This window comes from Colwellia sp. MB3u-8 (assembly GCF_014076985.1).
Classification (GTDB): Bacteria; Pseudomonadota; Gammaproteobacteria; order Enterobacterales; family Alteromonadaceae; genus Cognaticolwellia.
Window position 1 is genome coordinate 57,672 of the sequence record NZ_JACGVA010000065.1, and the last position, 57,671, is coordinate 115,342.

At 38.9% G+C, this 57,671-nt stretch carries 43 protein-coding genes (2 of these 43 cut by a window edge); 33 read left to right on the forward strand and 10 right to left on the reverse strand.

Going from position 1 to position 57,671, the window contains the following annotated elements:
- Positions 1 to 1,778, forward strand: partial view of a S8 family serine peptidase gene (locus H4J54_RS11020; protein ID WP_182190923.1) — the 3' portion only. Its footprint begins 1,648 nt before the window's first position; only the last 1,778 of its 3,426 coding nucleotides appear in the window; the start codon falls outside the window, past its left edge; its stop codon occupies positions 1,776 to 1,778.
- A gap of 400 nt (positions 1,779 to 2,178) precedes the next feature.
- Here the strand turns inward: H4J54_RS11020 and H4J54_RS11025 are convergent, their stop codons facing one another.
- The 3 genes from H4J54_RS11025 to H4J54_RS11035 are packed head-to-tail and all read right to left on the reverse strand — an operon-like array spanning position 2,179 to position 4,710.
- A complete protein-coding gene (locus tag H4J54_RS11025; RefSeq protein WP_182190924.1) occupies positions 2,179 to 2,286 on the reverse strand; it encodes a DUF2474 family protein in 108 nt (35 codons plus the stop codon).
- On the reverse strand, positions 2,286 to 3,290 hold the full coding sequence (gene cydB, locus H4J54_RS11030; RefSeq protein WP_182190925.1) for a cytochrome d ubiquinol oxidase subunit II: 1,005 nt from the start codon (positions 3,288 to 3,290) through the stop codon (positions 2,286 to 2,288). The genes H4J54_RS11025 and cydB overlap by 1 nt, the downstream gene beginning before the upstream one ends.
- Positions 3,280 to 4,710, reverse strand: a complete 1,431-nt coding sequence (locus H4J54_RS11035) for a cytochrome ubiquinol oxidase subunit I (RefSeq protein WP_404851899.1) — start codon at positions 4,708 to 4,710, stop codon at positions 3,280 to 3,282. Before H4J54_RS11035 ends, cydB begins: the two co-directional genes overlap by 11 nt.
- A gap of 130 nt (positions 4,711 to 4,840) precedes the next feature.
- Here H4J54_RS11035 and H4J54_RS11040 point away from each other — a divergent pair, with 130 nt between their 5' ends.
- Positions 4,841 to 5,323 (forward strand): Rrf2 family transcriptional regulator, encoded by a 483-nt coding sequence (locus tag H4J54_RS11040; protein ID WP_182190927.1) that lies wholly within the window; start codon positions 4,841 to 4,843, stop codon positions 5,321 to 5,323.
- Between the two features lie 278 nt (positions 5,324 to 5,601).
- On the opposite strand, the gene H4J54_RS11045 is transcribed toward H4J54_RS11040, so the two are convergent.
- Both H4J54_RS11045 and H4J54_RS11050 read right to left on the reverse strand, forming a co-directional pair.
- On the reverse strand, positions 5,602 to 7,860 hold the full coding sequence (locus tag H4J54_RS11045; protein ID WP_259367094.1) for an EAL domain-containing protein: 2,259 nt from the start codon (positions 7,858 to 7,860) through the stop codon (positions 5,602 to 5,604).
- Entirely contained in the window at positions 7,857 to 10,442 is a 2,586-nt protein-coding gene (locus tag H4J54_RS11050) for a chemotaxis protein CheB (protein WP_182190928.1), read from the reverse strand. Before H4J54_RS11050 ends, H4J54_RS11045 begins: the two co-directional genes overlap by 4 nt.
- A 430-nt stretch (positions 10,443 to 10,872) precedes the next feature.
- Between H4J54_RS11050 and H4J54_RS19450 the strand changes: the two genes are divergently transcribed.
- The 15 genes from H4J54_RS19450 to H4J54_RS11115 all read left to right on the forward strand — a co-directional run bounded on the left by H4J54_RS19450 (position 10,873) and on the right by H4J54_RS11115 (position 28,876).
- Positions 10,873 to 11,004: a hypothetical protein gene (locus H4J54_RS19450; RefSeq protein ID WP_259367093.1), complete on the forward strand. Its 132-nt coding sequence runs from the start codon at positions 10,873 to 10,875 to the stop codon at positions 11,002 to 11,004.
- A 678-nt stretch (positions 11,005 to 11,682) separates the two neighbouring features.
- Complete coding sequence (locus H4J54_RS11055) at positions 11,683 to 12,177, forward strand: DUF4231 domain-containing protein (RefSeq protein WP_182190929.1); 495 nt, start codon at positions 11,683 to 11,685, stop codon at positions 12,175 to 12,177.
- 649 nt (positions 12,178 to 12,826) lie between these two features.
- Positions 12,827 to 13,573, forward strand: a complete 747-nt coding sequence (locus H4J54_RS11060; protein ID WP_182190930.1) for a glycosyl hydrolase 108 family protein — start codon at positions 12,827 to 12,829, stop codon at positions 13,571 to 13,573.
- Between the two features lie 221 nt (positions 13,574 to 13,794).
- Entirely contained in the window at positions 13,795 to 15,177 is a 1,383-nt protein-coding gene (locus H4J54_RS11065) for a toll/interleukin-1 receptor domain-containing protein (RefSeq protein ID WP_182190931.1), read from the forward strand.
- Complete coding sequence (locus H4J54_RS11070) at positions 15,170 to 17,479, forward strand: SUMF1/EgtB/PvdO family nonheme iron enzyme (RefSeq protein ID WP_182190932.1); 2,310 nt, start codon at positions 15,170 to 15,172, stop codon at positions 17,477 to 17,479. The genes H4J54_RS11065 and H4J54_RS11070 overlap by 8 nt, the downstream gene beginning before the upstream one ends.
- 116 nt (positions 17,480 to 17,595) lie before the next feature.
- Entirely contained in the window at positions 17,596 to 18,561 is a 966-nt protein-coding gene (locus H4J54_RS11075; RefSeq protein WP_182190933.1) for a hypothetical protein, read from the forward strand.
- 385 nt (positions 18,562 to 18,946) lie between these two features.
- Entirely contained in the window at positions 18,947 to 19,078 is a 132-nt protein-coding gene (locus tag H4J54_RS19460) for a hypothetical protein (RefSeq protein ID WP_259367092.1), read from the forward strand.
- 586 nt (positions 19,079 to 19,664) lie between these two features.
- Positions 19,665 to 19,832 carry a hypothetical protein gene (locus H4J54_RS11080; RefSeq protein WP_182190934.1) on the forward strand — a complete coding sequence of 56 codons (168 nt, stop codon included), beginning with the start codon at positions 19,665 to 19,667 and terminating at the stop codon, positions 19,830 to 19,832.
- A 223-nt stretch (positions 19,833 to 20,055) separates the two neighbouring features.
- Positions 20,056 to 20,469: a LexA family transcriptional regulator gene (locus H4J54_RS11085; RefSeq protein ID WP_182190935.1), complete on the forward strand. Its 414-nt coding sequence runs from the start codon at positions 20,056 to 20,058 to the stop codon at positions 20,467 to 20,469.
- A complete protein-coding gene (locus H4J54_RS11090) occupies positions 20,457 to 21,713 on the forward strand; it encodes a Y-family DNA polymerase (RefSeq protein ID WP_182190936.1) in 1,257 nt (418 codons plus the stop codon). The genes H4J54_RS11085 and H4J54_RS11090 overlap by 13 nt, the downstream gene beginning before the upstream one ends.
- 338 nt (positions 21,714 to 22,051) lie before the next feature.
- On the forward strand, positions 22,052 to 23,638 hold the full coding sequence (locus H4J54_RS11095) for a site-specific integrase (protein ID WP_182190937.1): 1,587 nt from the start codon (positions 22,052 to 22,054) through the stop codon (positions 23,636 to 23,638).
- A 61-nt stretch (positions 23,639 to 23,699) separates the two neighbouring features.
- Positions 23,700 to 24,098 carry a hypothetical protein gene (locus H4J54_RS11100; RefSeq protein WP_182190938.1) on the forward strand — a complete coding sequence of 133 codons (399 nt, stop codon included), beginning with the start codon at positions 23,700 to 23,702 and terminating at the stop codon, positions 24,096 to 24,098.
- A 385-nt stretch (positions 24,099 to 24,483) separates the two neighbouring features.
- A complete protein-coding gene (locus tag H4J54_RS11105; RefSeq protein WP_182190939.1) occupies positions 24,484 to 24,705 on the forward strand; it encodes a hypothetical protein in 222 nt (73 codons plus the stop codon).
- 706 nt (positions 24,706 to 25,411) lie between these two features.
- Positions 25,412 to 25,744 (forward strand): hypothetical protein, encoded by a 333-nt coding sequence (locus tag H4J54_RS19220; protein ID WP_220464271.1) that lies wholly within the window; start codon positions 25,412 to 25,414, stop codon positions 25,742 to 25,744.
- A 1,599-nt stretch (positions 25,745 to 27,343) separates the two neighbouring features.
- A complete protein-coding gene (locus H4J54_RS11115) occupies positions 27,344 to 28,876 on the forward strand; it encodes a reverse transcriptase domain-containing protein (RefSeq protein ID WP_182190940.1) in 1,533 nt (510 codons plus the stop codon).
- 56 nt (positions 28,877 to 28,932) lie between these two features.
- Here H4J54_RS11115 and H4J54_RS19465 read toward each other — a convergent pair whose 3' ends face one another.
- Positions 28,933 to 30,357, reverse strand: coding sequence for a hypothetical protein (locus H4J54_RS19465; protein WP_259367091.1), 1,425 nt, complete (start codon positions 30,355 to 30,357; stop codon positions 28,933 to 28,935).
- 162 nt (positions 30,358 to 30,519) lie between these two features.
- On the opposite strand from H4J54_RS19465, the gene H4J54_RS11125 reads away from it, so the two are divergent.
- The 9 genes from H4J54_RS11125 (at position 30,520) to H4J54_RS11165 (ending at position 44,747) form a co-directional block, all read left to right on the forward strand.
- A complete protein-coding gene (locus H4J54_RS11125) occupies positions 30,520 to 31,257 on the forward strand; it encodes a leucine-rich repeat domain-containing protein (protein WP_182190941.1) in 738 nt (245 codons plus the stop codon).
- 73 nt (positions 31,258 to 31,330) lie between these two features.
- Positions 31,331 to 32,983 carry a hypothetical protein gene (locus H4J54_RS11130; protein ID WP_182190942.1) on the forward strand — a complete coding sequence of 551 codons (1,653 nt, stop codon included), beginning with the start codon at positions 31,331 to 31,333 and terminating at the stop codon, positions 32,981 to 32,983.
- 177 nt (positions 32,984 to 33,160) lie between these two features.
- The gene (locus H4J54_RS11135; protein WP_182190943.1) at positions 33,161 to 36,064 is read left to right on the forward strand and encodes an ATP-dependent RecD-like DNA helicase; all 2,904 of its coding nucleotides are present in this window, start codon (positions 33,161 to 33,163) and stop codon (positions 36,062 to 36,064) included.
- Positions 36,064 to 37,977, forward strand: coding sequence for a DUF7017 domain-containing protein (locus H4J54_RS11140; RefSeq protein WP_182190944.1), 1,914 nt, complete (start codon positions 36,064 to 36,066; stop codon positions 37,975 to 37,977). Before H4J54_RS11135 ends, H4J54_RS11140 begins: the two co-directional genes overlap by 1 nt.
- A 4-nt stretch (positions 37,978 to 37,981) precedes the next feature.
- The gene (locus tag H4J54_RS11145) at positions 37,982 to 38,716 is read left to right on the forward strand and encodes a hypothetical protein (RefSeq protein ID WP_182190945.1); all 735 of its coding nucleotides are present in this window, start codon (positions 37,982 to 37,984) and stop codon (positions 38,714 to 38,716) included.
- Positions 38,717 to 39,226: 510 nt separating this feature from the next.
- On the forward strand, positions 39,227 to 41,437 hold the full coding sequence (locus H4J54_RS11150) for a reverse transcriptase family protein (protein ID WP_310650767.1): 2,211 nt from the start codon (positions 39,227 to 39,229) through the stop codon (positions 41,435 to 41,437).
- Positions 41,434 to 41,811, forward strand: a complete 378-nt coding sequence (locus H4J54_RS11155) for a hypothetical protein (RefSeq protein ID WP_182190947.1) — start codon at positions 41,434 to 41,436, stop codon at positions 41,809 to 41,811. The genes H4J54_RS11150 and H4J54_RS11155 overlap by 4 nt, the downstream gene beginning before the upstream one ends.
- The gene (locus H4J54_RS11160) at positions 41,804 to 43,534 is read left to right on the forward strand and encodes a hypothetical protein (RefSeq protein ID WP_182190948.1); all 1,731 of its coding nucleotides are present in this window, start codon (positions 41,804 to 41,806) and stop codon (positions 43,532 to 43,534) included. The genes H4J54_RS11155 and H4J54_RS11160 overlap by 8 nt, the downstream gene beginning before the upstream one ends.
- Positions 43,535 to 43,814: 280 nt before the next feature.
- Positions 43,815 to 44,747: a leucine-rich repeat domain-containing protein gene (locus H4J54_RS11165; RefSeq protein WP_182190949.1), complete on the forward strand. Its 933-nt coding sequence runs from the start codon at positions 43,815 to 43,817 to the stop codon at positions 44,745 to 44,747.
- A gap of 716 nt (positions 44,748 to 45,463) precedes the next feature.
- Here the strand turns inward: H4J54_RS11165 and H4J54_RS11170 are convergent.
- The gene (locus tag H4J54_RS11170) at positions 45,464 to 46,441 is read right to left on the reverse strand and encodes a hypothetical protein (protein ID WP_182190950.1); all 978 of its coding nucleotides are present in this window, start codon (positions 46,439 to 46,441) and stop codon (positions 45,464 to 45,466) included.
- Between the two features lie 110 nt (positions 46,442 to 46,551).
- Between H4J54_RS11170 and H4J54_RS11175 the strand changes: the two genes are divergently transcribed.
- Together H4J54_RS11175 and H4J54_RS11180 are read left to right on the forward strand one after the other, a co-directional pair.
- Complete coding sequence (locus tag H4J54_RS11175; protein ID WP_182190951.1) at positions 46,552 to 46,737, forward strand: hypothetical protein; 186 nt, start codon at positions 46,552 to 46,554, stop codon at positions 46,735 to 46,737.
- A gap of 463 nt (positions 46,738 to 47,200) precedes the next feature.
- Complete coding sequence (locus H4J54_RS11180) at positions 47,201 to 47,455, forward strand: hypothetical protein (RefSeq protein ID WP_182190952.1); 255 nt, start codon at positions 47,201 to 47,203, stop codon at positions 47,453 to 47,455.
- A gap of 420 nt (positions 47,456 to 47,875) precedes the next feature.
- Here H4J54_RS11180 and H4J54_RS11185 read toward each other — a convergent pair whose 3' ends face one another.
- From H4J54_RS11185 to H4J54_RS11195, 3 genes are all read right to left on the reverse strand, one after another.
- Positions 47,876 to 48,631, reverse strand: a complete 756-nt coding sequence (locus H4J54_RS11185; RefSeq protein WP_182190953.1) for a hypothetical protein — start codon at positions 48,629 to 48,631, stop codon at positions 47,876 to 47,878.
- Between the two features lie 215 nt (positions 48,632 to 48,846).
- Complete coding sequence (locus H4J54_RS11190; RefSeq protein ID WP_182190954.1) at positions 48,847 to 49,734, reverse strand: hypothetical protein; 888 nt, start codon at positions 49,732 to 49,734, stop codon at positions 48,847 to 48,849.
- A 518-nt stretch (positions 49,735 to 50,252) separates the two neighbouring features.
- Positions 50,253 to 50,603, reverse strand: a complete 351-nt coding sequence (locus H4J54_RS11195; protein WP_182190955.1) for a hypothetical protein — start codon at positions 50,601 to 50,603, stop codon at positions 50,253 to 50,255.
- 272 nt (positions 50,604 to 50,875) lie between these two features.
- Between H4J54_RS11195 and H4J54_RS11200 the strand changes: the two genes are divergently transcribed.
- The 5 genes from H4J54_RS11200 to H4J54_RS11220 form a co-directional block, all read left to right on the forward strand.
- On the forward strand, positions 50,876 to 52,375 hold the full coding sequence (locus H4J54_RS11200; protein WP_182190956.1) for a sigma-54-dependent Fis family transcriptional regulator: 1,500 nt from the start codon (positions 50,876 to 50,878) through the stop codon (positions 52,373 to 52,375).
- 60 nt (positions 52,376 to 52,435) lie between these two features.
- Positions 52,436 to 55,882, forward strand: coding sequence for a DEAD/DEAH box helicase family protein (locus H4J54_RS11205; RefSeq protein ID WP_182190957.1), 3,447 nt, complete (start codon positions 52,436 to 52,438; stop codon positions 55,880 to 55,882).
- A gap of 215 nt (positions 55,883 to 56,097) precedes the next feature.
- Positions 56,098 to 56,301, forward strand: coding sequence for a hypothetical protein (locus tag H4J54_RS11210; protein ID WP_182190958.1), 204 nt, complete (start codon positions 56,098 to 56,100; stop codon positions 56,299 to 56,301).
- Between the two features lie 16 nt (positions 56,302 to 56,317).
- Complete coding sequence (locus tag H4J54_RS11215) at positions 56,318 to 56,695, forward strand: hypothetical protein (protein ID WP_182190959.1); 378 nt, start codon at positions 56,318 to 56,320, stop codon at positions 56,693 to 56,695.
- Positions 56,695 to 57,671: the 5' portion of a hypothetical protein gene (locus H4J54_RS11220; RefSeq protein ID WP_182190960.1), read on the forward strand. Its footprint extends 175 nt past the window's final position; only the first 977 of its 1,152 coding nucleotides appear in the window; it begins with the start codon at positions 56,695 to 56,697; its stop codon lies beyond the right edge, outside the window. Before H4J54_RS11215 ends, H4J54_RS11220 begins: the two co-directional genes overlap by 1 nt.

The following is a 57,671-nucleotide window of genomic DNA, read 5'->3' on the forward strand; positions in this document are numbered from 1 at the left end:
CATCAAATGTCAACACTATGGGCTCTATCCAAGGTTATGCACTTAATCTTGATAAAGCTAATGGTGATGTTACTGCGGGTTTCAGTTCACGTGGTCCAAATACTAGCCTTGATATATTAAAGCCTGATATTGGTGCACCTGGTGTTGACATTATGGCAGCAGTTAATACTGACGGCGTAACACCTTCGCCTGAATTTGCCTTTTTATCGGGCACGTCTATGTCAAGTCCGCATAATGCCGGTAGTGGTGCCTTAGTAGGAATGCTGACTGACTGGACCCCTTATGAAATAAAATCTGCCTTAATGATGACCTCTAAAACTAAGCATCTTCTAAAAGATGATGGCATAACTTCAGCAGACCCCTTTGATGTTGGTGCAGGTAGAGTACAACTCAATAAAGTATTACGCTCAGGCTTAGTGTTAAGTGAGACGCCGGCAAATTTTCTTGCCGCTAACCCAGATACCGGCGGAGATCCTCGTACCTTAAACATTGCCAGTATGCAAGAAAGCAACTGTGTAAGAACCTGTAGTTGGACCCGTGTGGTTACGCATACAGGTGACAAACACGGACATTGGAAGCTAAGTGGTAAAAGTGACACTATGGAGGTAAGCGTTTCACCTAAAAATATTTCACTACATCAAGGTGAAAGCGCCACTATAACTATCACGGTTGACACCACATTAGCGCCAGCAGGCTGGAATTTTGGTGAGTTAAAGCTAAAATCGTCGGGCCATCATTATGTTGACTTACATATGCCTATTGCCGCTAACGCCAATCGAAGCTCAACGCCTAACTTGTCAAAAACTGTCGATATGGCATCGGCGAAAGAAGGTGATGTGATTAACTATGAAATCAAGGTAACTAACGGTCAAGTACTTGATGTTATTGACATTACTGACATCTTGCCTGCAGGCATGAGTTTAGTAGATGGCTCAGTGAGTAGTGCTATCACTAATGGCTCAGAAGCATCTCCTGTTAACGTAAATGATAATCAAATTGACTGGAGCGTTTTCCTTGACGTGGGTGGCCTTAATTTACAAAGCTCACCAGCACCCTTTGGCTACTTCTCATTATCATCTATCGGAGTAGCACCCTTTGGTTGTCCGGCAAACTGTGATGATGGTTCATTCTCCCTGAACGTACCCTCGTTTGATTACAATGGACAAACCTACTCTAGTGTTATTTGGTCGGTTAATGGCACCATTGAAGTAGGCACCACCAGTGGCTCTGCTGCTGGAGCATCTAACCAAAATTTACCCAACGTTTCACTGCCTAATAATATTTTAGCGCCATTTTGGTCAGACTTAAATCTTGCTGCAGGTGGTAATTGGTACGTAGCTGTACTGAATGCAGGACCACAACAGTTTACTGTTTATGAATGGGAAAACGTGCCATTTTTTGGTGACCCTACCACTTCTACTTTCCAAGTTTGGGTAGAAACGAGTACCTCAAACATTTGGTTTGTTTATGCTGACTTGCCACTTATTCCTGCAAACTTAACCGTTGGCATAGAAAATGACGATGGTAGTGTTGGCTCATCATATTTCAATGACGGCAATGGCATAGCACCATTACCTGGCGTAGACCTGCAAGTGGTGAGTTCAGAAGGTGGCATGGCAACCTTGAATTTCCAAGGCGAAATAGAAGGTTGTCATAAAAAACATGACAGTGTCAAAGTCAATGAAGTTTACATGAGCACTAATGGCGCTAATGAAATGGCTTATGCCGCAACAAGCTGTGAACCAAAGAAAGGTAAAAAAGGAAAAAAAGGAAAATAACATCAGCAAATTAAAGCTTATCATCTCGATAAAAAGCGAGCTTAATATTAATATGATCAGTTAATAAAAATTTTTATGCTCCATTGACCGATTGTTTTGATACATAAAGGCAGCTGAATTTATTCAGCTGCCTTTTATTTTTTGCCTCACTAGCGCACTTTTACTCCAAGGCTGCTATGAACACTCATCGCAAATTGATTAATTATTTGCTTATGCCTAATGGTTAAAATGTAGTGATGTGATGGACGGCTCAGCAAGCAAAATCTGGCGTTGGTATGCCAAACTTAATATCTATTACGCACCGATAATTATTATCGTATCAACAAAATGGATGACAAAATCTGCTCGGTTTAATTTAATAAACCAAGACATTTTTAGTTAGACCCGATACACCAAACCGTTAAAGAATTACTGACTTTATCAGCATAGCCACAATGCCTAGTGTTAACACCCCAGCAAGCCAAATGCCAACAAACCAAGCTAGTTTTTTCCATTTTTGCCAAGCCATTAGTGATAGCCATCTTCAGGTTTTACTTTGCCCCGGAACACCCAATATGCATAAGCGGTATAGATCAAAATAAGTGGCACTAAAACCATAGTCCCTACTAGCGTGAACCTTAAACTTGAATCAGGCGCTGCTGCTTCAGCAATTGTTAGACTTGGCGGTACAATATTAGGGTAAAAACTAACAAGAATACCGATGAAACTGAGGACAAATAAGCCCAGTGAGGCGAGAAATGGTTGCGCTTCTTTGTCTTGTTTTAACCCCATAAATAGCAACCAAGTACACAGCCCGACTAAAGCTGGAACCAACACACTAAAAATGCTACCTGGCAGTGTAAACCAACGTTGAAAATAAGCGGGGTCTTTGAACGGGGTGAGGATACTGACAACACCAATAAAACCTAGGGTAGCAATGCCTAACCATTTTGCATAACCCCGCATTCTAGCTTGTAGTTCACCCTCTGTTTTCATAATTAACCAAGTGGAGCCCAGCAAGCCGTAGCCAATGACAACGGCACAGCCGGTTAATAGTGAGAACGGGGTTAGCCAATCCCACCAGCCTCCAGCATAGGCGCGGTTGGCCACTTCAATACCTTGCACCAAGGCTCCGAGCGAAATACCTTGAGTAAAGGCTGCTATAACCGAGCCTGCGAAGAAGGCAAAGTCCCAAACAGGCTTCCAACGAACGGTTCGCCAGCGATATTCGAAGGCAACGCCTCTGAATATCAGAGCTAACAGCATCAATATAATTGGCATGTACAAGGCTGGCATAATAACGGCATAGGCTAGAGGGAAAACGGCAAATAAACCACCGCCTCCCATGACTAGCCAAGTTTCATTACCGTCCCAAACCGGGGCAATGGTATTCATCATAACGGACTTGTCTTGCTCTGATTTAGCCGACGGAAACAAAATACCTATGCCCAGATCAAAGCCATCTAAAATGACATAAGTAAGTACAGCGAAGGCGATAATCATAGCCCAGATAAAGGATAATTCAAATTCCACGATTGTCTCCTTGCGCACCTGACTTAAGGTCTGCGTCAGTTGTTGCAATAAATTGGTTTTGTGCGGTCCGGATAGGGCCGTCATTTATCTCAAGGCCTGACGTCGCTGTCGGTTTATTCATCAGTCTTAATATATAAAAAGTACCTGCACCAAAGACAAAGAAATAAACGATGATAAATGCGATTAGCGATACCGCAACTGCTGGCGCATCAATCGGTGCAAGACTGTCTGTTGTACGTAATAGTCCGTAAACGGTGAAAGGTTGACGGCCGACTTCAGTAGTAACCCAACCGGCCAGTACGGCAACAAATCCCATGGGTCCCATAACAATTGCTGCCCGCTTTAACAAATCGTCATCATAAAGCTTGCCGCAAATGCGTCGCCATAAACTCCATACGCCCAGTCCTAACATGGCAAAGCCTAGCAAAATCATAATACGGAAGCTCCAGAATATCACTGCAACAGGGGGTTCGTCTTCATCAGGAATAGTATCTAAACCTGCAAGCGGGGCGTTTAAGTCATGCTTTAAGATCAAGCTAGAGAGTTTGGGTATCTGAATAGCGTACTCAATCCTTTTTTCTTCAGGGTTAGGGATGCCAAATAAGATGAGCGGTCCACCCTCTGGGTGGCTGTCATAGTGTCCTTCCATCGCCATAACTTTGACGGGTTGATACTCTAAAGTGTTTAAACCGTGAAAGTCTCCGACAACAACTTGTAAGGGGGCGGCAACAATTAACATCCACATGGCCATTGAAAACATACGCCGTGCAGCAGCATCCGCCTTGTTTCTTAGTAGGTGTAATGCACCAACAGCACCAACCACCAGCGCGGTTGTCAGAAAGGCAGCCATGACCATGTGTACTAAACGATACGGAAACGAAGGGTTGAAGACAATCTGCCACCAGTCTTTTGGAATAAATTGCCCTACGTCATTAATGCTATAGCCAACAGGCGTTTGCATCCACGAGTTGACCGATAAAATCCAAGTGGCTGACATCAAAGTGCCAAAGGCGACCATACACACTGCGAACATGTGTAGTCCATTACCCACGCGCTCACGTCCAAACAAAGCAATGCCTAAAAATCCCGCCTCTAAGAAGAAGGCAGAGAGTACTTCATAGGCCATAAGTGGCCCAAGTATTGGCCCAGTTTTGTCTGCAAAAACCGACCAGTTAGTGCCAAATTGATACGACATCACAATACCGGACACTACACCCATGCCAAAGGCAACCGCAAAAATTTTCTTCCAGTAGTTAAACAAATAAAGGTAGGTTTGATCATGTGTTTTTAGCCACAAGCCATTCAATACCGCTAGATAACTGGCCACTCCGATCGAAAAGGCTGGGAATATAATATGGAAGGAGACGGTGAATGCAAACTGCATTCTGGCAAGCGTCTCCGCAGTGAAGCTTTCCAGCATAACTATAGTGCTCATATAAGTTGTATTTTAAATGTATGTTAAACTGATGTGGCAATAAAAGCAATATTGAAAATATAACTTTTAAATGTGACAATCAATACAAGCCCAACATAAAAATAGAGAGCACCTGATGAAATTAACCAGTTATACCAACTATGCGATGCGTTGTTTGCAGTTGGCCGCACTTAAAGCCCCTGAGCTAGTGCGGGTAGATGACGTGGTTTTCATTCACGGCGTGTCACGTCCGCACATTGTCAAAGTGGTGCACGAGCTAGGCAAAGCCGGTTATTTAGAAACAGTGCGAGGACGTAATGGTGGCTTTCGGTTAAGCCGGCCGGCAGAAGAGATCATTGTTGGTGATGTTGTGCGTCTTACCGAAGGACCATTAGATGTAGTGGAGTGTTTTAACCCTGAGAAAAACACCTGCCCGTTGATTGGTATTTGTAAACTATCTAAAAAAATTCAGGAAGCAACTCATGCCTTTATGGAAGTGCTAGATGGCGTCACTATTGCTGACATTTCTGCGAATCGTATTCCGCTATTAAAGCGTATCGATTTGTTAGAAATTACTGGAAAACCAGCAATTTTTGCCAAGTCAGACCATGCTAATTGATGCCCCTCACAAGTGAGCAATAACTTAATGTGATGGCTATTAAATGGCGGTAAGGTAGGAGAGAATGCAGGCGTATGTTGCCAAGCAATCGCTAGTTTATGAAATTGGGCACAACGAAGGAGATGACTACCTAGGGTATTGACAGGTGAAAAATTAATAAATTTTTTGACGATAAGCCGTTTCTTTGGTTTTTCCATATAGTGCAGCAGCCATGAAGTGGGCCTAAGTTTACCTGCACTTTCATAGAAAAATAGACCTTTTAGGCTACGTTTTTAAGCTTATAGCGTTTGCCAACTCACATCGGGCTGCCACTGATTAATCCAAGCAGGAATATCGCTTGCTGGCATAGGTTTGGCAATACCATTACCTTGAGCTAAGTCACAGCCCAGTTGTAGTAAAGCCTTGCAATGTTCAATCGTTTCTACGCCTTCAGCAATTACCTCACGTTTGAATGACTTAGCTAAAGCTATCACGCTTTCAACAATGGCCAAGTCTTCAACGTCAATTAGCATATCTTGTACAAAACTCTGGTCTATCTTAATCATGCTGGCGGGTAAACGCCTAAGATAAGTGAGTGATGAATAGCCGGTGCCAAAATCATCCAAGGCAAAGTTTACACCCAGTGCGATACAGTCATGCATGATGTTTGAGATATGGTGAATATCATCTAACGCACTGGTTTCCAGCACTTCTAGTTCTAAATAGTGAGGTTCAACATCGGGGTGGGCTGCTAGTAGTGAGGTTAAGGTCTGTGTAAAGCTAGACTGTTGTAATTGAACCGCAGCAATGTTTACGCTTATGTTTAGGAGGCTAAGCCCCATTTTTTTCCATTCGCTGATTTGTCTCAGCGCGCTATCAATAACCCACTCACCCACCTCAATATTCATCGGGTTATTTTCAATAATGGGTAAAAAATCGATAGGGTTTAATAACCCTCGTTGAGGATGTTGCCAGCGAATAAGTGCTTCAACACCTGTCACTATGCCAGTCTTCATATTAACTTTAGGCTGATAATGAAGTACAAATTGATCATGGTCTAAGGCATTACGAATAGCTTCTAGGTTTTCTTGATGCATTTTAACCGCGTCATCTTGAGCGGTATCAAACAAATGATAACAATTTTTACCCGACTCTTTAGCGACATACATAGCTTGATCGGCATGGCGTACCAGCTGGTCAGCATTGGCATTATCTTGTGGGTAAATCGTTATGCCAATACTGGCTGATAAATTGAAGATAACATCATTGACAGTCACCGGCTCAGACGCGGCTAATAACAAGCGTTCTAATACCGGCTCACAATCTTCAACTTTGTCTAAATCAGTTAATACGGCGACAAACTCATCACCGCCAATACGGGCTAAGGTATCACCCTCGCGTAACGCCTCTTTCATACGAACTGAGAGGGCAATGAGTAGGTCATCACCCACGTCATGGCCATGCGTATCGTTAACCGCTTTAAAACCGTCTAAGTCTAGAAAAACCACGGCAAGTAAATGCTTGTGACGACGGCACTGTAACATGGCTTGAGATAATCGGTCAGCCAGCAATACTCGATTGGGTAAGTCAGTCAGTACATCGTAATGAGCTATTCTCTCTAGTTTAGTTTGATGCGCTTTCATCGGGGTAATATCGTTAGCTAAGGCGATATAATGGGTCGCGATACCCTGTTCATTGCAGACCGCACTAATGGTAGTCATTTCAACATACACTTCACCATTTTTACGTCTGTTCCAAATTTCACCAGACCAATTGCCATCTTTTTGCAGTGCTTGATCAATGTCGGAAAAAAATTCAGGGGTCTCCTTACTGGATTGCAGAAAACGCGGGTTTTGACCAATAGCCTCTTCACGACTATAACCTGTTATACGGGTGAAACTGTCGTTAACATCGATAATAATAGCATTATTATCGGTAATCGTGATGCCTTCTCTAGCATGAGTAAAGACACTAGCGGCCAGTTTTTGCTCATTTTCAGCTTGTTTTCTTTCGGTAACATCAATCAGTGCGGCAAGACAATCAGTGTCTGTAATGCCCAGATTAGCTTCGATATTTAGCCAGCGTGTCGTGTTGTTAACGCGAACTAATATCTCAAAAGATTGTATGCCCTTATGCTGAAATACTTTTGCCAGACAATCATTAAAAGTATCGCGATGGGGTATTGTGACGTAATTGACAAAGCTTTTTCCTACTAAGTGAACGCGATTAATACCCAATAAGTTAGCACCTCGTAAATTGACCCGAGTAATTTTACCTTGTAGATCAAAAGCAAAATAAGCAATGGGTGCAAACTCAAATAACTCAGTGTAGCGATAATGTAATTGTTCAGTTATCCGCGCTTGCTGCAACTCATCATTTTGCATCTCCAATTCAATTTGATGAACTTGCAGTTCGTGTAACAGCTTTTGGGCATCATTTTCGATAGGAACAACGGGTTTGTTGTCCTTATTTTTTTTCACTTGTGCTTCAGCAAGCTGGCGTAACTCTTTGGGTGAGAGTTTCGCGAACAGTTTAGGTGGCTGTATAGGCTTGGTCATATAGTTGGCTTTATTTTACGTAACTGTGACTCAAGCAGCTTGGCTTCGCTAATGTCAGTAAAGGTAATGACCACGCCGTCAATCACGTTTTCTTGTGTGGAATAAGGCATAATACGCACCTTAAACCAACGATCATTGCTGGCGGTTATTTCTTTTTCTATAAAAGCCAGTGTGTCTAACACTTCCCGCGCATCTTTTTGTAGTGAAGTATAATCGAGCTCAGTAACTATGTCAGACAGTGGTCGACCGACATCATTCGGGATCAGCTTAAATAGGTGGGTGGCGTAGTTGGTGAATCGTCTTACACGCAGCCCATTATCGAGAAACACCGTCGCTATTTCTGTGCTATTAAGCAGGTTTTTCATGTCGTTGTTGACCCATGACAAATCATCAACTTTAGATTGTAGTTCGGTATTAACCGTTTGCAACTCTTCATTCATTGACTGCATTTCTTCTTTAGAAGTGGTCAATTCTTCATTGGTGGATTGTAATTCCTCATTGGTGGATTGTAACTCTTCATTGCTGGACCTGAGTTCTTCTTGTGCCGCCTGCATTTGTTCGCGAGTTGCTTGTATCTCGTCGCGCGCATGTTGCAGTTCTAACTGATTATTTTCTTCTGCTTTACCCCGTTTTTTATCCGGCTGCGCGGTGGGTGTTAACACCTGAGTAAAAACCACCATCAGCAAACCCATCAAAGCTTTTGGCTTAGCAATGGCTTGCACTGTTAAGTTAATCGCTTCTTTGCCTACCATCAGGTTTTCAATAACAACTGGCGCTACTTGTGTCTGCGCTTTCTTCATCGCGAGGTTAAGGTGCATGAGGAGTTCTTCACGCGCCATCACGTGAATATTCCAATTGGCCTTACCCGCCGATGCTTCTAAATATTTACCCGTGCGACCATTGATATACATAATGTCACCGGCAGCATTAACCAATACCGCTGCAGGCGAGTAATTTTGTAGTAGAATTTGGTCTGCCTGCGTTTGTAGATTAATGATGTCTTTACTCATATCGGGGGTTCTCTTGGGTTCATTGTGCATCAAAGATATAACAGGAAATATCCTTGAGGGAAAGTCGACATCCATTCGTTGCTTGGAAATATCGATTCGGGTAAAAATCCGTGCACTATCATTAAGTGCTAAGAACAAGTGGCTAAAATTACCTATGGTTTCGGCATTGCCTAACATCAAAATACCATGAGAATTCAATGTGTAGTGGAACAATGGAATTAATTTTTTTTGTAATTCTGGTCCAAGGTAAATCAGCAGATTACGGCAGGTAACAATATCTAACTTGGTAAATGGTGGATCCATGATGATATTCTGGGGTGCAAAGATGATCATGTCACGTATCCTCTTATTGATACGATAACCTCTATCATCTTTAATGAAATAACGCGCCAATTGTGTTGGCGTTATATCCGCCTCAATGCTTGCGGGATAAAAGCCTTGCCGGGCAATATTGATAGCATCTTCATCAAGATCGGTCGCAAAAATTTGTAGTTTAAAACGCGCTTTAGGCTTAACCTCATCTAAGAGATCCATCACAGTCATGGCGAGTGAATAAGCCTCTTCACCGGTCGAGCAAGCGGTAACCCAAGCTCGCAGCTCTTTACCTTCAGGATAATTTTCTAATAGTGCTGGCAACGAGCTTGACTTGAGTTGCGCCCAAACGTCTTTATCACGAAAAAAATTGGTGACCCCAATCAACAGTTCTTTAAATAATAGGTCTTGTTCTTGTGGGTTCTCTCGCAGATAACGCGCATAAAGCGCTATACTATCAAGCTGATGTAGGTTCATGCGCCGTTCAATACGACGATAGATGGTGTTTTTCTTGTACAGTGAGAAGTCGTTTCCTGTGCGTTCACGCAAGATAATAACGATTTGTTCCAATGCACTTTTTGATTTTATTTCTAACTTTGGTTCAATATCCTTTGGGGCAATACGATGGTCATGTTGGAGCCCACTAAGTATCTGTTCGGGTAATTCTTTAGCGGGGGCCACTATGTCGATTAATTCTGCATTAATGGCGCTTTGAGGCATGGAAGAAAATTTTGCACATTCAGGTGACTGGGCCAGAGACAGTCCAGCATTTTGCTTGATGGCGTGTAAACCTAAGGTGCCATCAGAACCCATGCCCGAAAGAATAACAGCCACAGCATGTTCGCGCTGATCACTGGCAAGCGATCGAAAGAAAAAATCAATCGGTAAGCGTAATCCGCTACTAAATACGGGCTCAAACAAAAATAATGAGCCGTGCAGAATGGATAAATCTTTGTTGGGAGGGATCACATAAACACAATTTCCCTCTACTTTCATGTGATTGCGAGCTTCTTTGACTGTCATGTGCGTCGTACGTTGCAACAACTCAGCCATAATGCCTTTGTGAGAGGGATCTAGGTGCTGAATAACGACAAACGCCATATTGCTAGGCGTTTTCACCTGAGAAAAAAAGTCTTCCAATGCTTCTAAACCGCCCGCAGAAGCACCTATGCCGACAATATTGGATGGTTTTTTTAGAGCATTCAACCTAGGAGAGTCACTGGCAGTGCTTGGTTTGGGGGTTTTTATTTTATTTTTCATTAAGATATATTTATTTGTTGCTCCATTACATCATAGTAAACAATATATTACGTGGTGTGCAATTACATTTTAATAAAATAATATATAATTTTAGTAAATAATATATAAAAAAATGAGCTATTACACTTTAGTCTAGTAGTTTGTAGTACTTTAGTACACTAGCATATAAAGTAGTGTGCAATTGATTTGGGAAAGTTTTTATAAAAAAACTTCTTGCTTCCCCCCGTGTTTTTCTGTGAGTCAGACGTTAACATAATAAGCTTAAACGACGTAAGACAGCAGCATGTCCACGAGTAGCCTTTCACCATGCGCTAAAGCATAACGACACTTAAAATAGCTAGGTTAAAAGGGTACGCTAAAGTGCCATTCACCTTGTGTTTGATACTGAGTTATAAAATATTTCAGAGCAAAGTTAATCTAGACAAAGTGGTTGAAACGATTTAATGGCATAGGTTTTAATGGCATAGGTACTGACTACATTGAGAGTTATTTGAGTTGGTTTAGGTTTATAAAAGATAACAAAGCCTATGCAGATAAAACCTGGATAAAAGCGGCATTATAAATTTGAAAGTACCTACATAAAGTACCTACATAAAGTACCTACATAAAGTACCCACACTAAACTACATCATAGCCGAAAATGATGGTTCGTCAAACCAGCTAAATAGTAACCAAACAACGCAGTTGATTGAGCATTTAACGCATGTTACTTATTTTCATGCGCATCAAATTTGTAGCTATATGAAAAACGACTTTTGATGCTCATTACTCAGTGTCAGGGTTTAATAAATGGCTTCATCATAATAGTATTCGTCTTTTCTAAAGGTCATATTTAATATCCAGTGTTGGCTATTTTCTATAGCCTGCCGTCATTTCCACTTCTTTTAGTGACGCGATGTAATGTAATACCAGGTTTCTTTTTCGGTTTTATTTTTATTTTTAAATTGTCGTCTGCGCTTTATTGCTAAAAAATGCGTGATCCCGCTCTGTCATGCCCCATTTCTCTGAAATTAAATTGATATGTACTGTTAAACATAATAGGTAATCGGAACCGTAGTCTACTATTAGTCTTAGTGGTAATAATTTGTGATAAATGTTTAGTCATGTTTAGTCATGTTTAGTTATCCTTTGTTAGGATATTAGATCATAAAATTATCGGAATGGGTATTAAATAATAGAGCGACTCGTAGCGGTCAATAAATATATTTATTAATTAGGATATTGTTCAATTATGGACCAGATGAAAAAAAATACCATTGAGCAACGATCACAGCTTGCTAATGATTATGATAAAAGAAATGATGAACAACTGACTTGGTATAGTAACAAAGCAAGTGACAATAAATCTTACTTTCAGTTAATAGGAATTTGTATCGTTGTTTTTGGGGCGCTGATCAGTATTATGCCTGTCATCTCCTGGGCGCCATCAGGGAGTCCCAGCCTTTCCGAAATAATGACTACCATTTTGGGTGCGTTTATCGTAATTCTTAAAGGGGTAGAAAGGATTTGGTTACCTGAAGAAAGTTGGCAAAATTACCGCAAGGCCTCAGAAGCTCTAAAAATAGAACGTGAAAGGTATATCGAAAATGTCACGCCCTATTCGAATACTGCCGAAGAAGATATTGCTTTTAAATTATTTGTTGAACGTTGTATTTTGATTAAGTTAAAAGAACAAAATAACTTTTGGGAACTTAACAGTAGTGCTAATAAACCTGAATCAGAGAAGTCTGATTAGTAGAGATGGGTTCTCGCCGTCCTGTATTGACCGCTTGGCATCATGGTACTAGGCTATAGTTTACTGGAGTGATTTTTGTTCAGATAAAAACTATTGGCAACAACCGCTTATTATATCATATTGGTTTGAGGTGATTTGTTTGTAACTCGCTAACCACCGCGAGAAATGCTGGCTTAATTAAAAAAGTAAGCACACTTAAAAAATATTATTCAGCAAAACTTATTTTTCAAATTTACAAAACTGATAAGTGCCGCTGTTTAATCCAGGGAGTCAGGGAAATGACGAGCTTCACCAAAGACCTTTTTATCAGCTATTCATACATCGACAATCAAGCTATGACGGTGGACTCTTTCAAGTCATCTAGTGGACAAAATCTGCGGGGCCTTCGTCAATCAGACCGTGCCCGAAACAGCAACCAAGTATGCCTCTCCCTTATTGACCTTTGCGCTGCGCGAACTCTATCACCGCGCAGCCGATGACTATGACCTTAGCCTACATTCAGCTGCCGGTTTTCCCTACTTATTCAAGTTGTGTACTGATTAATTGGATCCAAATTTTATAAAAATGACGTTTTACTTTACCTATATTGTTTTTATTTATTCAGTGAAAACGATGCGCAGGCAGAGATTAAACCACCAATAAGGACATCATGATGAAAGATAATTTTGAAAGCAGTCTACAACAGGTATTAGTTCACGAAGGTGGCTGGGCAGATCATCCCAAAGATCCAGGTGGCGCGACTATGAAAGGGGTTACTCTGATGACGTTTCGTCGTCACTTTGGTGCAGACAAAAGCAAGGATGAGTTACGTAACATTACTGACGAACAATTGAATCAAATCTATCGTGCTGGATATTGGGACAAATGTCATTGTGATGAGCTGCCAGCGGGAGTCGATTATGCGGTTTTTGATGCGGCGGTAAATTCTGGACCAGGACGAGGTGCGAAATGGTTACAAGGTGCAGTTGGAGCCAAGCAAGATGGAGGCATAGGGCCTAAAACGCTTACCAAGCTCAAAGAACATAATTCGGTCCACATAATTGACAATATATGTGACAGACGTCTTACGTTTCTCCATAGTCTCTCCAATTGGGCCACTTTCGGAAAGGGCTGGAATAGACGTGTTGAAGGTGTACGGAGCAGTGCAATCCCGATGGCTGAAGGACATGATATTAACCATGAGCCTATAGCACCAACCATCGAATATGACTCGGCTAAAAATGGCTCCACCGGATTGTGGGTAAGCAAACTTCAAGAGGCTATTAATATCCATGTGGACGGAATCTTCGGTAGTGACACCGAGGCAGCACTTAAGGCTTGGCAACTAGAAAACGGACTTGAAGCTGATGGTATTGCCGGGCGCAATACGTATCGATCTTTGGGGTTGATAAAGTAAATGCTAGCTTAATTAAAATAGTAAGCACACTTAAAATACATTACTCCGCAAAACTTATTTTCAAACTGACAAGGCTGATAAGTGTCGCTGTTTAATCCAAGGAGTCAGGAAATGACGAGCTTCACCCAAGACCTTTTTATCAGTTATGCACAGATTCATGCCGGCATTTCAATATGGGTGAGTCATCCTGATCGCGCGCTGCTTGATGGAGAGATGTGATTATGCCATCTGACAACCTCGACGAATTTTTCTGGGACGATCTGCTGGCTTATATGGATGAGCGACGCGTGATCCCAGTTATCGATACCGGTTCGCTGCTGGTGTGCGAAGGTGTAGACCGCCTGCCCCTAGAAACCTTACTCGCCCAGCGACTGGCTGAGCGGCTGCGGGTCGATGTAGGCGAGTTCGAGCCGGGCAGCCTGCGCTTAGACGATGTGGTGCGCAAGCAGCGCACCCAACCTGGGCGCAAGGAGAACCTCTACCTGCGCATACAAACAATCCTAAAAGAGTTGGATATCCAACCACCTCAGGCACTGCTGGACCTGGCATCGATCGACGCGTTTGACCTGATGGTCAGCGTCTCGTTCGATGACTTATTGACCCGCGCCCTAGACAAGGTTCGCCACGGTGGTGACGCGCGCACCAACGTAATCGCTTTCGCTCCCAATCGTAGCGCCGACCTTGCACAGCCGCGCAGCGACCTACGACAGAGTACCGTGTTCCAGCTCCTGGGACGGATTTCATCGGCCCCCGACAGCGTGACCTGCGACGACGATCGGCTCGAGTTCCTGCATGCGCTGCAGGACGATGCGCGCCGCCCCAAGCTACTGTTCGACGAGCTGCGCGACAACCATTTATTGTTGCTGGGTTGCAGGTTGCCCGACTGGGCCGCGCGGTTCTTTCTGCGCACAGTCAAGGGCGAGCGTTTGTCTGCACAGGAGGGTGATACTGTCGAATTTATGGTGGGCAGGGCCGCTGCAGATGACATCGAACTGACAGGCTTTCTGACCACCTTCAGACCCAATTCTCTTGTTGTGCCCATGGATACCGAAGATTTCCTTGCGCAGCTGCGTCGACGCTGGGAAGTCGCACATCCGGCTGATGAACCACCTGTCATCAAAGCGCAGCCTGTCGCAGGGCGCGGGCCTGGCGATGGTGCGGTGTTCATTAGCTACTCGCGCCATGACAGCGCGGCCGTAGAATGTCTGGCTGGCGCGCTGCAAGTCGCCGGCGTCGAGGTTTGGTTCGATCGTAATGAGCTAAAACCCGGTGACCCCTGGGCTGCGGCCATACTCCAAGGTATCAAAAACTGTTCGCTCTTCATCCCCGTGGTCTCAGCAAACACCCAGCTCGAGGGCCGCAGTCGTGCCTACTTCTGGCGCGAATGGAACATCGCCGACGACCTGGCGCTGGGCATGGCGCCAGATGAACGCTTCATCCTGCCTGTGGTCGTCGACGGCACCGACCCTTACGGCGCCAAGGTGCCCGCGCGCTTCACCGCGGCTAACTTTACGCGCCTGCCCGGTGGCGAGCCCGTCGAAGGCTTCGTCGAACGGGTTAATGAACTCTTCGTCGCCTACAGAGAGCGAGTTGCCCATGGATAAGCGCTTGGGGCTCGACGCCCAGAACCCGTGGCCGGGTCTTGCGACTTTTGGCGAAAGAGACCAGGACTATTTCCGCGGCCGCAGGCGCGAGTCGGACGAGTTAACTCGGCTGGTGCGCCGTGAGCGTCTCACCGTGTTATTTGGGCGATCGGGGCTGGGCAAGTCGTCGCTGCTGCATGCCGGCTTGTTCCCGCGGTTGCGCGAGGATCTGCACCTGCCGGTGTACCTGCGCATTGACTACGCTGTCGCGACGTCGCCGCGCCAGCAGGTCTTGGACGCGCTGAACGAAGCTTGTATTAGTAATGGCGTAAAGGCTATGCCACCGGAACCAGACGAGTCGCTCTGGGCGTATTTTCACCGCGCCGGCGCTGGCTTCTGGAATCCACGCCGCCGGCCGCTCTTGCCGGTGTTGGTGTTTGACCAGTTCGAAGAAATATTCACCCTCGGCCAGATGGACGACAGCAGCCGCGGCGCAGCCGATGACTTTATTGAAGAACTCGCCGACCTGATTGAAGATCGACCCTCGGAGTCATTGCAAGAGCAGTTAGATGACGATCCCGCGCTCGGCGAGCAGATAGACTTCGACCGCCGTGGCTGCAAGGTGCTGCTTAGCTTTCGGGAAGACTTTTTGGCGGATGTCGAGGGCCTGCGCGGCCGCATGCCGTCACTGATGCGCAATCGCTTTAGGTTATTACCTATGGATGGTGCGCAGGCGCTCGAGGTCATCGGCAGCGGCGGTGACATCGTCGGCGCCGAGGTCGCAGACCGCATCGTCGGCCTGGCATGGCGCAACCGCACCGAAGCACCACTGCCTGAGGAGGTTAGTCGGATCGAAGTTGACCCTGCATTGCTCAGTGTTATTTGTAGCGAACTCAACCTGAGGCGTCTCGCCAGTGGTGCTGCCACCATAACGTCCGATCTGCTGGCGGGTGCCGAGCGCGAGATCCTAGTCGACTTTTACGAACGCTCGCTGCAGGGCCTAGATCCAAGTGTGCGGCATTTCGTCGAAGACGAGCTGATCACCGCGACCGGCTACCGAGATAGCCGCGCGCTTGATGACGCTCTCGCCCGTCCTGGCGTTACCAGCGAAGCACTGGAGAAGTTAGTGGCCGGCCGATTGCTGGGCGTGGACGAGCGTTTTGGTGTACGCCGACTGGAGCTCACCCACGATGTGCTGACCCGTGTGGTTATGGATAGTCGCGACCAGCGTCACGAGCGTGAAGCGAGAGACCTGGCCGAGTACGAACGTGAGCAGGCGCATCGGGCAGCGCAGGAAACCGAGCGGCGTTTGCGAAAGAGCCGGAGGGTCACGTTCGCCGCAACTGCGACGGCAATCGTTGCCAGCGTCCTGCTCGTTTTGTTCGGGGAGGCTTTCTATTGGGCAAAAAAAAACGAATTGCCAACGTCTTCAATGTGGACCTTACAACTTTTCCGGCTCACCTATGCACCAGTTCCCGAAATGGTGGCTATACCAGCGGGAGATTTCTACATGGGCGAGCAAAACGAAGCCTTTATATACAATGGTTATACCATAGATGAATACGAAAAATACGGGATCCCGGGACAACAGAATATTGCGATATCCAAGGGTTTGTCTATAGGCATATATGAGGTTACCTATGACGAGTTTGATTACTACGTTTGGCTGCAGCATCGAGACGGCAAAGACGACCTCGTATATCCGCTGACAGGCAGGGGCGGGCGTGAGAGTCGACCGGTCGTTAACGTGAACTGGGGAGCTGCGATGGGTTACGCCATATGGCTGGGTGACCGTACTGACAAGAAATGCAGCCTCCCTACGGAGGCCCAGTGGGAGTTCGCCGCACGTGCCAAGACCGAGACCGGTTACTGGTGGGGTTCCAACATCAACCCGACGAAAGACGAATGGGATAAAGTCACGAGTAAAAATACCAAAACCGCCTCTTGGTTGAGTTCCCGCAATATTGAATGGAAAGATAAGGTAGCCATGGCCAATTGTATTGGTTGTGGAAGTGACTTGGATAATGTTAGTTCGTCACCGGTCGGCTCCTTTCCACCGAACAGGTTCGGTCTGTATGACACTTCAGGAAACGTTAAGGAGTGGACCTGCTCGACGTGGAGCAAAGCATACAACGGGAAGGTTGAGAGGGAATGCGCGAAGGAGAAAGCGGAGGAGAAAAGTGATCTGCGCCGGGTAACACGCAACGGGTCTTACAAGTCGGTCAAAAGCGTAGTGCGCTCCTCCCGCCGAGAATTAAAACGTAGCGACCTGAGTGATAGTGATCTCGGGTTTCGTGTTTTATGTCAGTCTTACGATAAATAAACAGAGCGTTATCTTTGCTAATTACTTAGCATGCGAGCCCCTAATATGAGAGGTTCGCCGGATATCGCATCAATTGTTTCTAGCCAGAGACGTAAATAGTAAATGAGGATTAAGTGATGTTACAAAAACAGTGTTTACGCTCTTCGATTATTCTGATGGTTCTTGTCCTGACAATTGCCGCCACCGAATCTCGTGCGGACAATAAACCATGTGGAGATCCGATTACCGAGGCTCGTACGTCCTGTACCGGCGATGGCGGAACTAGCCTCGCTTTAGGAAGTCTCCCATGCCGAGCAAATAACGAGAGTAGAAGTGCCTGTAACGGTTTCCACGGTGACCCAAAAGATCTCAACAAATACTATCCCCTGAGTCTTGATACAGGGAAGGATACTGATATGGTCCGGGAGATCACCAAAAAACTTGGGGTCTCGCCAATAAAGGTGTACGACATACCGGGTATGAAAGACGCCTTTGCGGTGAAACCGGTTTCTGGGATGATGACCGTGTTCACGAAAAACCCTGAATTCGAGGGAATTATCATCGATTCCAATTATATGAATGTATTGGTTGATGTCACTCCGGAAGAGATAAAACAACACCGCGAATGGGGCAAAACAGGAGGACTATCAAGCGTAGATAAAACTAACCCCGAAGCAATCAATGCATCAGTCGTCGCGTTTACTAAGCAGGGGCGCGAGAGGAGAATGGGAGTCCTTGCGCACGAGGTTGCTCACATGCTGCTTCCCGCTGATCTTCGGAGTTTTATCGAGAAGAACACGGAAAACAAGGATATTCAGGTGCTGAACGTTCGCGTTAAAAAAATGCTCAAGAATTTGCGTGATGCGATATCAGAAGGGAAGCTCAACCTCTCTTCTGACGCCAGCTGGCAGTTCGCCAACGAGATGGCTGCAGATTATGTCACCGGTGGAATCCTGGCCTACATGGGCGTGGGCGAAGCGGGGATAGAGTACATGATGCATATGTACGATCTGTCGGGTGACAAGGGAAACGCGACGCATCTCCGCGGCAATGAGCGACTAAAAGTCGTCAACATGGGTTATGAAGCACACAGTCTTGAGTGACCAGCGGTACCATTGAGGCTGTGCTCAGACTCTGGGATTTTAGCGACCCTCGGGTCACAGGGAAATGGTCAGGTCTTTGATTTATGATTGCCAGTAAATTGTGCCTTTAATACAATGGCAGGTATCGCTTGCAGGAACGGCATTTTCTGGCACTTAGTATATATTCGAGATTCAAATACTAATGGCGGCAATCCGGATAGTAGTCGTTCCGAAGCACAATTAAAGAAGGCAGACTCGATCGATAAGTGATCTGGGGTAGAAATCTTAACCTCAGATATTTTAGGAAGCCAATCCAGACAAATGTGCAGAAATTATCCTGACATATGCGGCTAACAAAAAACCATTATTTTTAAAACTCACCCATTAAAACTGACAAGAGATAAGGATGTCTAGTAACAAACGTAAATCAGCGGCAGCACACAACTCGAGAAAGCCAGCAGGCAGCTTACCTGCTTTGTTGTTACCGGTTTTGGCAATAAGAGCGATTATTCACCGGGCGGGTACTGAATCTGGATAAGACCTACCAGCAGCTGATTCGTCCGGCCTGTGACCAGGTCGATGTAAACTGTTTTCGGGCGATAGACTCCAATCTCACCGGCAGTATAGATTCGTTCATGTACCGCTGGATCTACGAGGCGGATATCGTTATTGCAGATCTCTCGACCTTAAACGCGAATGTGTTCTACGAGCTTGGCGTGCGCCACGCCTAGCGTCCGAATACCACGATTATTATTGCTGAATCGGTGCTGATACAGAGCATCCCCTTTGATCTGAGCTCATTCGTGATCCATCAATACGAGCATGGTGGCGAGGCGGTTGTTACTGGTGAGCAAGGGTGCTTCGTCGCGCATCTGTCCGACGTTTTAAAAAAATCATTGGGGTCGAGCAGCGCCGAGATCAGGTGGCTATTGATGTCAGTCCCGAATCCGACAGTCCAGTGTTTATGTTCCTTAACGGTATGACACCGCCGACGTACGACGCGCATAGCTATATTGAGCCGCCGGCTTATATATACCCCCCTGCGCAGCGCCAAGAAGATAAAGTAGCGGCGGGTGAATCCCTAGCCAGTGTTATCGATGCGGCAGAAACGGCAAAAAAGTCCAATGACCTCCCCACGGCGATTAGCCTGTTCATGCGAGCCCTTGACGACAACACAACAGTTTCGTCCGGGTGTTTCACCGGGTGCTCATCCGATTATTATCGATGCCAATATTGAGCCCGGCAAATCGATAAAGTCCATCGAGGTCAACTGCAAGATTGAATATTCTTGATGCATGGCAGAGGTAGGGCTCGAAATAAGACTCGTCTCATCGGACATACAGGTACATCGGAGAAGCATGGCTCACTCTAATGCACACCTAAACGGTTAAGCCACTTCAAGGACTAGATTGAGAGTTATTTGAGTTGGTTTAGGTTTATGGAAGATAACAAAAAGCTTCCTCAATTTTACGCCTTAACCTATACTGTTTAAATGTACAGTATAGGTTGTATTTTATGAAAGTTATTCCCATTTTTATTGAGGCGGGTATATCCGGCTTTGAATCACCTGCAGCTGAATATAAAGAACTCGGCTTATCGTTAGATCAACTCTTGATAGCACACCCCGATGCCACCTTTATTGGTTTGGCGCAAGGGCAGTCGATGCAAGAGGTTGGCATTTTTGATGGTGATTTATTGCTAGTCGATCGCAGCGAGGAAGTAAAAGACGGTGATGTTATTGTGGCGAATTACAATGGCTGTTTTACTTGTAAACTTATTGATAAAAAAAACGCTAGGCTATTATCCGCATCGTTCAAGCATCAAGCGGTCAGTATTACACCTGAAGATGAATTTCAAATAGAGGGAGTAGTTACCCGTTCAATTCGTTTACATCGACAGCTAAAGGAGTTAAGCGCATGTATGCGTTAGTGGATGCCGTATCTTTCTACGCGTCTTGTGAGAAGGTGTTTGACCCCTCAATCAGAAATCGGCCTGTGGTCGTACTAACAAACAACGATGGCTGTATATGTGCTGTGTGTCCCATTGGTCGGCGTTTAGGTATACCAAAATTTAAACCCTACTTTCAAATTAAACATTTTTTAGCCAAACACCATGTGGTTGTTCGCTCGTCTAACTATGAGCTATATGCGGATCTCAGTGACAAGATGATGAATGTTATTGGCCGTTTTTGCGATAACCAATATGTTTATTCGATTGACGAGTCTTTTCTACAATTTAAAAACTATAACCAAATTATTAATGATTGGCATAAATATGGCCATGAAATACGACGTGCGGTTTGGCAGGAAACGCGTTTGCCGGTGGGTGTTGGCTTTGGCTCAACGCCGACATTAGCGAAAGCCGCAAACCACGCGGCTAAAAAGTTGGCGGGCTATAACGGTGTGGCAGTTGCAGATGATGTTACGTCACGTAAAGACATATTATCAAAAATGGCGGTGACTGACGTGTGGGGCATTGGTAGTCGATTAGGCAAGCGTCTAAATGTGTTGGGAATAAATTCCGCCTGGGATTTAGCCAACCAATCACCTAAAACTATGCGCAGCCAATTTAGCGTTATGGTTGAACGAACAGTTAACGAGTTAAACGGTATAGTTTGTTTAAACTGGGATGAAGTTAAGCAGGCAAAAAAAGAAATATTTTCCACTAGAAGCTTTGGTCAACGGATAAATGAACAACATCAATTAAAAGCGGCTTTAGTGAGTCATGGCGCCATTGTAGGCCGTAAACTAAGGCAACAGAATTCGCGCGTAAAACGTCTGATTATATCCGCTGCTAGCTCACCTCATGATGATAATTATTACCACAAATCGATAAGCTATGAATTTTTAGTGGCAACAGATAACACCCTAAGCATTGCTAACGCTATCTCAGTCGTTTTTGATCGTGTTTATGCCGGCGGTGTTAATTTTTATCGTTGTGGGGTGGGCGCCATTGAGCTTGAAAATACTCAATTTCAACAAGGTGATCTGTTTTCGCTAAATGAAGAGGACCCAGAGCTGATGCGCTGTTATGACGGGATAAATAATCGTTACGGTAATGATACTTTACAATTAGCCGTACAAGGTAAAATGGATAAGTGGCCTATGCGACGAGAATTTCTTTCGCCAAGCTTTACGAGTAAGTGGCGAGATATACCTAAAATTAGCTGTTAAGGTTTATTTTGGTCAATAAGCTATAAAAAATGAGTAGATCATTAATCAACTGGGTATTGCAGCGAATTAAGATATAACAGTTACAAAAAAGCCCTGTAAAAACAGGGCTTTTTTGCTCTAAATGTGGTCGGAGTAGCAAGATTCGAACTTGCGACCTCACGTCCCCCAGACTCAGGGGCTGATTTTTAACTCATAAACAATTCCCATAAAATCATTATAAAAACAAGAGCTTAGCGTTATTCGTTAAATTGATGCTTTTGGACTGTTTTGCATCTTTTTGCATTTTCCAGTGCGATATATGTGCGATGAGGTTACTTTAAACCTACGGGAAAATAATCATGTCAAAAAGTATATCACTAACTGTTAAAAAGAAAAAATACTCTGAAATTTTAAAGCTGTTCGGAGCAATATTGTTTAATCCATCTCGTTTGAAAGAAGCCTCACTTTCAAGCGTACAAAACCAAATCAGAAAAAATTCAAACATCAACGAAGATGATTTAAAGCACATTATTGAAACGTGGTGGCAGGGAGGGCTGCCATATTTAACTTTAAATCAACTTCATGTATCTGGCCTCTCCATTCGACTGTATAAAAATAGGTTTAAAAAGTCGGGAAAAAACATCAAAGTTCTAAACGATGACGATCACGGCAGTGTTTATTATCGTTCACGTGATGGTAAAAATAGCAAAATGATCACAAACAAATTAGGCACTTTCTCACCAGAATCTTTTACAAATATGTTGGCGGCTGTTAAAAAAATTAAAGCGTCTAACGAGCTAGGGATCAAAGTTTTTGAGAATCATATTACTGGCGGTACTGAAGTTGAGGCGAGTGCAGTTGAAGATTCTCTCATAACGTTAAATACATTTTTACAGGGCGAATTCTTAGATAAAAAATTAGAAGAAAATCCTAAAACTGCCGCTAAAAAAGTCAAAGTTGTAATGCGGAACTTCCCCAAACTATTGAATTTATCAATTAAAGATATAAATGCTGAAGTTTTAAAGAAATGGTTAAAAACTAAGGAAAGAAAGTTAACACAAAGACAAATTAATGCTGCTGAAAGTCGCTGGGTGCTCAAACCATCAACCTTAAAAGAAGCTATTTGCACCATTAGGTCATGTGTGCAGTTAGCTAAAGAGCAAGGCGTAATAAACGACCATGACCTATATACGTTACCCAAGTTTAAAATGGACAATGAAATTATTCGTTATTTATCTCAAGAAGAAGAATTAAGACTTTATCGTACAATGAATCAACGTAATGAGCGTAAGTTAACATTACGGAAAAGTACTATTTTACACCGCCAAGAAAGAAACTTAATAGCGCCGCCTCAGCTTAATGAATGTGCATTTGCAGATCATGTCACACCATTTATCATTTTATTTAAAGAAACGGGAATTCGCCCTGGAACATTAATGAACTCAAAATGGACAGATGTAGATTTTGAATCTCGATTTTTTAGAATCCGAAAATCTATTGATAAAAGATCGCTCGCTAACTTTATACCTCTAAATGACTTAGCTTACACCACCTTAACCGAGTGGCGTAAGCACTATATTCATAAAAAATGCTCAAGGTTAATTGAAAATAAAGTAGATGCATGGCTGTTTCCGTCACCACAGTTACCATCACAACAATTGACCACAATAAAAACAGCGTGGAGAAGTATCATCAAAAACGCTGAGATACATAACTTCAGGTTTTATGATCTTCGCCATGATTTTGCATCTAGGGTAATGATGCGCACGGGTAATATATATTTGGTCAGCCATCTATTAAATCACCGTCAAATCGAAACCACAAAACGATACGCTCACCTGATGGATAACTCAAAACTATTAGCTGTACAAACTCTAGATGCGGATAGACAAGCTGGCGCTTTGCCAGAATTTATGGGAAAGCGTGGGGTTATTTCGCAGGATTAAGTAAAAATTTCCCAAGCGTGTTTCTAGGTATATCTGAGGTCAACTAAACTGAGGAAATATCTTGAAAAATAAATCGACTAAACAAGAAAATATTAATTGGCGCTACAAGCTGTTAAGAAAATCAAAGACCCCAACAAGGGATAAAGATTGCTTAAGGGTTTGTTGGTATTTTGATGAGGAAAGTACACAGGCTATTTATGAGTATAGGGATGAATGCAGCAGAACCACTTGTTTTGCAATAACAAATTTATTGCAGCAAGAGCTTCCAGAATTTATGTCTAAAAAATATTTCTACCCTGATGAAAGGGCATTAGTATTTGGCTATTTTTTTGATGAAATCAGAGGTTTTATCAAAGACAATGTTGAAGATAATGACTTTTTTAACTTCTGCGGTGTACCCAAAGAAATATTTTTCTCTATCGAAAATTATGATGCGCTATTAGCACTTTGCGAAAATTAAACGTAAAACTACTAAGGGAACTTCGGTTCCCTTTTTTTATGATGAAATTAGCCAAATTGGAAAAACTTCCCTATGCACTTCCTATTTATTAATGCTGCTGTAGTTTAGCGTTGAAACAATTTGCCGCTGACAAATAATTCAGCAACTTTCCGCGGTTGTCCAAGCTCCGCAACACTACTGAGCAATGTTAGTCAGTCTAACAGAGCTTGTCGTTTCGATCATTCTTGGAAATGGTTATCAGAATGATATTGAGTCATTGCGACGAAATATTAATATGGTAGCGTTAAAGCAGCAAAAATGAGAGCTTCGGCTCTCATTTTTCCATATTATCTCTACCACGTTTCTAGTTATTTGTGACTAACAACACAACAGAGGAACAAAATAGATGAAAAATGATAACCATAACAAAACATTAAGAAAAATTGAATTTTTGGGCAAAGTGGGGATGTTATGCGCTGTGGTTTTTGGCTTTTTTTCTTACTGCGAAAGCAGTGAAGATCTATTTAATTCAGCATTGTATTTTTTTCTGCTCGGGATATTAGCACTATTTTATGTAGCGCGAGTAAAAGTAGAGGCTAAAAAAAAGACTAAGGATTCAAAGAAGTAACTTTTGAATGTTTATATTTCTAGGCACCGTTTAGCGGTGCCTTTTTTGCTTTAAAGTAACTAAAATCAAATATCCAAAAAGATCAACAGCTTATAACTCATCTTGGCTCAGAAGTGATTGTTCTATTAGATGTTTTATCGCTTTTTGTTACTTAGGTAAATGCCGATAAGCAATAGAAGTACAGGAGTTGACCATAATATTAAATCTTGCATATTTTTATCCTTTTTCTCATGTTTAAATAATATTACAACAAAGTTTTTTGAAGTTTGATCCAACTAAAAACTCATAACATTATCGAAAACCTACCTGTTTTTAAGTGAAAATATATTATTAAACATATATTTAAATGGCACAGTATTATCGCTATAGTATCTTGATATTTTGTTAATAGTATTTACAAGTAAGTGAAATGGCAGATGAAAACCATCAGCGGCAATAGCGTGACAGCTACTCATTAAATCTTAGCCTTAGAATACATCGTGTTTTAAGTTGGTTAAACCGTGCAGAGAAAGCTGAAGGTGATCAAGACGCGCAATTTATTTTTCTATGAATAGCTTTTAATGCGACTTATGCTAACAAAATTGACGATCATCACCATTTTAAAGAGCAAGAAACCTTTCGCAACTTTATAGATTGCCTATGTAGTTTAGACGTAGATAACTGCCTGTCAGATCTGGTTTGGAAAGAATCTACTAGTAGCATTCGAGTGTTACTAAGCAACAAATTTGTTTTCCAACCGTTTTGGGATTATCAAAATCAAAAGAAAACCGAAACCCAATGGCAAGATGATTTTAAATCTGCCAATGCCTTTACCCATAAAGCGCTTGGTCATAAAAACACTTCAGTAGTTCTATTAGTAATATTCTCTCGTTTATATACCTTACGTAATCAAACCTTACATGGTGGCGGAACTTGGGGTAGCAGTGTTAATAGAGATCAAATGCGAGATGCCGACGTTTTCATGAGTAAGTTTGCTCCTTCCGTCAAAAAAATTATGATGGATAGCAGTAATGAAATTTGGGGCGAGCAAAGTTATTAAGTTGTTGAGCAATAAGTATAATACAGGTGTTTTTAATCAATTTTCCTGTTATTTTTGTAAATTAATATAACTGGGTAATTACATCAGTTTTGCCACCTAATTACATCAGAACTGCCAGTCATTATCATCCCACACTGCCATCGAATGACATTTACGATGACCACTGAATAACATTAGGTTTGCCACTAAGAGATTAAGATAATTTTGTTCACTAAACTGAAGCTTCAAGTGACTAAATTAATACTTCGGCTTTTAGCCAAAAGGGGACATTGATGGGTGAATTCACACTACTAATTTTTTCTTATATGAGCTAACCTCAATCTTAAGTCTGCTATCTGCAAGGATAGCTGACATTAGCAAGTATAAGCTATGGCGCTTTCGCCCTCAATGAGATAGAACTAGAACTGCACAAAAGGCCTTTAAGAATTAGAAGCTATAAAACTGAAGCGAAGTAAAACCTCGCCAACGTAAACAGTCCGAATTGAAGAGCTTACTTATAGGCAGGATGAAAACAATTTAAGCGGCAACTTTATTTTTAAAAAAATAGCGATTTTGAGCAATTGGCATCATGATACTGACCAGACGAAAACAAAAGCAATGACACCAAAAACGATGGGCGGATTACTATAACGTAGAACGAACTCGTCAAGGTAAAAAGTGCTGTGGACGAATCATTAGAACTTTACTTGATGGGAAATCGATATGGGCTGAAAAGAATTTAGCTCAAATACAAGCTGACAAAGCACACTAAAAATTGAGTAACCACATTACTACATATAAGTCTGTTACATATCCCGCTTCTTCCTTCGTCCTAAATCAACATTGATTTAAATACTCATTTCTAAACTTTCCTTCAAAGCTCAATGAAATGGCAAGCAATTAGCTTTCTATCAGAAGTCTTTACTACTTTTTTGCTAACACATCATACATACCTTCGACTTCGAGCATCTTTTCCACAAACTACTTCTTGAGTTTGTTCTTTCAGCTTCAAGCTCTTTTATGCGTTTAGCACCGTTTACTCCCAAATCTGCATATTTGCTCCGCGAGTTGTAAAAGACTCAAGAAATACGCCCATTTCACAGCAAATGTCATCAGTCTTGTCACCTGCCTCATGCTGCCTGAAAGCCTTTATGATTTGTTCCTTTTGAGTAACGTATTTTCATGTTGAAAAAAACATTGTCTCCAGTTTATTTGCAATCTCAACACATACGGGTTTTAAGCTTGGGGATATTGATAAATAAAGTATACTAATTAGTAGCGAAAAGGTTAGAATGTAATTACAAATTCGCCTCTTGTCATAGTGATATTTTAGCTGATTATTCATATCTATAGGGCAATAGAAGATAATATAGACAATTAATTTTTTCAGCGATTTTTAAATACGTTAACAACAGAAATTTGGGGTTCTTTATTGGTTAAATAACATATTGTTTAACTGATAGATCTCGTAAGAGATATAAGTATAAGTAAATAAGTTTTATTTTTTAAAGTTTTACTAAACGAAAGTTTAGTTATGTTTAATTTTATATTAGGCAATGACTGACATGAATTAAGAACCCCTCCCTTTTTTAGATTTACTCAGGAATTACATAATATAAAATGGATTTGTTTAATGATGATAGGCTTATGGCGGTTTGTGAACGCTTTTTAAACAATAATGGTTCAATTGGAATTGATGGTGTAAGCGGAGAGCTTTTTAAAAAAAATGCCAGAAGAGAGTTTGATATTATTCAGCGTAAAATAGCGAATAACACTTATGATTTTTCATTATATAAAGAAAAGTTAATTTTAAAGTCGGCACTTTCTTTACCACGACAAATATCTATTGCTACAAAGCGAGATCAACTTGTATTAAAAATATTGCAAGAAGAAATCATGCGAGCATTCCCTGAAGTTTTTGACGTCCCTCCCATTAAAACAAAAATTAATAAAGTTAAAGAAACAATATTATCTAAAAAATATGATGCTTTTTTAAAAATTGATGTTAAAGAGTTCTACCCGAGTATTAATCATAAAAATTTAATGTTGTTTTTAAAAACACGTATTTCTGATGGGATAATATTGTCGTTAATTGAACAAGCAATTACACAAACTACGGTAAATATTGCATTACCCTCAAATGAACGAATACATTATTCAAACCCTTGTGGTGTTCCGCAAGGGTTATCAATATCAACTGTTCTTTCAGAAGTATATCTTCATGGTGTCGATTTAACTCAACAAAGCGAAAATGGTTATAAATATTATCGCTTTGTTGATGATGTTTTAGTGCTTTGTAACCAAGTTGATGCTAAGGAAATACAACATAAAATTGTTAATAACATTAATAAATTAGACCTGAAAGTACATGAGTTTTTTGACGGTAGCGAAAAATCTTCTTCTGGTTTACTTAAAAATGGTGTGCAGTTTTTAGGTTACTATTTTAAAGGCGAAAAAATTACGGTTAGGCCGTCTTCAATACATAAAATATATGAAGGAATAAACCGTGTTTTCTTAAAACACCATAAGTATGCAGAAAAAAAGGATATCAAAAAGCTTTACAGAAAGTTAAATTTAAAAATTTCAGGTTGTGTTGTTGATGGCAAACATTATGGCTGGTTAAACTATTTTTCTGATATAAATGATAAAACATTATTATTTAAATTAGATTGCCATGTTAAAAGAGGCTTTAAGCGATTTTCCGCCCCATATAATAAAGAAAAAATAAAAACATTTGCGCGTAGTTATCATGAAATCAATTTTCAAAAAGACACTTCGTATATACCTGAATTTATGACGAAAAATAACGGGAAAGATAAAGACCTTGCCTTTATTGATGAAAAATCTCCATTTACTGATGAGGAATCTACATTTACGGATGAAGAATCTGTATTTACTGATGAAGGCTCTACATTTACTGATGAAGACGGTGCATTTATAAAAGAAAGCGATTTAAAAATACCTTCAGTAGATGTTATTGTAAAAGCTACTATTAGTAAAAATAAAAGCTCATATAGTGAAGACGGTTTATCTGAAGAAACTACTTCTGAATCCAGCAATGCTCAAACACTCGAATATTTATTAGGGCATAAGGGAGAATCTCTTACTAAGAAAGATATTGCTGAACTAATGAAAGATATAGATTTTTACTAATTTTTATTAATTCAAGGTAGATGCAGGATACACGTTAACAGGTCTTGATCTTTTCATCAAAAACCCATTTCGTCGTATTCTTCATTATCTGGTAGCTCAGGTACAATTGTTACTGCAACGCACTTGTCTTCCGAGCGTGCATTATGAAGATCGGATGTGGTATGGCAATAGTGAACTGTTCGACTACATTCGCCACAGTATCTTACATCATCATCATTCGTTAACTCGAGTGAATCCCATTTGAGGGGACAATGAAATTTGAGCATACTATCTCTTATGACGTTAGTGTCACTAGCACTAACCGCATCTTCTATATCAACACCTTTAAGTTGATTTAGCTCTTTTTCTAAACGATCAGACTCTTCGACTAACTGCACTTTAATTTCAGAAAAATATTCGTATTTATCATCAATAGATTGAATGTTTTTATAGGTATCACTTGTATCTAATTCATCTATTTCAATTTTTAATTGGTCAATTTTAGCTTTAGTTTTTAATATCTTCGTTTTTAGTAAATCTGTATCAAAAATATTGTCACTAGCAATGACGAACTCACCAGACTTAAGCATGCTAAGGATTTCTAATACCTTATTTAGGTCATTTTTCTGGTTAGCACTGCTTAACTCCGCCATTATTTCATGTGCTTGCTCTTTAAGTTCTTCCGCTACAATGTCTGGGTGACACAGCCAGGATGCTTTTCTATAGGCTTTTTTAAGCTCTTTCTCTTGATCTTCGTCTAGGTCATAGTGTTCTTCTGCAATAATTTCAGCATACTCTTCATTGAACTGCTCTGAGTCTTTCTTTGCTTCTTTAAACTCTTGCGTGAAAGGGTCATCGTCAAGTGTATTTTTAGCCTCCTTTACTACCTTTCTTTTTTCATTCAAATGATCTTCGACTGCACCTAAAGTACCCTTAAGCTCCTGATATCTCTGGTACACTTCATCATATTCATCACTAAACTCATCTAATTCATTTAATGCTTCTTTAGATTTTTCCAGCTGCTCTCTAGCATCTTCAGTACTCTGTTTTAATGCAGCATACTCTTGGTTTAAGGAATTAAATCTTTCTTGTTTTTCTAAAGTTTTTCGAAATGATATATCTTTCGTCAGCTCTAACACCCGCTTAATTATTTCACCTAACTCAACGTTGTATACATAATTAAAGTCTTCAATAACGTTTATACATTCATTCTTTTTACCTGTAAGGGACTGAAGTGTTCTTTCTAGCACCTTAAGCTCAAGCTTTAACCCTTGAACTTCCTTATCTATGAATGACACAAGCCCTGTTTGTTTAGCTAAATAGCTTTCAATTGCGGTTATTGTGCTTGCATAGTTATGCTGAATTAATTTATTTAGAATATCACACACATCATCATCGGGATTAAGTGCTTTTATTTTAGATATCTGTAGCGCTATAATTTCTTCGTCTTCGAGGAATATGCTTGTTTGAATCAACTCTAAACGTTTGAGAATTTGTTGCATCTTAGTCCTTTAATATTGTATAGTTATGAGTGATATCGCGCCTATTATTTTTGTAGTTTACTATTCAAATTGCAAAGTATAAAGCACTGTTCACCATAAAATATTTAGCTAATAATATTGTATAAGCTCCCCTCAAGACCATTGGTTCAAAATAAGGATATTATGAATAAACTCATCGTAAAAAAATCAAGTGAACTCTCGCTGAAGAAAACTAAAAACTTACTTGATGTAACGCGTAAAATTTTAACACCACGAAATAATATTACTGTTGTTGATGACAGTTGGATGGAACGCATATGGGCTTGGGCTGATGAAAATGATATTGACGAAAATAAGTTGCCACGAGATAAATCGGGGTTAACTAATTTAAAACGCCTTTTCCTTGGCGATAATAATCTTACAGAACTTCCGAAAGAAATTGGGCAATTAACTAATTTAGAAGGCCTTTTCCTTGGCGATAACAATCTTACAGAACTTCCTAAAGAAATTGGGCAATTAACTAATTTACAGGATCTTCGCGTTGGGAAGAACAATCTCACAGGGCTTCCAAAAGAAATTGGACAGTTAACTAATTTAGAAATCCTTGTCCTTCGGGATAATAATCTTACAGAGCTTCCTAAAGAAATTGGGCAGTTAACTAATTTACAAGTACTTTCCCTTTACGATGACAACCTCACAGAACTTCCAAAAGAAATTGGGCAGTTAGCTAATTTACAAATACTTCAGATCATCACCTTTACAGGGCTCCCTAAAGAAATATTAAACTTGACAAATTTGGAACAACTACGAATTGATCCTTCATGTACGTTGTCCATAGAGCAAGAGGTTTGGTTAACAGAGCAAGGGGTTGAGGTGATGGATGTTCATCATGATTCGTATATGGAAAGAACTTTCCCTTAAAAAGAGCAAATGGCGAGGCTCAATGTCCATGGAATGTGAGATAGATTAAGACTTACATAGTAGGAAGTAAAAGATGATAAAAAAAGAAATAGCAATCAAACGTTCAAGTGAAGTAACGCTAGCCAAAACTAAAAATTTACTTGGTATTACCAGAAAAATATTAGCGAATAGTCAATCTCTCGTTCTTTCAACACAAGAAACTAGATGGATAAACCTTGCGCTAAATCATCCTGAAATTATGGTTGCGTTGATTTCTAAGTATTACCCCTTGGAAGGAGATGTCATTGAAAATTATACCGAACAGTTAGGTTGGAATAATTGGCCTGGATATGAGGATACAAGAAAAGCAGAAGAGGAAGAGTGTTATAGAGAGTGTGGGGACATTCCTCCAGAGATGTGGCGAATTGAAAATGCAGATTGTCTACTCACTCCAGATTTGTTGAGTTCAAATACATCCTTGCCTTGGTCGGAGAGTTTTATTGAGCGTTTTAGTGATAAGTGGGATTGGAGGTGGTTAAGTAAGAATACATCCTTACCTTGGTCTGAAAGTTTGATTGAACGTTTTAAAGATAAATGGGATTGGAGTCGGTTGAGTCTTAATACAGCTCTGCCCTGGTCAGAGAGTTTTGTTGAACGTTATGCTGAAAAATGGCATTGGATGTGGCTAAGTAGTAATACAGCTTTACCTTGGTCAGAGAGTTTTATTTTACGATATGCTGGTAAGTGGCATTGGTTTAGTGTTGTGACTTATGAAGATTTTGAGAATGGTGGAGTTGAACCAGCTGGTGGATATATTTTAACTAATGAAGCCATTTATTGGTCAGAAAGTTTGCTTGAACAGATCGTTTCTCCTTTTGAATATATTTATGAGAGTGACTCACCTTCCTTAGATGATGATTTCTTTGAGAGAGATTATCCTTGGTTAGGTAGTTTCCTTGAGCGTAATTATTTTAATCACATATGTATTTCCTTGTTCAGCAATACACTTCTACCTTGCTCAGAGGGGTTTATTGTGCGTTATGCTGATAGGTGGGACTGGGAAGGTTTAAGTGGAAATACAGCTTTACCTTGGTCAGAGGGTTTTATTGAGCGTTATGCTGATAAGTGGGGTTGGTGTAGCTTAAGCTGCAATACATCCTTACCTTGGTCTGAGCTATTAATTGAGCGTTATGCTGCTAAGTGGGGTTGGAAAGGGTTAAGCGAAAATACAGCTTTACCTTGGTCTGCAAGTTTGATTGAGCGTTATGCTGCTAAGTGGGGTTGGAAAGGGTTGAGCGAAAATACAGCTTTATCATGGTCAGAGACTTTGATTGAACGTTATGCTGATAAGTGGGACTGGGAAAGTTTAAGCAGAAATACATCCTTACCTTGGTCAGAGAGTTTGATTGAACGTTATGCTGATAAGTGGGACTGGGAAAGTTTAAGCAGAAATACATCCTTACCTTGGTCAGAGAGTTTGATTGTCCGTTATGTTGATAAGTGGGACTGGAGCAGTTTAGGTAGGAATATAGCCTTACCTTGGTCAGATAGTTTGATTGAGCGTTATGCTGATAAGTATAATGGGGACTGGGAATGGCAAGGCTTAAGCGGAAATACAGCTATAGAATATGTTTTTGAAAGTAATGAAAGCGAGTCTTTAGCAAGACTTATTAAAAACATTGATAAAAAAGTAATCATTGAAATTTTGAAAGTACTCCCAAAAGTTTCCTCAAATGTAGAATTGTAGCTATATGACCTTAAACGACAAATTGTCTAATAAAAAACGGTGTGGTGCTTCAAAATCACCACAAAGTACATTTAGTATTTCGAGGTCTTTTGAGGGCAAGTACTTGAGTTGTAATGGTCAACAAATTAGTTAAGACAACAGATAATAATAAAATATAATTTAAAAGGAATTAGCGTAATGAATTCAAACTTTGATTTTCTTCACGTTTACAGTGATTTTAAAAGGTTAGCAGAGCTAGGCTCTGCTGCTGAAGGATATGCGTTTTCAGACCCACAGGCCGCGTTAGTAAAACTAAGATGCTTTACAGAGTTGTTTGTTGGAAACATTTTCGCAGCACTCTCAATTGAAATAGAGCCTCAGTCAGATCTATATACCAAGATAAATCATCGCGGCTTTAAAGAGGCTGTTGATGCTAACATTGTTGCAAAACTGCACGCTCTTCGAATGCACGGAAATAAAGCAGCTCATAACAGCACTAAACATACTGTTGAGCAAGCGCTTTGGCTGCTTAAAGAAGCTTACTTGGTGGTTAGGTGGTTAATTCAAACTATAAATACCTCTTACCTTGATATCCCTGAGTTTATTGAACCAGAAAATCCCAATAATATTGAAGGCGAGCTGGCGTTAGAGAAAGAAAACCAGCAACTTAATGAAAAAATCACTCAGGAATCTAAAGCTCTAGCAAATGCTGAAGCGGAGTTATTGTTAGTTAGGCAAGACTTAATAGAAGCGCAAAGCAAAATCACCGAAACAAACAATTTCCATCAAGTTAATGAATTTAAAGTAGCCAGTAGCCAAGCGGCAACAAGCTTTGACTTACAAATGGATATGACTCGCGCAAAAGTAAATATTTTTGATAGTTTTAAAGAACACTCTCTTACATCTGGGCAGTCAGAGTTAGTTAAAGAACTTGATGTTTTTCTCAATGAAAGAAAAAACTCTGTATTTATATTAAATGGCTATGCAGGTACTGGTAAAACGTTTATCACTCAAGGGTTAACGCAATACCTAGATGCAATTGGCCGCCAATTTGTATTAATGGCACCAACTGGAAAAGCAGCTAAAGTTATCAGTGATAAAGCAGGCCAAGAAGCCTCAACCATTCATCGTGTTATTTATAACCTTGATAATATAAAAGAGTATAAGGTTGAAGGCCTTGATGGCTCTGAAACATTTCGCTTCTATGCTGAAATAAAAGTGAATCAACATTGCTCAGAAACGGTATATATTGTTGATGAGTCATCAATGGTTTCGGATATCTACTCTGATGCTGAATTCTTTCGCTTTGGATCAGGTTATTTGCTTACAGACTTACTGAACTATATAAATTTAGATCATAATGACCATACTAAAAAAATTATCTTTATTGGTGATAATGCTCAGTTACCTCCTGTTGGTATGAATAATTCTCCAGCACTTAATCGGGATTATTTAAAAAATAAGTATCAGTTTAACTCAGACAGTTATGAGCTTACAGAAGTTGTTAGACAAAAAGCTGAGAGTGGTATTATGCCTAATGCCAAAGTATTGAGAGAGGCGCTTTTAAATAAGACTTTCAACCAGCTAGATTTTAAAACAAACGATACTGATGTGCTGTCGCTCAACTCAAACGATTTAATAAGTGAGTTTTTAAAGGTATGTCAGGGGCGTATTGCTAATACAAAAGACTCTATTCTTATTGCATCATCTAACAGCCAAGTTAGCCAATATAACCGTGTTGTTAGGGAGCATTTTTTTCCTGAGCAAAAAGAGGTTGTGCCAGGAGATAAGATTATTTCTGTTGCTAACCATTATGTTCATGAAAAAGTGATCACTAACGGCGAGTTTGGTATGGTTAACCAAGTTCACTCTGAGCCTGAAATAAGAAACGTTATTCTTCGGAAAAAAGGCAAACATGGTGAAACAGTTACTATAAAAGTTGAGCTTTGTTTTAGAAATGTTGAGCTAGGTTTCAGAAACGAAAATGGAGAGGTTAGTTTTTTTGTTTGTAAAATTATTGAAAATTTACTTTATAACGATGAACCTGGTTTAAGCTCAGATGAGTACAAGGCTTTGTATGTTGATTTTGTTAACCGCCACCCAGGCTTAACAACCAAAGATAAGAAAAGTGAATTTAAAATGGCACTGCTTGGTGACCCTTACTTTAATGCTTTTAAAGTGAAGTTCGGCTATGCCATTACTTGTCATAAGGCACAGGGCAGTGAATGGGAGAATGTATTTTTAAAGTGTAGTTCACATTACAAAACACTGACCCAAGACTATTTTAGATGGTTATATACGGCGATAACGCGAACCTCATCAACATTATATGTGATAGATGAGCCGCATATTAAGTTGGGCGGTGGAATGAAGAAGGTAGCTAGTATGGATTTTACAAATCACAATGCGATTGATGCTTCATCCACAAAATTAAATTCAATACCTCAACCGGTTACAGAACAAGTAAGTGAGTCATCAATAAGTTCGACACCAGATGTATTAATTCCCGCACTCGTTACAGAGCCACCTAGTGCTCTGTCTTTTGGTATTCCTGAAAACAATACCCCCTTATTAGCTTTGTTGTCTGAAATTAAAAGTAGCTTAATAGGGTTATCAATTGAAGTAGTTGAAATTACTCATAATCAATACCAAGAGGCTTACTTATTTCAACAAGAAGATGACTTCTCTACAGTTAGAATTGGCTATAACGGTAAATATAAGGTTACCTCAATTCAGGCAAGTGATGATTCGGAGCTGAGTCGTTTAATTACAGATAGAGTTTTACCGTTAAAAGGTAGGATTTTAAATACCTTTAGTAAGAATGAAATTGATTGCATTATTGAATTACCACAACCATTTTTAGCTGATTTCCATCAGAGAATGGTTGATATATTTGATAAGTCGTTTGTAGTTATTTCTGAAGTTAGATCGAGAGATTACGCACAAAGGTATTGCTTTAAAAAAGAATCAAAGAGTGCTGTTTTTGATGTTTTTTACAATGGAAAAAGTCAATTTACTAAGTATGAAGCAAAAAAGGCATTATCTAACTGTAATGAGTTTATTGGTGAGATTGAAAATATTATTGCTGAGGCATTAGGTTAATGAGTGATAATAATATTTCAAGCAAACAAGTGTATGCTATGCGTAAGACAGGTGCGTTAGATGATGCTTATCAAATGGCAACCAACCTGGTAAATCAACAACCCAACGACCAGTGGAACTTACAAGCGCTGGCTTGGTGCTTAATTGATTTATGTAAAAGAGAGTCTGGAAACAATAATGTAGCGGCAACAAATAACTATTTACAGAAATTGCAAGAAATTAACTTTTCATCTGTGAATGATATTTTATCAAAACAAATAGAATTTGTTGCTAAGTTATCAAATCCTGCTAATGAACAAATACAAAATGCTAAACAAGCAAGTAAGGCTGGTAATCATCAAGTTGCGGTTAATATTTATAGAGAAGTTTTACAGCAGCAACCACAAAACCAAGATATTAAAACAAATATCGGTTGGGAGCTATACCGACTAATAAAACCCCTAATGAAGTCTGAAAGTACGAATGTGTTTGCTGTAAAAAAATTATTGAATGAATATTTACAATTACAATGTGAACGGCCATCACTTTTACACTCTCTTATACTTGGCGTTGCGGATAAGTTAATTGCAGAAAGTAATTTTAATCTTGTTGGTTTTATAAAAATTTGGGGGATAGAAAATTTACGTGATGATGACTTTCAGCCATATGTTGATAGTGAATCGGGTAAGCGTTTCCCTTGCTTAGCTCAAAAAATAGTTCAGCATGCGACTAAACAAGCGGTAGAGCAAAATGAAACCAATTTATTAAAAGCATTCATTCCTTTAATTGATAGAGTGCTTTCTGTAGCTGATGAAACTATATGGTTAAATTTATACAAGGCAAGAGCTTTAAGCTGTATTGGTGAACATCAAAAAAGTTTTGCGCTTGCTGTTGAAGTTGCTAAACAAAAATCTGGAGATTACTGGGCTTGGGAGCTACTTGGTGATATTCAATTGTTTATCGACAGAAACAAAGCCTTAAGTTGTTATTGCCGTGCTTTATCTTCTAATCCTAAAGAAGGTTTTATTGCAAAGTTGCGTTTGAAGCTAGCAGAGTTGTTAGTTTCGATGTCAATGTTTTCTGAAGCTAAATATGAAGTTGAAAAAGTAATAGAAGCTAGAACTCGTGAAAGTTGGGCAATACCTGCAGCAGCAGAAACACTTCGTAACCAAGAATGGTTTAATCAAAGTAGTGCAGCTCAATCGAATAAGTCACTTTATATTAATTATGGTAAAGAAGCAGAAATACTATTGTTCGACAGTTTACCTTGGCTGGAAGGCTGTTTAGGCGAAAGCTTTAGTTTACCGGATAAACCAGGTAAAAAGAGGCGAAAGCTTTATTTGTTAAAGGCTGGAGAACAAGCTCCCGTGGAAGTTATTATTCCTGATAATAAGTTTAATTTTAAGTCGATTCAAAATGGCGCTCCAATTCAAATGAAAGGCGAATTTGATGCTAATGATCGATTTAATGCGCTTCAATTTTCTAAAAGAGAAGGGGGGATTGATTGGGATATATTTCCTGAGCAAATAGGTATTGTTGATCACGTAAATAAACCTAAAAGCCTAGTTCATGTCGTGATTAAGCGAGGTCTTGAAACGGTCATTCCATTTAAGGAATTACCTAAGCTATTCAAGGTTGGTGATGCCGTTTTAATTAGAGTAAGTCAATCTAATAGTAAGAATGGAATTCGGACAAGAGCTATTGATTGCAAAGAGACAAGTCAACTGCCTAGTAGCTCAATTTTCAAACCCTTTAGTGAGACCGTAAGGGTGTCAAATGGTTTAGGATTTACAGGAAATGATATTTTTATAGATAGACCATTAATTGAAGGATTTAGCATTGAAGACGGCGGAAGTGTTTCAGGCCATGCAGTTATAAATTTCAATAAAAAACGTTCAACCTGGGGATGGAAAGCGTTAACTATTGAGGGGTAAACAAATGATCATACAAGAACAGCTTTCGAACGGTGTATTAAACTTGTTACCTGCGAAACGTAAAACTCACTATGAATTGATTATATTAGATAGGGTATGTATATATTTAGCCTCAAAACTCAGCCTCAAAACTCAGCTACAGTTAAATATTTTAACGGCAAAAGGTTATCTTCACATGCAATTATTTTTGGAATTATTTTTGGTGTTATTATGGATGTTCTATTTTACATGGGTGAGCTTAGTAACTAACTCATTTATAAGCTGGGTTCTATTTATTTTGGTAGGTATTGCTGTTACATATTGGGGAAGAACGACCTATGATAATATATGTAAGAAGGATGATGATGCTAAAAATCCAATCAAAACTGTTAGTGTTGAGCCAACAGCAACAAAAATATCTACACGTAAAGTTGAACCAAGCCAAGAAAATAACTTTGATTATGAAAGCTATTCTAATGGGCATTCAGAAAAAGCATGGAGAAATATTGGTTTAAAAGTATCAACTAAATATAAAACAACGGCAAAGAAGAATTATACCTTTAAAGAGGTAGAATCCTCTAATTCATTAAGGTATTTACACCTTACAAAGAATCAAAGAAAAGTAAAAATATTAGGTGATGCATTAGTTAAAAACACAAAATCAAAAAGGCGAGCACGCGACATATTAATCAGCCAATATAGTTTTAAAAATAATACGGCAGAATATGCTGTTGGATATGAAGGTTACAACGATTGGTAAAGTTATTCGAACTTTGGGGGCTAAGCTTGGTCAAACAACACTATTTTTTTGTTTGGTGTTTGTACCCCCTCTTTATATTCATAGTTGTAAAATATTAGAAAGTTAACAAATAAGTATAATACTCAATATTAGTTTGATATTATTTTGTTGCGCTTTCAGATTAGTTAAGTCGTTGTAAGTCTTGCTATCTCAGTGATTAATTTTGCTGCTCTAGTTAGCTTTCAATTGACTTGTTACGTGTTACACGTAGCGTTATGTAAAAAGTTACTCTGAACTAGTAAGGACTTGAACGGACGCTGAAGGCTCTAAGTTTAGTATCGCGCAAGCGCGATGAGTGATCTGAAAGCGCAATCTATTTAGGAGGAACCTCTTATTTTAATAGCTACAAATAAAAGGGATAGTATTAAAAGGTATAAACTCATAAAAACCTCTTTTCAATATCTAGAACTGGATGACTTAAAACAGAAAAACCTTTGGCCTATTACTCCAAAGCATTACTTTAAATTTCAGATATCGAAAAAAAATGGCTCAAAAAGAGATTTGGTTTCAGTTGATAGTAAACTTAAGTCTATACAGACCTCGATAAAAGAAGAGCTAGAAGAAAAGTATCCAACATCTAAATTTGCTCATGCTTTCATTTCTAATAATTTGGATACTTTAGATGATATCGTAAGACCGAAAGGAGTGATATCTAACGCTTTAGCACATACAAATAAGAAAGTTGTCATAAGTATAGATTTAAAAGATTTCTTTCCAACGATTTCATTTCCAAGAGTGTTGGGGATGTTCAAACAGCAACCTTATTTTTTTAGTAATAAGCAGGCTTCTATTTTAGCTTCATTAGTCTGTCTTCCTAAAGGGGTAGATGCTAATAGAGGACTTCCTCAAGGTGCTCCAAGCTCTCCACTTATTTCAAATTTAATTTGCAATAAGATCGACAAGCAACTGGGTCAGTTAGCCAAGAAATTGGATTGTATTTATACCCGTTATGCAGATGACATTACATTTTCAACTAACAATATTAACAGGGTCAAACCGTCTGCATTGGTAAATGAAATTAGAAAACATGTTGTAAGGAATGGTTTTGAAGTAAACGAAGAAAAAACAAAAATAATGTTTTCTAACCAAAGACAAATGGTGACAGGAATTGTTGTAAATGACGGATTAAATTTGCATAAACGGCATGTAGATGCCTTACGTGCAACCTTATACAATTTGGAATTTAAATATAAAACTACTAGCCAAGGAATAAAAGCATTTTGGAAGCTTGGCTCACTCAGAAGTTTTGATAGTTTAGTTCCTGTTGGGTTTATTAAAGGCGAAACTCCCATTCGGTTTGTCAAGTCAGCGTCAAAAGAAGATGGTAAAAAAAGGCTAATAAAAACCACTGGTAAGTATCAGGTCAAAACATACGCCCTACATATATTGGGGCGAATTTTATGGTACGGTCAAGTAGTGACTACAGCAATAAGTGATCCTTATAGCTTATCTAAGAACAGTTACATCTCACCTAAACAAGAAAGGCGAATTAAAAAGTTTGAAGAGATGTTAGCAGCCTATTATCGAATTGCAGATAAACTCAACTGGCCTGTAAAACACATAATATTAAGGCTCGCTAATAAATATCCTCATCTACAATCTTTGATACACTTCGATCCAAGGTACACGTTAAAAAATATCGCTTTGTTAGTGGCAGAAAGTGATTTAATCACCAAAGTGAACAAGCTAGGCAAAGATAATCAAGAATATTTAGACTTCTATAAAGAGTCTCCTGAGACTTTTCAAAGACACCTATTATTGCGGAGTAGGTTCAAACAGTCTTTTAAAATTCATGATATTAGAACACTCGCTGAAAATGGGTGGGTTGACCCTAAACTTCAAAATGAATTATTTGAAGAGTTGAACACTAGAAAACTAGCAGATTTATTTCACAAATCAGATGATGGTAAAGGCCATAAGGTAGAGGAGATATTACTTGAATTAGTAAAGGTTGTAGCACCTAAATTGAGGTATCTTTCAAGCAATGTAAGAACTAAAGTATTACAAGTTCATAAAGAATTTGTTGGTCTTATTGGAGCAGAAGGAAAAGATGTGAAACTGGATTTAGAGATAGAAACAGATTTAACGAAAAGTGCGATTCAGGCTATTAGAGATTTAAAAAATGCAACTAGGTTGTATGAACACAATAATGATACCTTTTACTCTAGAATAGTGCTGCCTTCTATTAATGATTCCGACACAACTAAACTTGTAGATATTAATACCAGTGGGATGGCTCCTAGACTAATTACTGAAATTGGTGCTTGGAAAAAAGCGTTAACTAAAGTTTTACAGAGCATAAAAGAGAGCGCTAGTAAGGTTAACCTAGATTCTAAACAAAAGCCTTTCAAAATAAAATTTAAAGATGCTAACCCTGTTACAGGGGAGCCAGTAACATTGGAAATATTTAAAGTTGGGCATGATAATCCCTTTGGAAAAAACCTTAATTTGCCTGAGAATTCTTCAAGTGGCTTTATACAAAAAAATTTACTTGGTAGAGACTTGACCAATGCCATTGAACAGTTTCTTCCTGTTGGGGATATATATGTTCAGGGAAACTTTAAAGACGTAGATAATGCAAAAATTAATTTAACAAGGCATAAATTTGAAAGAATTGAAGAAATGTCGAAAGACAATAAAGAGAGTCTGTTTTTTGTACTAAAGGAATATCAAAGTAAATGATTAAAGTAACTTATATTGACGATCATAGAAGACCTGAACGTAATGATGAATATAAATCAATAATAAAAGCATTGGGCCTTAGTGAATATATAGAGTTTTGTGGTTCAGTCGAGATTGATGTAATTGAATCATTAAATACTGATGGCGTGATTTGCCACTCAGGCATGGACGGTTATAAGGTAGTAGAGCATTTTGCTAAACAAAATAATTGGCCCTTATTGTCTTATTCCGGTTCTGTTAGTAGTCCACCGAACCTTCTTCAAAACCCTTTTTCGCCAAATATTTATACTGTTGATTGTAACTACTTTGAAAAAGTACTCCTAGAATTTATTGAAATTTGTAAAAATAAAAACAGAGAGAATAATAATGACTAGCTCTCTTATTCTTACTCAAAAACATTGTAAGTTTTTATTCGATAAGTCTAATCACTTTAATGTGTTCAATTTAACTCGGTTATGTAAACAGGTACAATCCACCGAGGGAATAACTATTGATATTAGTAGATTAGAAGAAATTCAACAGCAACTGATAATAAGTAAATTAGAATATTTTTCGAATCATTGTAATAAAATATTAAACATCAAAGATAACCTTATTACTTTCATAATTAAACTTGATGAACAAGAAGTTGAAAGCTTAACTTCTAAGTTAACTCTTGAAACTATTATTTCAGAATCTGAAATAATATTCCAGCCAACAAATATTGAAGTAAAAAGTAAAGACGATCCTCATCAAATTAAAAATATCTTAGGCGCAGTACTTTTGTCTTTAGTACATGATCTTTTGAAACTTCAAAAGGTCGATAATCAGATTGGTTTGTTTGATGCTTCTTCCCCAATTGTTTTGCATTCAGCTTTGGATTTTTTATACGACACTAATAATGCTTTAATGATGTGGCAAGTATTGGATAAATGGACTGAAGAGCATAATAAAAGTTATAGGGCAGAAGTAAATCCAAGAATGAATAGCAGTTCGAATGCTAAAAACTTATTAAAACAAAAGATTAACAATGTACTAAGAAATACAAATATTTCGACTATAGGCTTTAAACACCTATTGGAAAACGAAGCAATTAATGCCGATTTTGCACACTGTGATTTTAGATGGAACTCTAAAATTACACTTTGGTTTGTTGATGACCAAGCTGAGAACGGCTGGAATAATTTGATGTCAAACCTTCTTGAAGGACTTAATATAGAGCTAAGTTGCAATAGATCTCTAGATGACCTAACTTTGACGATTAATTCAGCTAGAAATGGGATATTTGCTAAACCAGATTTAGCACTAGTGGATCTTAGATTAAGTGAAAGTGACTTAACTTTTGAAAGTTATAAAGGTTCCGATTTATCCGGTTTTAACGCATTAAATCAATTGCTAGATACTTGGCCAGGCTTACCAGTAATTATAGCTTCAGCATCGAATAAGATATGGAACCTTGAAAAAGCGATTGAAAAAGGGGCTACGGGATATTGGAGAAAATCTGAGGATATACATGAAGCGGTAAATCATAATGCAATAATTACTGCTTTTGATATATATGAGCAACTTCTAGATAAGCTTGACCAAGCAATTTCTAAAATAAAGTTTAGAAATATATTCGTATTGGCAAAGCTTGTTGAAGCAGAATCCGTTAAGAAAAAGTTTAAATCATCTCCTCTAGAAAGAGTGATCAGTTATTATGTGAATGATCTATTCAATAGAGTTTCATGGATGATTTGGCAAAAACAAGATGAAAGTAGAGTAATTGATTCATTGTTTTTAGGAATCATGGAGATATTTAATGAAATCGAACCTTATTTATGGGCTTCGAACTCTAGGACATTAACGTTACACCCAACCAAAAAAGTCAGTGCGGTTAAAGAAAAAACAGATAAAAGAGTTATTAACGATACTTTACAATATTTTGATGAAGTTAATAGAGTCGGAGGAAAAGGACTCCTTGGTAGCTATGAAACTTGCAAAAGTGTTCGCAATAATTTACCTGTTATACATGGTAGTAGCGATGGAAAAATAACTCATTCCAAAATTGAGGATATTGAATTAGGTTTGTTTTTAATCTGGTTTCTAATGACTAAGCTAAATGAGATCAGCAAATAGAAAAATTGATTCTGCAATAAAATCCGTGTAACTACCTATGATTAACTCTTAAAGGTGAGAGTGCAATAATAGGCTGACTCAAAGGCTAAATATTTAGGAATGGTTGATTGACTAGGGTAACTGAATTTAGTTGGTCAGATAACTTCTCAAAAGAATAATGAGGATGATGATAGGGATCATTTTTTTCTTTAATTGGCGAGTGTCTTAAGCTGTAATAGATACTAGTTTTTACTTAGTCATGTCTAAGCTTTGTCGCAATAAATTAAATGAAGGAGGTTTTATGGAGTCAGAACTATTTAAAAATAGTGCTTTAGTTAAAGCCGAACCCCATTGGATAAGCGAGCTGTACCAATGGGCTGACGAAAACAATATTCCTGAACTAGAATATTACGAAGACCTATGGGAAGAAGATAATAGAGAGTTAATTGATTATGGCTTTTGGGCTGGCTTGCCAAGGGATAGAGATGTATTACTAAATCTAGAAGAGCTAAACTTAAGCTGGCATAACTGTCTTGAAATACCCTCTCAAATACGGCACTTAACAAAACTAAAAAATCTAAAATTTGCTAAAAAACATGACGGTTTGCAACCTTGTTTTCATGAGGTTGCTAATGGGCCTAATAAAATCACACAAATACCAGGCTGGATATCTGAGTTGGTAAATTTAGAAGTATTGGACCTGTCAGGTAACGGAATCGATATTGTACCCAAAAGCATCGGTCACCTTCATAACTTGAAGAAGCTTTATTTGCATGACAACATGATTATGTTTGTTGATGCTGAACTAGCTTCTTTGTGCAAGTTGGAAGTGTTATGGATCCACTTGAATATGTTTTCAGTATTGGATAATTGCATAGATAATCTGAAGGGACTAGTTAACTGTGATGTTGACTGGGAACAACAGAATAAGATTTCTTTGTTCATAGATTGCATATACCAGAATGATTTCCAAGACTGGACCGATAAAAAGCACCTTAGTTTTGATACGGAAGGACTTGAAGCACTAAATCATGGACTAGTTCAATTAACGGGGCTAACAGGTTCAAATGATACTGAAATACTTTGGAATGAATGGAACAGGCTGAATAATCTTAAATATCAATTAAAAAATTTAAAAAACCTTAGAGAACTATATTGCGATGGGCTTGAATATCCGAGTGGTCCGATAAAGCTGTGTCCAGAGGGTTTGATTATGGAGTCAGAAACGGTCTAAAAAACTGAATGTTGTGTTGAAATTTTGATAGATAATATACCTGCATCCTTTGTAAAAAGTGATGCATTCGAAGTGATAATCGAATTAAAAGAGCATCATGGCAAAAGCTTAATGGAGAAAATAGACTTCATGGAATTATGGAACTAGCTGTATGTAATGATCATCACGGCCTAGATGATGATCTACAAACCTTCCCAATTTACCTAAAACTTATGGCACAATGTGCCCAAAAGCGCCTAGGAGTATGAAGTTCATGTCTGCTTTATGATCAGAGAGTTGACCTTTATTTAATAAAAATCATTGTGCTTTCAGAGCAAGTCAATCATTAAAATACAAGTTTCATTAAGGCCTGCTATCGTATCAAAGTGATCCTTTTTTGATCTAGGTTTCATGTTCGTTTAAAGAGTTTATGGCGGCAAACTAAAATGTAATTGGCTGGCAAGGCTAAATGCATTTTGGTGGCACTGGTAGTAGATATTTTACAAAAAGTATTTTATCTTCAAATTGATAATCTAGATGCGTTAAATAAGGTGGTTGATTGGTACGCTAATCTGTAAGATATCCAAGGTATAATTAAATCGGTTGGCTACATGACAGTTTTGAGTTGTCGTTCTGACTTTTGAAAACTAAAAATGACCAACCTACTCTGACGGTAAGCGACCATTAACAATATTAATATCTTAATTATGAGGTTAATAGGGGTAGGCTACATAGAGCTAGACGTTCGAGTTTATATCACTAATCGCTTGCTCATATCCAGCTGTAAACTCATCAGAATATTCGTCATTTAGCTTTACCTTTTGCAGTAATAAATTAAGCGTTTCAATCTCAATGTTGGTGTGGGTTGATTGCTCCAACTTAAAGTCCATATCCCAAAACAATTGGTATAGAGTAGGGCAGAATGAGTTAACGTATTTGAGCTCAGTATTAATCAGTGATTGTTGCTCTATTGTATAATTTGCTTTGTTCTCGGCTAATATTTCTTCCGTTCTGGATTTTATTTGTCTCAGAAATCGCTCGCGGTGGGAGAAAAACAAAATACGCGAATACAATCCTGAAGTGCTTTCTAGTTGATTTACATATTTATTGAGGATTTCTTCACGAATACTATGTTGAGCAGTCTTTTTATTCTTAGAATTGGCGGTTTCAATTTCTACGGCGTGCCATTGTCTAGTGTCAGCATGGCAGAGGAGACTATCCACTGATCTTTCTTTCTTTAATTCTCCCCATGAGCCATAACCCATTTCTCTGAGCTCCTTCTCTGTGACAAATGCGCTGTATTCTGTGCTGTTAAGTAAGCGGTCCAGAACGCATATTTGAATCGATAAATCATGAATTTCAGTTTTGCTGTTATGTGCAGAGGTATCGGTTTTTTGATGAAACACTACTTCAGTTTCAAAGCTAATATATCGTTTCCCCTTAGCACTTAAATAATAAACGGCACCATCTTTACTACCAAAGCTTTTACGCTCATTAATCAGACCGTCAATCATCAATTTTCGAAACAGTTTGTTGATGGCTTCTCTGGGTAACTGTAATGCGTATTGGCATACAATTTTGCTGGAAAACCCAAATCTACCGATGACATATAAAACGAAAATCTTGCGTGCATAACCTGTTTGCGTTGGATTTGATTTCGGCTTCTTGGTGATGAATCGAGTACCGAGCTTTTGATAAAAGTCTATCTTTCCCATATTTTTTCTCCTTGTTACTGTTAAGACTAACAAGGTTTAGCACATGCGAAATTATTCACATTTTTTCAAATTGCTCACTAAAAACTCAACCTTATGCCTAGCATAAGGTTATGGCTTCGCCTTGCTTAGCTTACAGCACGCATTACAACTTCGTTGTTTGTAACCTTGTTACTGCAATCTTCTACACACTCGGCTATTCACGACGTTGTCGTGGCCGAGTTTACGTCGCTACGCGCCTAGTAGAAAATAGCAACGGCCATCATCAGCGACTGCTGATTCAAGCCATTTCGCCATAAGATTTCGGCCGCGAAGACGCGTAAAGACCGCCTCATTTATGTGCATCTTTGATGCATGGGTTTCACGATGTTGCTTGCAGCACATCGAGAAATTTCGCTAAGGCGAAACTCACTGACTTGAATCAGCAGAGCTGATGGCCGTGCTGCATCAATCAATAATTTCATTATTGCTAGATTCCGCGTTTTGTCACTTGCGTTGCAAGTCTATGTTTATTTGTATTGTTAATACAAATTGAAAAGCACTCTTCGATTAATGGAGCATAACCAATTGTGTAGAGTGATTATTAACCAGTAATGAGCGCTGTAAGGTTAATGATTAGACATAAAAACCGAAAAGAAGGAAACACCACGTAGGAAGAATTTTAGTCGCGTACGCGAACGAAGAATTCATCTTTTTTATCATTTATTGAGCTAATATTCAATAGGTTAATGATTTATATTTTTATTTAAATTGGAGGTTTACATGGGATTATTCAGTTGGTTATTTGAGTCGAGTACTGAAATTATTGAATCAGATGATATTACACCATCTGTGAATTGTGATGGCACACCTATGATTTCAGGAACAACAATTGATGTCGAAGGCAAGTTTTATGGGCATTGTGAAATGGACGACTCTATTACTTCAAGTTGCTTTGATTCATCGTCAGATAGTTTTGATTCATCAATGGACTCAAGTTTCGATGACAGTTTCTCATCGATGAATGATGATTGGTAATATTGGTTTCTTATGGAGAGAGGTAGGCCAGGCGCATCTAATGGTAAAGTTTCGTCTTATAGTGAAATGGGCTTAATCAACAATGAAGTGAACAAGAAAGCTCACCATGTTCCGATAAGACAGTTAATCCAAAGGGCCAGGCAATCTTAGTAGCCTTAAAACATTGCTTTATGATGGGACCTCACTTCTTTTCAGTGAGACTCACTTGCGTTAACAAAGGCCAAAATTTCACACGGTAATAATGTTGTTCAATAGGGTAAATATCGTGACAAATCTAGTAATCAATGCATTCCATAGGTGCTTTAACTAAATGGGGGAGTAAGCATCAATTTTCCTTTAATTGAGACGTTTCCCCATTGCTTTTGTGTCTGTTCTCATTTGTTTTAAACACTTTGAAAAATATTTTTGCGTATAGCGTGATTAAATTTTAGCTAATAATTCTGCTTTAGCATTATCTATTTTATCAGGGTTGGTTTTTGTGGAAAGTTTCTCCCTGTCCTTACGCCCTAAAAAATAACTAATACGTTCAGCATTCGCACCAGACGGGTGGGGCATACCAGCAAGTATCATTTCTTCTCTTATTTTCCCATTTTGGCGGAGTGACAAAAGAATGTCTGCCACTCCTTGCCCTAGAGGAATATAAAGAACATTACTATCAAGTTGTCTACATTCATCGTCGAAACAAGAAGTCACCATATCTTTCAAAATGTCCAGACGAAGTCCATTCTTTGCTGTACTAATTGGCTTACCCTTAAGTAAGGTAGGGTATCTAAAAATAGATGTGCTATGTAATAAGTGTTTGTTCTCATCAAATAACGAAGAGCAGCTTATTATACCTAAACGAGTATTTACTCCTACTTCATCTAACATTGCTATTAGGTTCTTGCGAAGAGCACCGCTGAAGCTAGCAGTTTCTTTTGCCAGCTGTGACACTTTCTCGTCCGGTAAACCTTTCACAAAAGAGGCTTGTGCCGCAACATTTGCATTGTGAGCCTGAGTTGCCCCAGGTGAAATGCCGACTAACACTATTTTAGCTTCAGTATTGACGTACTCAAATGGAGAAAAGTAAACGTCAATATCACCTTGAGTAGCTATAAGTAACGAGCTATCAAAAGGAGACTTACCCGTATAATTTTCTATGTTTTTTTTGAAGAGAGCTAATTGTTTGTTTTCCATGATAATCCTTTAGTTTCGTTTGATTCGCTGTGAGCAATGTCCACACGTTATAATGCGATGCACCTCATTATTAATTACAAAATAAGGTAAGTGTTCTGACTGCAAATGCCCAATTAATTTTTTGACTGCTTTGATTTTACGTTTGAGAAAGCTGCGTGAATCTCCAGCTAATTTTGTTGCTCTTAATACCATCAAAATTTCTTTTAAAATGGACTTTATTTTGTGAGTACTTTGTCTTTTGGTATAAATTTCCACTCTGACGCGCTAACAATGCCAAAGTTATTTGATGCATTTGGTCTTCGCCATCTAGCAAGAGGCATCATCATTAAGTGATCACGGGCACTATTAAAATCATTGAAGTGAGTTTCATTTCCTTTATCACCTACCTGATAGCCTTTTGCCATGCGACAGTCTGAGTTGAAATAACTTCCATCCTTAGCTACGGGAACTAGTAACACTCCATCTTTAAGTTCACGAAAATCTACTTCCATAAAGTTGATTGTTGGCTTAAAAGAATTTCGTTGCTTTAACCAAAGTTTGGCTTCATCGACAGAAACATAGAATTTTCCTTGTCTTTGTTCGATATTAAACCCCGCTTTACCTTGGGATATATGATTTCGGACGCTTTGTAATGACATATCTGCAATAGCGGCTAGTTCGTTTAGTTCTATTTCTCCAGATATATCAAAGTTATCGTTTTCAAGGTCATATATCTTTTTGAAATCAGCGCCTTCAGACATTACTATTTCTAATCTTGCTTTTGCGGCCAGCATGATGGTTTCTATGATTGCATTTTCATGATGAAAAAATGTTGAGTGTAGTTTTGTCGAGTACAACTCCTCTAATAAACAGTAATCCTTTATCGTTTCAAAATCATCGGATAACATTTCACCTTCGATTAGCTTCCCTAATACTCCAAAATTTCGCTGTCTGATGAGTAAGTGGATTAATTCTTCAGGTTCACTTGTGTTTTCGTCCGCATGACTAATACCGTTGATCATCCAATCGCCTAATATTAAATGAGATTTTTGAAGCTCTTTTGCTTCCTTTATAATATCAATATCGGTTAATGCTTTATGCTTTATCAGTTTATTGGTAGCCATTTTGTTAATATTATTGTTAATGTTTAGGTTGTACATAGATTAGCATTAGATGCTAAATAGTCAACCACTTTATTAATATATATATTAATATTTAGCCAGCGCGTCATTCGTAGGCTTAACTTATCAAGCCATCCATAATAAACTAAAATAAATTCATCAAACTTACCTGTACTGTTAACTGACTGTAATATTTGAAATTATAATGATATTATGATCCAGTTCACGTACATTTATTTTTCTATAAACATCAAAAACCACATGTAAATTACAACATCTAACGTCTTCATGGTGCGAATTGTTGACCTAATATTCTGAAAAGCTTAATGTCGTCTTAGAGCCGATCTGCGGGCATTGACGAAAGCTGCTTTATGGTTTTTGCCATTTTTACTTAATAGAGTAGTGAGCGTTGTAACAATGCACACAAAGCGCCCATAACCTAAAAATCAAATACAGTTGTAGCGCCAGTAATAAAAAACACCCTAATTCAAGGGTGTTTACAACTACCGATTATTAAGTAATCACCTTTTCTTAGCACCTAGCTTAATGGCTTGCTCCTGTAATTCATCAAGTAGATCTTGGTTACTAAAGTCTTCATAACCGTAGTATCCATCGTCGATAAGCTCGTTATATGCCTCGGCGGAGCCATTTATTATCGCTCTAGTAATATACATTAACGCCTTCCTCTCGCAAGGTAGCAATTCTTCACAGTAATGATAAAAATATTCACTAAAAATAAAATCATTAGTAACACCCCATTCTGATATGTGAACATCAATAATAGAGTCTCCTTTCTCTTCAAAAAAGCATTTTAAAAATTCAAGCAAGTGCAAAATAAATTTCGGGTTTAAACAGTTGTAGCCATGTTTCATAGATTTTCCTTTTTGTTTAGGTTAATAACTACTGTTAAAAAGGATTGAGCTAGACAAATTGTTTCTGTTTAAATGAAAAAGATTTGAAATTAAATTAAAAAAACGCTAAGACACTAATTATAAAGAACAAATAAGTAGCGATTAATACCTGTTTTAACTCTTCAATGCAAAGCTAGATACTTAACTTTGAATTTTTGCAAATTAGGCGATGTAATAAATATTATTTAAGGTAAGATAAATTACTCACTCCAATTGATAAGAAACCATTACTTGTGAATACCTTATATACCTGGTTAGGCTATAGAGATATAGAGAACATGAAGCAAGAGCAAAATGCCGCTATTTCAAGTTTGGCTATTTTCAACAAAACACCTTTTGATCGTATTGTTATATTTGCTAATACATGGGAAGAAAGCTGGGATAAGTATGAAACCTGGCTTAGAAAGCGCTTAAGCACGATTCAACGCCCTTCAGATAATATTAAAGTCTACAGAGCTGATGTTACAACAGCTATTGATTACCCTACAATAATTAAACATACCGAAAAGTGGCTTTCAAAGTTATCGGAAGAATCTGAACATTTGTATATTAATTTAACGTCTGGCTCACCTGCAATGACCGCTGCCTCTATCTTAGTAGGCAAAGGAAAGAGTAATACTTTTTTTATACAATCATCAAAAGATGATAATGTTTTAGAGGTAGATATCCCCGTCGATTTTGGCAAAGCCTACGTAAAATCAGCAGCAAAAAATATAGCTTCAATAGCAGTAGCTAAACCTCAAGCCAACAAAGTATTTGGTAATATTGTAGCTAATTCATCAGTCATGAAAGCCACTATTAAGAAAGCTAAGCGACTCTCAACATCTGAATTACCTACGCTTATCCTAGGTGAAACCGGAACAGGTAAAGAAGTGTTAGCCAACGCTATTCATGCTGGCAGCTTAAGAGCAGATAAACCATTAAAGATAGTTAATTGTGGTGCATTACCCGAAACCCTTGTTGATTCCATTTTGTTTGGCCATGTTAAAGGTGCGTTCACAGGTGCAGAAAAAGAACATAAAGGCCTATTTGAGCAAGCAGATGGTGGAACTTTATTTTTAGATGAAGTGGGAGAACTAACGCCAGAGACACAAGTAAAGTTATTACGGGCATTACAACAAGGCGAAATTACCAAGGTAGGAAGCGAGCAAACCATTAATGTTGATGTGCGTGTTATCGCGGCAACTCATCGAGATTTAATGCAATTAGTTGAGACGAATAAATTTAGAGAAGATTTATTTTACCGACTCGCGGTAGGCATTGTTGAAATACCTGCTTTAAGAAATCGGCTTGAAGATATTTCACCATTAACACTCGAATTAATTGATGAAATTAACTTAGCTGCTAGTAAGCTTCCTGACTATAAAAGTAAGAATATTTCCGAAAGTGCAATAAAATTTATTTCTTTCCAAACATGGCCAGGGAATATTAGAGAATTATGGAATACTTTAAACCGCGCCTTCCTATGGTCTGATAAAGAAACAATCACAGACAATGACATTCAAGATGCGTTAATTATTCGTACCAACATCCAAGAGATAGGCAATATTAGTTTAACACTTGGACAACAAGTAAATATTAGTGATATTCTTGATATACAAAGAAAAAAATATATTGAGGCCGCGTTAAAAGCTACAGGTAATAACAAATCAAAAGCGGCTAAAATGCTAAATTTAAAAAGTCATCAGGTATTAACAAATTGGATCAAAGAACTAGGATTAGAAAACATATAATATTTCAATATTGCTAACTGGCATCATAGCTGCAAAACATGGATAAGGAATCAATCAGGAATGAAGCAATCAATGAATTTTGAACATATTAAAGAAAAGTGGCCCCAGTTACATCAGCTTGCTGCATTCGCAGAAAAATATGCTATTGATGATCCACAAAGCTCACTGGTAAAGTTACGCTGCTATGCTGAACAAGTTGTGGGTTATCTCTATAAAGAGCTACAACTGCCGGTTTTCCCTAATTCCACCATCTACGATAAACTCACGTCAGACGATTTCACCAGTGTAGTGCCAGGTATTATTACCGACAAACTGCATGCTATTCGTAAAAGTGGTAACCAAGCTGCCCACCAAGGTCAGGTTGATCAACAGCAAGCGATTTGGATCCTCAAAGAAAGCTATTTTATTGCCTGTTATCTATTTATGGCTTACGACAATGGTAAGCAATCTGATTGTCCCGAGTTTAAAGCGCCAGAGCAAAAGCAGCCAGTCGATCAGGCTGACGCTGAATTCACTAAAAAGAACAAACAACTTGCACAGCAACTCGCTGAAAATGAAGCACGCCTGAAAAAAGCACTAGACGAATTAGCCGCATCTGAAAAAGCACAAAAACAAGTTCAAATAGAAGCAGCAAAACTTAAGCAAACTATCAACCAAGCGAAAGTAACTGAAGTTAAAGGCCGCAATAAACAAATCACCTCAAGTTTTAACTTTAACGAAGCTGAAACCCGCGCTCGCATCATAGATATGGACTTACGCAGTGCAGGCTGGAATGTATCGCTTGATCAATCAAGTACTGAAGAGGTCGGCAAAGAAGTACAAGTGTCAGACCAACCAACCGCCACAGGTATTGGCTATGTTGATTATGTACTGTGGGATGATGATGATGGCAAACCACTCGCGGTGATAGAAGCCAAACGCACGCGTGAGTCAGTAGAAAAAGGCCGAGAACAAGCCAAGCTTTATGCCGATGCGCTTGAAAAAGAACACAGCCAACGTCCGGTAATTTTTTACTCTAATGGTTACGACATCCGTATTTTAGACGATGCTCAAGGCTACAACAGTCGAAAACTCTATGGCTACTATTCAAAAGACTCACTGCAATACCTTATTAAACAGCGAAGCCTTAAAAAAGATTTAAACCAAACACCCATCGATACAAACGTTGCTGGTCGCCTATACCAAATGGAAACGATCACCCGAGTGTGTGAACGTTTCTCAGATAAACATCGTAAATCGCTTATCGTTCAAGCAACAGGCACAGGTAAAACGCGGGTATCTATTGCGCTTGCTAAACGATTACTCGATGCGGGTTGGGCAAAACGCGTATTGTTTTTGTGTGACCGTAAAGAACTACGTAAACAGGCAGGTAATGCCTTTAACGAATTTACCAATGAGCCACTTTACATTGTGGGTAAAACTAAAAAAACCTTAGCGAATAACTCACGTGTATTCATTGCCACGTATCCAGGCATGATGAGTATTTACCAAAAGTATGACGTGGGTTATTTTGATTTAATCGTCGCCGATGAATCGCATCGCTCTATTTACAATATTTATGGTGATATTTTTAAATACTTCGACGCGTTAGAAATTGGCTTAACTGCTACACCCATTGAAATGGTTTCGCGCTCTACTTGTCAGCTATTCGGTTGTGACTTCAAACTGCCAACGGCGAATTATCCCTTAGAAAAAGCGATTGAAGAAGGTAATTTAGTGCCTTATAAAATCGTTAGTTTTACCACCAAGTTTTTACGTGAAGGTATTAAAAAAGATAACCTTACCGATGAGCAAATCGCTCAACTTGAAGAGCAAGGAGTTGACGCGAATGAGCTAGACTTTGAAGCTAAACAAGTAGACGATAGCGTTAAAAACAAAGGCACAAACCGCCTTATCCTGCGAAATCTCATGGAAAAAGGCATACGCGATGTCGATGGCCAGTTACCTGGTAAAACTATCATCTTTGCGAGGCGAATCGCGCATGCTGAATTATTGGCGGAATTGTTTGCCCAAATGTACCCGCAATTGGGGAGTAATTTCTGTCGCGTTATTCACTCTAAATATGAACGCGCAGAAGAGCTGATTGACGATTTCAAATCATCAGCAGAAAACAGTGTTCGTATTGCCATATCAGTAGATATGCTTGATACCGGTATTGATGTACCCGAATGTGTAAACCTGGTATTTGCCAAGCCGATTAAATCAAAAGTAAAGTTTTGGCAAATGATTGGCCGTGGTACACGGTTATGTAAAGACCTCTATGGTAAAGGCAAAGACAAAACCCACTTCTTAATTTTTGATCACTGGGAAAACTTTGACTACTTCGACATGGACCCAGAACAAGAAGATGTTCAACAAAGTAAATCGCTGACTCAAAAGCTATTTGAAACACGCTTATTACTGGCTGAAACCACCCTTAAAAAAGCAGACGTAGCCACTTTTGATGAAGTGATAAAACTCATTCAGCAAGATGTTTGCGCACTTGATATGAATACCATTGCCGTGCGAGATAATTGGCAAGTGGTTGAAACCTGTAAAGACGAGAAAACACTCAACCAATTCGCCCCGCAAACCAAAGCAAACTTATTTGAGCATTTAGCGCCACTCATGCAATGGCGCAACATCATGGGGCAAAGTGAAGCTTACAAACTTGATAATGAAATAGGCATAATTCAAACCTTGGTATACACCGACCCAAGCCAAATCGATTTAGCCAAACAAAGTATGATGAACAAGGTTGAAACGCTGCAAATGCACCTTAACGAAGTGCGTGCTAAAGCGAGTGACATTGCCAAAATTCAAACACAAACCTACTGGCAAAACCTTTCATTTGCTTCACTAGAGCAAAGTCGCTTGGCATTGCGCAGTATTATTCATTTGCGTGAAAAAGCCATAAAGCCACCACCGATTGATTACGTGATTGACATTACCGAAGAGGCAAGTGAAATTCATGAAGCCGATCGCCTAACTAAAATCATCTCCATCGACTACCAAAATTTCCGTCAAGAAGTAGAAAAAACATTATCGCCATTATTTGAACAAGACGTAGTTTTACAAAAAATACGCGCCGGTATTGCTGTGACACCCGACGACTTAGCTCAGTTAAACTCACTGGTGCATACCCAAAACCCGAATGTTGATTTAAATACCCTAAAAGAGTTTTTTCCTGAATCAACCGCCACATTAGACAAAATATTACGCACCATTGTCGGTATGGACAAAGCCGCCATTGAACAAAGCTTTACCCAATTTGTACAAGAAATTCATACTCATGTTAATGCCAAACAACAACGCTTTATTAGTATGTTAAAAAATCATCTCATTCGTTATGGTTCAATTCAAATTGAGCAACTATACGAAGCGCCTTTTACCCAAGTTCATGACGCAGGTCTTGAGGGTATTTTTAGCGATCAACAAGCAGATGTTATTGCTGACTTTTTACAACAGTTTAGTATTGAATTAGGTGACAAAATGTCCTTTATTGAAAAAGAAATTCGTTCATATTAAAGCGATAAAATATTTTGATGTTTGAAAGGACGATATATTTAAATAAGTAAAACAATGTTCAATAAAGTAACAATAATTACTCTATTGTTTATTTTTTTACTTCTCTGAATTTCGCTATTTATTTATCTTCTTGTTTTTTAAGTGATTATTTTTTGGTCTGGGTTTTGCTATAAACAAATAACAAATAACAAATAACAAAATTATAAAGGATAGTCATGAATATATTTATAGCGACAGTAAATTTTCAAAATGAAGAAGGGTCAACTTTTAGTCAAATGCTTGGAGCATTCTCAACTCAAGCAAAAGCAAATGAGGCAATAGAAAACTTTGTCGAAGGCATACTACTGCAAGAGTATCCAGACTGTCACAACATAGATAAAAAAATTACATCAAGTCAGTTAGATAACTCCTTAATTTAAAATAAAGAGAAAGATTATGGAAGATTATAAAAAGACATTAATCGCAAATATAACTAAATCAATTTCAGAATTTGATATTAAGTATATGGACGTTAGACAAGATGGTGATGCTGAATGCGAAAAACTTTTTACTGAATCTAATATGAAAAAGTTACGTGATAGTGATTATTCAAATGAAGATATCGAACAAATTAAGAAGCAACTCACTCAAAAAAATATAGATGTGATAAACGCACTATCAGATAAAGATATTAAGTTTTATCAATACCTATTAGAAAAACTGAAAGAGCAGCCTGTATTCACTATTAAAGATAGTGAATATCTCGACTACTGTGAAGTTGGAGAGTTTCTTTTCGATATGGAAGGCAACCTAGTCTTTTGGGGAGGAGTATAGTGAAAGTTATATTTGAACAAACCATTTACCGAATCAATGCCAATAAATCAGTGGGTAGTTGGCAAATCCAAGTTACAGAAAATGATGCAGAGAGTGCAGTAGTAAGTGCCAATATAATTACTACGCAAATTAAAGTCTTGGGTGGTAAAGGCGTTGAGTCTGTAACAACGATAGATAAGGGCAAAAATATTGGTAAAGCCAATGAAACAAGCGTAACCGAGCAAGCCATTTTAAATGCACAAGCTACCGCAGATAAAAAAATCAAAAAAGGTTATTTAACTGACATTCCTACAGGTGAAGAGCAGGTTACTAACAGTTTAGGGTTTTTAAAACCCATGCTGGCGCAAACACTTGATAAAGTGAAAAACTGGCAGTTCCCTTTACTTTGCTCGCCAAAGCTAGACGGTCACCGGCTGTTAGCTACGGTAAAAGACAAACAAGCCGTATTATATTCAAGGCAAGGTAAAACAGTTGAGTTACCTCACATTAAAAATGAGCTGCAAAAACTTTTTGATAATAATATTTGGAATGGTGCAACGCTTGACGGTGAAATTTACCTGCATGGAGAGTCGTTACAAACAATAAGTTCATTGGTTAAAAAACAGCAGCCACAAACTGAGCAACTTAAATATTACCTATACGACACCATTGAAACCAACCAGCCTTATCCACAACGGTTGAATTACCTTAACAACCTGTTAAACGCTAACAACGAATCAATTTCTATCGTTGACACTAAAGAGTTAACTACCAATGTCGAACTGGACTTATTTCATAGTGAAAACCTAGCATCAGGTTTTGAGGGTACTATGTTGCGCTGGTCTGATACAGGCTATGAAGATGGTAAGCGCTCTAAGTCGTTAATCAAGAAAAAAGACTTTCAAGATGCTGAGTTTACCGTTATTGACATAGCACAAGGCAAAACCGTTACCCGCAATGGCAACACCTACGAACTTCCCATTTACGTATGTGAAAC

What these genes read in the sequence shown, in the direction of transcription:
- H4J54_RS11025 (WP_182190924.1), bottom strand. Translation starts at nt 2,286, where the DNA reads ATGGCTTGGCAAAAATGGAAAAAACTAGCTTGGTTTGTTGGCATTTGG.
- H4J54_RS11035 (WP_404851899.1), bottom strand. Translation starts at nt 4,710, where the DNA reads ATGCTGGAAAGCTTCACTGCGGAGACGCTTGCCAGAATGCAGTTTGCA.
- H4J54_RS11040 (WP_182190927.1), top strand. Translation starts at nt 4,841, where the DNA reads ATGAAATTAACCAGTTATACCAACTATGCGATGCGTTGTTTGCAGTTG.
- H4J54_RS11045 (WP_259367094.1), bottom strand. Translation starts at nt 7,860, where the DNA reads ATGACCAAGCCTATACAGCCACCTAAACTGTTCGCGAAACTCTCACCC.
- H4J54_RS11050 (WP_182190928.1), bottom strand. Translation starts at nt 10,442, where the DNA reads ATGAAAAATAAAATAAAAACCCCCAAACCAAGCACTGCCAGTGACTCT.
- H4J54_RS11055 (WP_182190929.1), top strand. Translation starts at nt 11,683, where the DNA reads ATGAAAAAAAATACCATTGAGCAACGATCACAGCTTGCTAATGATTAT.
- H4J54_RS11060 (WP_182190930.1), top strand. Translation starts at nt 12,827, where the DNA reads ATGATGAAAGATAATTTTGAAAGCAGTCTACAACAGGTATTAGTTCAC.
- H4J54_RS11065 (WP_182190931.1), top strand. Translation starts at nt 13,795, where the DNA reads ATGCCATCTGACAACCTCGACGAATTTTTCTGGGACGATCTGCTGGCT.
- H4J54_RS11070 (WP_182190932.1), top strand. Translation starts at nt 15,170, where the DNA reads ATGGATAAGCGCTTGGGGCTCGACGCCCAGAACCCGTGGCCGGGTCTT.
- H4J54_RS11075 (WP_182190933.1), top strand. Translation starts at nt 17,596, where the DNA reads ATGTTACAAAAACAGTGTTTACGCTCTTCGATTATTCTGATGGTTCTT.
- H4J54_RS19460 (WP_259367092.1), top strand. Translation starts at nt 18,947, where the DNA reads ATGTCTAGTAACAAACGTAAATCAGCGGCAGCACACAACTCGAGAAAG.
- H4J54_RS11080 (WP_182190934.1), top strand. Translation starts at nt 19,665, where the DNA reads ATGACCTCCCCACGGCGATTAGCCTGTTCATGCGAGCCCTTGACGACA.
- H4J54_RS11085 (WP_182190935.1), top strand. Translation starts at nt 20,056, where the DNA reads ATGAAAGTTATTCCCATTTTTATTGAGGCGGGTATATCCGGCTTTGAA.
- H4J54_RS11090 (WP_182190936.1), top strand. Translation starts at nt 20,457, where the DNA reads ATGTATGCGTTAGTGGATGCCGTATCTTTCTACGCGTCTTGTGAGAAG.
- H4J54_RS11095 (WP_182190937.1), top strand. Translation starts at nt 22,052, where the DNA reads ATGTCAAAAAGTATATCACTAACTGTTAAAAAGAAAAAATACTCTGAA.
- H4J54_RS11105 (WP_182190939.1), top strand. Translation starts at nt 24,484, where the DNA reads ATGAAAAATGATAACCATAACAAAACATTAAGAAAAATTGAATTTTTG.
- H4J54_RS11115 (WP_182190940.1), top strand. Translation starts at nt 27,344, where the DNA reads ATGGATTTGTTTAATGATGATAGGCTTATGGCGGTTTGTGAACGCTTT.
- H4J54_RS19465 (WP_259367091.1), bottom strand. Translation starts at nt 30,357, where the DNA reads ATGCAACAAATTCTCAAACGTTTAGAGTTGATTCAAACAAGCATATTC.
- H4J54_RS11125 (WP_182190941.1), top strand. Translation starts at nt 30,520, where the DNA reads ATGAATAAACTCATCGTAAAAAAATCAAGTGAACTCTCGCTGAAGAAA.
- H4J54_RS11130 (WP_182190942.1), top strand. Translation starts at nt 31,331, where the DNA reads ATGATAAAAAAAGAAATAGCAATCAAACGTTCAAGTGAAGTAACGCTA.
- H4J54_RS11135 (WP_182190943.1), top strand. Translation starts at nt 33,161, where the DNA reads ATGAATTCAAACTTTGATTTTCTTCACGTTTACAGTGATTTTAAAAGG.
- H4J54_RS11140 (WP_182190944.1), top strand. Translation starts at nt 36,064, where the DNA reads ATGAGTGATAATAATATTTCAAGCAAACAAGTGTATGCTATGCGTAAG.
- H4J54_RS11145 (WP_182190945.1), top strand. Translation starts at nt 37,982, where the DNA reads ATGATCATACAAGAACAGCTTTCGAACGGTGTATTAAACTTGTTACCT.
- H4J54_RS11155 (WP_182190947.1), top strand. Translation starts at nt 41,434, where the DNA reads ATGATTAAAGTAACTTATATTGACGATCATAGAAGACCTGAACGTAAT.
- H4J54_RS11160 (WP_182190948.1), top strand. Translation starts at nt 41,804, where the DNA reads ATGACTAGCTCTCTTATTCTTACTCAAAAACATTGTAAGTTTTTATTC.
- H4J54_RS11165 (WP_182190949.1), top strand. Translation starts at nt 43,815, where the DNA reads ATGGAGTCAGAACTATTTAAAAATAGTGCTTTAGTTAAAGCCGAACCC.
- H4J54_RS11170 (WP_182190950.1), bottom strand. Translation starts at nt 46,441, where the DNA reads ATGGGAAAGATAGACTTTTATCAAAAGCTCGGTACTCGATTCATCACC.
- H4J54_RS11175 (WP_182190951.1), top strand. Translation starts at nt 46,552, where the DNA reads ATGGCTTCGCCTTGCTTAGCTTACAGCACGCATTACAACTTCGTTGTT.
- H4J54_RS11180 (WP_182190952.1), top strand. Translation starts at nt 47,201, where the DNA reads ATGGGATTATTCAGTTGGTTATTTGAGTCGAGTACTGAAATTATTGAA.
- H4J54_RS11185 (WP_182190953.1), bottom strand. Translation starts at nt 48,631, where the DNA reads ATGGAAAACAAACAATTAGCTCTCTTCAAAAAAAACATAGAAAATTAT.
- H4J54_RS11190 (WP_182190954.1), bottom strand. Translation starts at nt 49,734, where the DNA reads ATGGCTACCAATAAACTGATAAAGCATAAAGCATTAACCGATATTGAT.
- H4J54_RS11195 (WP_182190955.1), bottom strand. Translation starts at nt 50,603, where the DNA reads ATGAAACATGGCTACAACTGTTTAAACCCGAAATTTATTTTGCACTTG.
- H4J54_RS11205 (WP_182190957.1), top strand. Translation starts at nt 52,436, where the DNA reads ATGAAGCAATCAATGAATTTTGAACATATTAAAGAAAAGTGGCCCCAG.
- H4J54_RS11210 (WP_182190958.1), top strand. Translation starts at nt 56,098, where the DNA reads ATGAATATATTTATAGCGACAGTAAATTTTCAAAATGAAGAAGGGTCA.
- H4J54_RS11215 (WP_182190959.1), top strand. Translation starts at nt 56,318, where the DNA reads ATGGAAGATTATAAAAAGACATTAATCGCAAATATAACTAAATCAATT.